The sequence below is a fragment of the Fervidobacterium gondwanense DSM 13020 genome (genome assembly GCF_900143265.1).
In the GTDB taxonomy this organism is placed as follows: Bacteria; Thermotogota; Thermotogae; order Thermotogales; family Fervidobacteriaceae; genus Fervidobacterium; species Fervidobacterium gondwanense.
The window spans coordinates 1-57,671 of the sequence record NZ_FRDJ01000007.1; the positions used below are offsets into that span (position 1 = coordinate 1).

The following is a 57,671-nucleotide window of genomic DNA, read 5'->3' on the forward strand; positions in this document are numbered from 1 at the left end:
AGGAGAGTTCTCAACAGTCCCACTACCGATGAAATCAGAAAAGAAAGAAAGATAGTTCTTTGAGACATCAATAGCTAAAATAGCCAAAGGAATCACCTCCGGATTGAGTACAGCCTTACAACCTCGCGGTACATAAGAAAACGAGGCAAAACATTTTCCGGCAAGTAAAAAGCTGTACTCTAGTTAGGCAATCTTATTTAAGAGAACAAAGTCTCAAGGAGGGGCAACCTGAAACTATTTTACCAGAGGTGTTAAAAAATATGCATTCAATTTTCAAAGACCAATTTTAATTTTTACCGAACTTATTATACGAGGGAGGGCTATACGTGCCTAAGAAAAACGAGTTGAAAAAATTTTTTAAGTCTGAAGAATACACCCCAATGACATTTAAAGAACTGTGCAGATACTTTGGGTTAAACGATGATAAAGAAAAACAGTTGTTGAAAGAACAATTGGAAGAGCTTACTGAGAGTGGATTTATTTTTAAGCGAGACGACGGAAGATATGCAATCACGAAGGGAAATCTCTTTACTGGTACAATAGAATTTACGAGAAGTGGTAATTTAACATTTGTCTTAACAGACGACGGGCAAGAGATAGCGGTTCCTATTGAAAAAACAAATCTTGCAATGCACAAAGACAAGGTTCAAGTGCAGATTGTTGGCAAGTGGTACGAGCTACCCGAAGGTAGAGTCGTACGCATATTGGAACGTGGAATAAAACAGTTTGTCGGTGTTTTTCAGACACGCGGGCAATTTTCATTTGTGATACCGGATGATCCAAAACTTCCATACGAATTTGCTGTACCTGTTGAAGAAATCAACGGCGCAAAGCCTGGAATGAAGGTTGTTGCAGAGATTACCCGCTATCCTTCAGTTAAAAGGTCGCCTGAGGCAAAAATAATTGAGGTGCTTGGAAAGGTCGAAGACCCAGCTACTGATTTTCCAACTGTTGTTGTGAAACACAATTTGCCAGTGCAATTCCCTGAAGAAGTTTTAAAGGAAGTTGCCGAGTTGCCGGATAACGTAAGACCAGAAGATATCGAGGGCAGATGGGATTTCAGAGATGAAATTATAGTCACAATCGACGGACCTGACGCTAAAGATTTCGACGACGCTGTGCAAGTAAAAAAACTTCCTAATGGAAATTATTTGCTGGGCGTACATATTGCAGATGTTGCTCATTATGTAAAGCCAGGAACTGCACTCGACCAAGAAGCCTATAATCGTGCAACGAGCGTGTATTTAGCTGATAGAGTAATACCAATGCTCCCGTTCAAGCTTTCAAACGGACTGTGTAGTCTTGTGCAAGGTGAAGATAGGCTGGTAATGTCTTTGCTTATGGAAATCGATAGAGATGGTGACGTTGTGAACTACAAAGTCGGAAACGGCGTGATTAGAAGTTACAGAAGATTAGTATACGACGACGTGAACGCATTTTTGGAAGATAAACCAGAAGGCGATAAATTGAAAGACCTTGCAGAGCATATATATCTCATGAAAGAGTTGAAAGATGTGCTTAGAGAAAACAGAAGGCGCAGAGGAGCTATTCTCGACATAGAAGGGGACGAAGTAAAGATTGTTCTCGACGAACAGGGTCATGCGGTTGACATAGTCCCGAGAAAACGCGGAGAGTCAGAAGTCATTATCGAAGAATTCATGATTAAAGCTAATGAGACGGTGGCTGAAATATTCCACAATGCAGATATTCCGTTTCTATATCGTATCCACGAGGAGCCTGATTTTGACACGCTTTTGCAATTAAAGAATTATCTTAGTGCCATAGGTATAAAGATGAAACTGCCACAAAGGGTGCATCCAAGAGTTCTGCAAGAATTACTCGAGAAGACGAAAGACCATCCACTGAGAAGTAGTATTCAAAGACTCTTAGTTCGCTCTATGAAACGTGCCGTGTATTCTCCGGGCAACGTTGGACATTTTGGACTTGCGTCTGAAGCGTACACTCATTTTACGTCTCCTATAAGACGTTATCCAGACTTAATTGTACACAGATTATTGAAGCTGTACTTGGAAAAAGGTGGAGCTATACAGAAAAAGGAAATGAAGAAGTTAGAAAAATACCTTGCAAAAGCAGCCGTCCACTGCAGTAAACGTGAACGCGTTGCCGACGAAGCAGAATGGGATTACGATGCCTTGAAGAAGATAGACTATATATCCAAACGTATAGGTGAAATATACGATGTCGTTGTGACCTCAGTGACAAAATTTGGGATGTTCGTTGAGATTCCAGATAAATACATCTCAGGTTTGATTCACGTGTCGACACTTGATGATTATTACTACTACGACGATGTTAAAAGTATGCTTGTGGGTAAGCATACTGGAACTGTTTATAGGATCGGCGATATGCTAAAAGCTAAGGTAGTTCGAGCTGATAAAATCAGAATGGAGATAAATTTTGAGATACCTACAGATGAAGAATTGAGAATGCTTGAAAGTAATGCCAAAAGCAATAGAGGTAAAAAGAGCGAACAAATTGAAAAGAAAGGTAAGAAAAGCAAGAAGAAGGTGAAAACAGAAGATGTTGAGCAAACCTATGAATTAAGGGAAAAGAGTGGTGTAAAGAATGGTTCCCGAAAAGATAAGAGAAGAAGTAGAAAAGCTAAGAAATGAAATCGAGTACCACAACTATCGTTATTACGTTCTTGCAAGCCCTGTAATAACAGATGAAGAATATGACAAACTGATGAAAAGACTGATAGAGCTTGAGGAAAAGTATCCTGAATTAAGAACCCCTGACTCGCCAACGCAAAGAGTCGGGGGTCAGCTTTTGGAAGGCTTCGAAACAGTTGAACACAGCGAACCAATGTTGAGTTTAGATAATACTTACAACGAAGCTGAGATGCTTAACTTCCATGAACGTGTAAGAAAATCTGTTGGTGATGTCGAATACGTTGCTGAACTTAAAATAGATGGTGTGTCAGTGGCTTTAAGGTATGAGAAAGGAATCTTAATGAAAGCTATTACAAGAGGCGATGGACTCAGAGGAGATGACATTACCGCCAATGTGAAGACAATTAAATCAATCCCTCTCAAATTGCCCGAACCGATAGATATTGAGGTGCGCGGTGAAATATACATGCCGGTTAGTTACTTTGAGGAATACAATCAGCAGAGAGAGGAAAATGGTTTGCCAGCATTTGCGAATCCAAGAAACGCCACGGCAGGTACTCTCCACCTCTTGGACCCAAGCGAAGTTGCTCAGAGAAAGCTCGATTCTTTCATTTATTTTGTTGTGAAGCCAAACTTATATAACCTAAGAACTCATTGGGAGGCTCTTGAATTCTTAAAGAGGCTCCATTTTAAAGTCAACCCTCACAATAGATTGTGCAATTCAATAGAAGAGGTTATCGCTTATTGGCAGGAATGGGCTGCTAAAAGGCATGAATTGGAATACTGGGTAGATGGTGTGGTAATCAAGGTCAATGATTTTCAAAAACAGAATGAGCTTGGCTGGACTGCAAAAGCACCAAGGTGGGCAATTGCATTTAAGTTCCCAGCACAGCAAGCAAGAACAAAACTATTGGGCGTTACATACCAAGTTGGGAGAACAGGTGTAATAACGCCGGTTGCTGAATTTGAGCCAACTGAATTAGAAGGAACGGTTATTAAACGTGCGTCGTTACACAATTTTGATTACATCCAAGAAAAAGACATACGTATCGGTGATTATGTACTTATTGAAAAAGCTGGCGGAATAATTCCTCAAGTTGTTCAAGTTATCGCTGATTTGCGAACCGGTTCCGAAATACCAGTAGCGCCACCTGAAACATGTCCAGTATGTGGAGGTCCCGTTGGTAAAGAGTCAGGTGAGTATGTTGCTTACAAATGTCTTAATCCTCACTGCAGTGCAAAATTGAAAAGGCATCTTGAGGTCTTTGTCTCAAGAGAGGCTTTAAATATCCAAGGACTCGGTCCAAAGATTATTTCGAAGATAGTCGACGCCGGTTTAGTCAAGGACATAGCAGATTTGTTTTACCTTACGATATTTGACCTTTCGCAAATCAGTGGGCTTGGTCCTAAGATGATATCGAATATTCTAAGCGAAATAGAGAGGGCTAAAGATACCTCTCTTGAAAGGTTGATCGTTGGGCTTGGTATACCGGATGTTGGAGAGAAAACAGCAAAAGTCATAGCAAAGAAGTTTAGGAATCTCGATGAACTTGTGAATGCTTCGATTGACGAACTTTTACAAATAGAGGGAATTGGAGAAGATATCGCTGAGAGTATCGTAACATACTTTGCAGCACCAAAGACGCGGGAAATAATTGAAAAGCTGAAATGTGCAAACGTAAATTTGGAGAGCAAGATAACCGAAGAAGAGAATATACTCGACGGACTTACAATATGTGTTACTGGTACGCTCCGCAACTTTTCAAGAGAGGAAATTAAAAAGTACATCGAATCCTTAGGTGGACATTTCACAGATAACATATCAAAGAAGACTGATTATCTTGTGGTTGGTGAAAACCCTGGTAGTAAGTTACAGAAAGCACAGAAATTTGGCGTGAAAATCATAAACGAAGAGGAATTTTTAAAACTCGTGCAAGAAAGGAAAGAGAGAGAAAATGTCAAATAGTGAAAAAATTAAAGATACCAAAGTCTTTGCATTGCTCATGTTTGGTGGAATAGGCTCGCGTTTTGGATGGGAGAAGCCCAAACAATTTTATAAAATAAGTAATCGAACGATTGTTGAGTATTTAGTTGACAAGTTTGTAAATCTGGAACTCTTTGATAGAATAGTAGTTGTCTCGCCTGAAAAGTATATTGAAGAAACCAAAAAAGAGTTGGAGAATTTCAAAGATAAGGTTTACATCATTCCAGGTGGTGATACGAGAGAGCATTCCGTGTGGAATGGTGTAAGTTTTTTAGGAACGTTTGCAAAAGAAGATGATATCGTTTTGATTCACGATGGTGCGAGACCATTAGTTAGTAAAGAAATAATTAGTCATAACATAGAATATGCTAAAAAATTTGGCGCTGTTGTAACTGCTATTAATGCTACTGATACTGTGGGCTATTCTGAAGACGGTGTTAAGATTGACGAGATTGTCCCGAGAAGCAAGATCTTCCTGCATCAAACTCCTCAAACTTTTAAGCATAAAATCATTAAGTCCTCCATGGAGAGTGAAATAGAAAACCTTCATCTTTTTTCAGATGATGCTTCCATTGTACTTGCAAACGGATATGAAATTTATTATGTTCAGGGAAGCAGGTTGAATTTTAAGATTACAAGCCAAGAAGATATAGCACTTGTGAAGCTTTTTATTGAGAATAGAATATATTGATAAAATAAGCGTGGGTAAAATGTGTAGGGGGAGATATGATTGAACTTAAAGAAGATATTAATTAACGTTATAATAGCTGTGATAATAGGCTTAGCTATTGTTAACATCGTTGGACTTTTCTTTGCAAAGCAAGATCCAATAACAGCTCTAAGGTCATTTCCATTGAAGGGATTTGGTATACTCATAGTCCTACTTTTTTTAGATTACTCAATACAAGCCATCAGAACAATGGTCTTTGTTAGGTTCATGGGGTATAGATTGTCTTTTTGGCGTTCTTTTGAAAACTTCTTTTTCACAATCTTCTTTTCGTTCGTAACACCTATGTCTATTGGTGGTCAGCCTTTTCAAATCTATCATTTGACAAAGAATGGAATTTCCTCACATGACGCAACTAATATATCCATAGTTAGAATGTTTGAGGGAATCATAATTGTTTCTGTTGTAGATATAATATTTCTCAAAGATGTAGTAGGAATTCTCAGAGGAACTGTCGGTCTATCTGTTATAATTGTTGGCTTCTTAGTTACTTTAGGTATCAGCATTGCCGGATTTATTGCCTTTGTTAACAAAGAATTTTTGTACAAGATTTTCAAATTCTTCTTGAAATTCACAAAATCTGAAAAGATACAAGAGAAAGAAATAAAGGCCCTTGCATGGCTTGATAATATGAGTGCATCAACGAAAACACTGCTATTAAAAAATTATTGGATTGTTTTAGTTGATGTTGCTCTTGGTATTTTAGTATCTGTATTGTCTCCACTGATGCTTAAGTTATCTATAGAATATGTGAGTCATGTAAAAGTACCTCTAACTACTATTTGGGGTGTCATCTCAATGCTTAATACTATCGTGTACTATGTACCTACTCCGGGTTCAAGCGGTGGTATAGAGGGATTCTATCAAATGGTGTTCTCACACATATATGGTGCTCGAGCATCAATGACTGGTATATTCGTGTTTAGGCTTGTAACATATTATCTCATAATATTTATAGGTCTATTCTTGATGATGCGTTTCACAAGATTTAAGGAGGAGGTTGAGAGTGTTGGGCAAGAAGGAAGAAGTATGGATGATAATAAGTGATTCGCATGATAACATACCAAACGTCAAGAAATTTATTGAAATAGCAAAGCAAAAGGGCGTAACTCATATTTTTCATCTGGGTGATATAGTTTCACCGTTTGTGGCGCCGTGTTTTTTGATTGATGAGATTGAATTCTTCGGTATCTTTGGAAACAATGATGGTGAGAAGCTGTTCTTGATGCAGAAATTCCAAAACAAACTCCACAATCAGCCGTACGAAAAAGAACTTCACGGCTTCAGAATATTTTTGATGCATGAGCCGTACGCTCTTGTTCCCGCCATAAAATCGCAACTCTATGATTTTGTCTTCTACGGTCATACACATCAGCTTGATATACGAACAGAAGGAAAGACTCTTGTCATAAATCCGGGTGAATCATGCGGATATCTGACAGGAAGGTCAACAGCAGTAATATTGCGACCGGAGCAAAAAGAATACGAAATACTGGAGCTTTGAAGCTTGAGAATATGGGTGTAATTGAACAAAAATATGAGGAAATGCTTCACAGATTAAACGAGATAGTTGAATCAGTCTTAAACATTGCAACGAACACGGAATGTATCGTCTGTGGAAAACAAAGTTTTGGAAAGAGGCTTTGCGAAGATTGTGTAAAGGTTATTGATGGCCCGCCGTCAATGACTGGAAGATTCATACAAAACATTGAAGTCAAATACTTCGGAATATACGAAGAGAAACTCAGAGACTTTATTCTCGCTTACAAATTTAGAAATCATCATTCTCTTTCCAAAGTATTCTCCAAGATGCTTTCGCAAACGATTAAGCTACATTTAATAGCCGCAGATTTCATAGTATATATTCCAGCTACTAAAACAGCTAAGAACAAACGGGGATATGACCATATGTACCTTATTGCGAAAGCACTTTCAAAAGAAATTGGAATACCTGTTTTAAAAGCGCTAACGGCTCTTCGAGAAACAGATCAACTCCAGACTACTGATAGAACCGAGGCTGTGAGAGGAAAATTTGCGTTAGTAGATAGTGCAGATCGGAAGATATCAGATAGAAACATTATCCTTATAGACGATGTTCTTACTACAGGAAGCACGATAAAAGAAGCAATAAAGATACTAAAAATTGCAAAGCCAAGAGCAATACATCCGATTGTGGTTGCAATGAATAAGAATTAAATGTACGAAATAGTGCGTGGAGGTGTTAATATGAACGGGCTGAATGAAAAATATATAAAAGAGAATACAAGCTTTGAAGAAATTGCTGAACACTTTCCCTATCTGATATCACCGTTGCTCGAAATTGGTATCAAAGTTATAGTCTGCGGTGATGTAAAATGGGGAACGCTTGGCGAAGAAATCGAACGAATGGGTTTAAATAAAGACGAGATTTTAGAAAAACTGAATAAAATTGCTATAGAGCAAGGGGGACCTGTAAAATCGCTGAAATTGGACCTGTAGGCGATTTTTTAAACTTAAAATGTCTTATTAGTTTCTTAACATAACATGATATAATAGTATGCTACGGTAGTATGGTAAGAATCTTCGATTCTTCATAATCAAACGGGAGGTGTACAGGGTATGAAGAAGTTCCTTATCGTCAGCTTGTTAGTCTTAGCGGTCACGTTCTTCGGTGCTACGAAAGTGGTCTTTTGGCATGCCATGGGTGGTGCACAGGGTGAGACACTCAACCAGATAGTTAAGGCATTCAACGAATCACACCCTGATATCGTTGTTGAAGCGGTATATATTGGTAACTACAATGCATTGCAGCAGAAACTCCTTGCTGGCGTCCAAGCAGGTCAGCTTCCAACTATTTCACAGGCATATGCAAACTGGACAGCAAAGCTCTTGCAGAGCAAGATCGTTGAACCATTGAACAAGTATATAAATGATCCAAAGATAGGTATGACCAAAGCTGAATGGGAAGACGTATTCAAAGCTTTCAGAGACAACTGTACATGGGGAACAACAGTATATGCAGTACCTTTCAACAAGAGTCTTTACATTTTCTACTATAATGCAACGGCATTTTCAGCAGCTGGCGTAAGTGCGCCAAAGTCAATAAATGAGCTTCTTTATGCATCCAAGGCATTGACAAAAGATAAGAACAAAGACGGAAAACCAGATGTATATGGCTTCGCATTCAGAACAACAGTTGACACATTCCAAATTTTCCTAATGATGCGCGGTGGCGACATTGTTAAGCTCGGTAAAGATGGCAAATATGTTTCTGCAATAGACTCACCAGAAACCAGAGAAGTTCTTACGTTCTTCAAAAAACTGCTTGACGATAAGGCTGCGTTCGCACAAGGCGGTTATTTGAACGACATATTTGGTCAAGGCACGGTGTTGTCCTACATCGACACAATAGCAGGTAGAACATACGTTGAACAATCAGCGAAGGGTAAATTCCAGTGGTCATGGGCACCAGTACCAGTTTGGAAGACAAGAAACGTTCCGTTCGCAGGTACAGATGTAATAATGTTCACAACGGCTAAGGAAGAGGAAAAAAGAGCTGCTTGGGAATTTATGAAGTACTTAATCTCTCCAGAAGTCACAGCTTACTGGGCAGTCAATACTGGTTACTTGCCAGTCAGGAAAGCAGCACTTCAAACGACAATTTGGAAGAACGCAGCCAAAGCAGACCCATTGCTTGAAATACCACTACAGCAGATTGACAATGCGAAGATGGACCCACAACTCTCAGTTTGGACAGAAATTAGAAACGTAGTCAGCACAATGTTCAATGACTTTATCAACGGTAAAGTTGATATGGAAAGTGCTATCAAGAAAGCAGATTCTGAAATTAAGAAATACCTCGCAGAAGAATACAAATAATTGTTATTATCAAGAAGTTGGAAAGCAGAGCCCCGAAATGGGGCTCTTTTTATTTGTGTTGTGATATAATCTTATTAGTAATGCTAACTTTCATTTGTGTAACATTCACGGAGGTGGTAATGTGTTATTGGAGGTACAAGATCTTACCAAATTTTACGGAAAGAAAATAGGAATTGAAAATGTCAGTTTCATAGTTAATGAGAAAGAGATAGTGGGGTTTGTAGGTCCGAACGGTGCTGGAAAATCAACAACGATTAGAACAATTATGGGATACCTAATACCAGATGCTGGAGATATAAAAGTATTTGGAGAGAAAGTTAACCAGAAAAGTCTTCCAAAATTAGTTGAAAAGATAGGGTACGTACCGGGTGAGACTAACTACTACGATGATGCTCGAGTTATAAAGATACTGGAGCTTTACAAAAGTTTTTATAAGAATTTTGATGACAATTATTGTGAACAGCTGTGTAAAATCTTTGATATACCTTTAAACAAAAAATTTGAGGAATTATCTATGGGTAATAAGAAAAAAGTTTCGATAATTCAAGCACTTGCACACAAACCCAAACTGCTTATTATGGACGAACCAACAAATGGGTTGGATCCTTTTGTGCAAAAAACATTTTACAAAATATTGCTTGAACAGAAGGAAAGTGGCGTTGGTATATTTCTGTCATCTCACGTGCTGAGCGAAGTTGAGAAGCTTTGCGATAGGGTTATATTTATAAAAGAAGGGCATATCGTAACGCCTCCAAAGTTCAAGAGGAGCATGAAGAAAATAGTTGTGAGCTTGAAAGAAGCCAATAGCATAGACAACATAAGTTCAAAGTTTGCAGAATTTGTCGAAATAAATGAGGGTATAGAGAACGGAGGGTACATAATTTATTTTGATGGAAATCCAGAAAAACTGAAGGAATTAATTTTGAACCTTGACTTTTCCGATATAAGCGTAGAAGACTTGGCTTTAGAGGATGTTTTTGAAGAACTCTATAAGCCTTCTCAAGAGAATTGACCTAACGACAAAAGAAAGGGGATGGAATAGATGCAAGTTTTCAAATGGGAATTCAGGAGAAATCTTAAATCACTTCTTATTTGGCTGATATTTATCATCGGTATTCAGTATATGTATTCTGCACTCTTTCCAAGTTTCGCTGGTGAGGGCGGGCTTTTCAGCTCTAAGATGCAACTGTTGCCCAAAGCCTTCCTAAAGCTTTTTGGTATTGACCAAATTGATTTTTCAAATATACTCCACTTCTTTGCAATGCAAGGGCAGATTTGGATTTCGCTCTTCGCAACTTTCTACGTCATGCGCTTAGCATCGTCAATGCTTTCCAAAGAAGAACACGAAAAAACTGTCGAATTCCTTTTGTCAAAGCCAATAAGCAGAAGCAGGTATGTTTTTGAAAAGCTCCTTGTAGTTACTGTTATACTTCTGATCTACGATACAATAATCTCTTTCGCACTTTTGTGGATGTTCAACACTTACAAAGTTAAACCGTTTGACACAAATCTTTTCTGGTATATTTCACTATCTTTCTGGGCTGTGCATATTTTTATGGCCCTTATTGGGAACGTGCTTTCAACGATTTTCAGAAAAAGGACACTGGCAGATGCGGGTACAATATTTGCACTCGGGTTTTTCTACATACTCGGCTTAATCGCAAGGGTGTATGAAGAATACTCTTATGTTAAAAAATTCACTCCTTTTGGTATTTTTGACCCAGCGGATATTATTAAAACCGGTGAGTTCCACTGGCTCGCGTTTTCAATAGTTGTTTTGATGTATTTTGTTGGATTTGCTTTTTGTATTGTTTATTACAACAGAAAAGATATATACGCTTAAATCAACAAATGAACTAAAAAATAACGAGCCGCCTTTTTAAAAAGGCGGCTCAATTTTTTGTATTATTACAGACTTCCTGGGAAGTGACATGCTACAAAATGCTCAGGTTTAATTTCTCTTAGCTCCGGCTTTTCCTTTGAACAAATTGGTTTTGCAACTGGGCACCTCGGGTGGAACGGACAACCGCTTGGCGGATTAACTGGACTTGGAACGTCGCCCTGGAGTATTATCCTCTGCTTTTTGAATTCCGGGTTTGGTACTGGTATTGCACTCATGAGCGCTTTTGTGTATGGGTGCAGTGGTTCATCAAATAAGTCCTTTTTGAGAGCTGTTTCTACAACTTTACCAAGGTACATGACAACGACTCTGCTTGAAATGTATTTAATCAACGACAAATCATGTGAAATGAACAAGTATGTCAAATTGTGCTCTTTTTGAAGGTCCATCATGAGGTTTATAACCTGAGACCTAATAGAGACATCAAGAGCAGCTACCGCTTCGTCTGCGATTATAAGCTTCGGATTCATCAGCAATGCTCTTGCGATACCTATTCTTTGCCTTTGACCACCGGAGAACTCGTGTGGGAATCTGTACATGTGATTCTTGTGAATGCCTACTTCTTCAAGCGCTTTACCAACTCGGTCAATAGCTTGGGATTTTGTAATCATACCGTGTGCGATAGGACCTTCAGCAAGTATGTTCTTTACTCTCATTCTTGGATTAAGAGAACTGTACGGGTCCTGAAAAACAATTTGGATATCCCTTCTAAATTGAAGGCGTTTTTCTTGCAAATCGTTTGTAAGATAGTTCACCAGAGCTTCTTCTCCGCTCTTGGTGAAGATTTCAAAATACTTCTTGTCTACATCGTCTTTTGGAACAAAACCCTCTTCTTTGAATTTGTCTATGTAATTCTTTTTGACATACTGCTTTGCTTTCCAGCTTGGAAGGAAGTAATGTGTTGTATCTTCACCATCCACAATAATCCTTCCGGATGTTGGTTCATACAACCTTAGAAGTGTCATACCAACAGTCGTCTTACCGCAACCGGATTCGCCAACGAGACCAACAGTTTCACCTTTGTACACATTAAAACTTACGCCATCGACTGCCTTTACCCAGGCTACAATTCTTTTGAAAACACCAGCCTTGATTGGAAAGTGTTTAACGAGATTATCAATTCTGAGGAGAACCTGCTTTTCAGAAGTTGTGTTGCTCATCGTTGAATTGTTTTGTGTCCTTACTTCGCTCATGCTCCTTCACCAGCCTTCAATATTTTTTGAGCTTCTTCAACTTTGCGGTAGAAGAAGCATCTTGAGAGATGTCCTGGTTCTACCTCAACAAGTGGTGGCATCTCAACGGAGCATTTATCTTCTTTGAATTCACACCTGTTGCTGAAACGGCAACCAACTGGGAAGTGAAGTGGATCAGGTACCATACCGGGTATGCTGTAAAGCCTGTCTTGTTCAATATCAAGCCTCGGTATAGCATTTAAAAGACCCCAGGTGTATGGGTGTTTTGGCTTTTTGAAAATTGTCTTTACATCAGATGTCTCCATAACCTTACCGCCGTACATAACAACGACACGGTCTGCATTCTCTGCAATGACCCCTACGTCGTGGGTAATCAATATAATTGCCATTCCGTATTCTTTTTGTAATTCCTTCATCAATTCGAGTATCTGAGCCTGAATAGTAACATCGAGAGCAGTCGTTGGCTCGTCTGCTATGAGCAATTTGGGCCTGCATGATAGAGCCATAGCTATCATTGCTCTTTGCCTCATACCACCGGATAGTTCGTGTGGGTATTCGTCGACGCGTTTCTCAGGTTCAGGAATTCCAACTTTTCTCAACATATCGATTGCCATTTGCCTTGCTGTTTTCTTATCAACATCTTGGTGGAGCAATATAGCTTCCATTATCTGTTCACCTATTGTGAAAACTGGGTTGAGTGCAACCATTGGTTCTTGGAATATCATCGCAATTTCGTTACCTCTGATCTTTCTCATTTCGTCATCGTTAAGTTCAAGCAAGTTCTTCCCATTGAAAATGATTTCGCTACCTTCTTCGATCTTTCCTTTTGGGTCAAGAAGTCTTAATATCGTCAACGATGTGACACTTTTACCACTTCCTGATTCACCAACGATACCAAGTGTCTCACCTTCGTAGACTTCGAAATCCACACCGTCGACAGCTTTAACAACGCCATCTTCTGTATAGAAATAGGTTCTCAAATTACTTACCGTTAATAGTGGTGTCTTTTCCAATTTCTTCACCTCCAGCCGTCATTTAAGTCTTGGGTCAAATACGTCTCTTAGAGCATCACCGACGAGGTTCCAAGCAAGAACGAAAAGTACCATTGCCATACCTGGATAGAAAACGGCATACCAGTAAGTGAAAGCCGACCCGCTAGTTCCGAGTATCCAGTTACGCGTAAAATTAAGCATTGAACCCCAATCTGCGTATCCGACCGGTGCGCCAAGTCCAAGGAATGACAAACCAGCAGCAGTGATAACAAGGGAACCCATACGCATTGATGCTTGTATAAGAACTGGGAAAATTGTATTTGGTAAGATATGCCTCATGATTATGAAATAGTCCTTTATTCCGAGTGCCTTTGCTGCAAGAACGAATTGTTCTTCTTTCACTTGAAGGATATTAGCTCTTATAAGCCTTGCAGCACCCATCCAACCAAATACGGTCATTGCAATCATCACCTTGTCAAGACCATTTCCAAGAATTGTGGTTAGAACCATCGCAGCAAGCAAAAAAGGAATAGACATGAAAACGTCCGTTATCCTCATGAGAATTTCGTCTAACCAACCACCGTAGTAACCGGCGATAGAACCAATTATTATACCAAAAATGGTTGAGATGATAGTCACCGTTAAACCTATAAAGAACGCAGTTCTTGTACCCCACACAACACCGTAGAATATATCCCTACCTTGAATCATACCGAATGGATGTTCCGCTGACGGTGGAACAGGTTCGGAACTCCACGTAATGATAGGCATTATGTAAGGATCATCAAGTTTCGTCGGGTTTCCATTTTCATCTAACATGAGAGGGTTCAACGGTTTAGCAATAAGAGGTGCAAAAATTGCCACTAAGATGAAGAAAGCTAATAGGACAAATCCAAGAACAGCGGAAGGGTTTCTTAAAATTTTCCGCATCACTCTCTTAAATTCTGTATTTGTTTTCGTTTTGGTAACTACATTTTCGCTCATTTTCTGGCACCTCCTCAACCAAGTCTGACTCTTGGGTCGAATACTGCGTAAAGTATGTCAATGATGAGGTTACCAAGGACAAGTATAGTTGAGTAGAACAGAGTGTTTCCAAGCACTGTTGCGTAGTCAAGTTGTACAGCAGCCTCTGCTGCAAGTCTACCTATACCTGTTCTGTTGAATATGACTTCAACGATAACCGTACCAGAGAGAAGACCGATGACCATTGCACCTGCAACTGTGACAACAGGTATCATCGCATTTCTTTTTGCGTGTTTGTGAATTACATCATGTTCGGCAACACCTTTTGCTCTTGCCGTTCTAACATATTCCTTAGAAAGAACTTCAAGCATACTTGATCTTGTTATTCTAAGCAAGTATGCCCACCAGAGGAATGAGAGCGTCATTACAGGACCTATGATATGTCGCAATGCATCCCAGAAAATGTCAAGTCTTCCGTTTATCAAAGCATCAATTGTCAAAAGATGAGTGACTTTTAGGTATTCAGGCGATTTGACAACTTCTTCTGCCCATTGTGACAGATTTCCTGGCGGGAACCAGCCAAGGACAGAGTAGAATACCATTAATATGAGCAATCCGAAGACAAAATCTGGGAATGACCATCCAACGATAGCAAATATTCTTATAAAGTGGTCTAAAAACTTGTCACGATTTACTGCAGCCGCTACACCGAGCCATATACCTACACCAACTACTGGTAACAAAGCGTAGAGTGCAAGTTCAAGCGTATACGGGAACCTACTCCAAATAGCTTTTAGAACTGGCTCTTTACCGACTTGAGACCAACCCAAATCTCCTTTTAATGCATTCCAGAGCCACTTTCCATATCGTTGAACAAACGGATCGTTAAGCCCATACTTTTCTTTTAACGCATCGAGTTCGCTTGGTGTTAACTTGTCGAAAACGTTGGGGTTCACGTACGAAGCGAGAAGTTTATCTGGTCCGAGAATCTGAAAGAGACTGAAGATGATCAGTGAGACACCAACCACTATCAGTGGTAACAAAAGTAACCTCCTGATGATAAACGTGGTCAACTAAACCCACCTCCTATAAGAATTTTAAAAAATTGAGATTGTAGGGTGTTTTACTTTTACTTCATAAATTATAACACCAATGCCGTGATTATCAACTTACTTAACATTAGTTTAAACATCTCTGAGACCAGATAGTTCACTTAGCAAACTTTCTGCAGCCTTTTTTCCTATTAATTGCTCGATTTCTGCCCTTGACGCATTTCTCAATTCATCAACCGAAGTGTAACGTTCAAGTAATAAGCGTTTGCGTTTTGGACCTATCAATTTTATATCATCTAAAACGCTTCTTAGCGATTTCTTAGATGATAACTCGCGAGTAAACTTATTGGCTACGCGGTGCGTTTCGTCCCGTAACTTTACTAAAAGTCTTAGTACTGGATGATTGTAGTCTAACCTTACCATGCCATGTTTTGTAACTATTATCTCTTCCTCTTTTGCTAAACCTATAACATCACAGTCCTTGTTGATTTCTTTCAAAGCATTATATGCAGAATTTACTTGCCCAATTCCACCATCGACAAACAATAAATCCGGCAACTCATGTTTAACATATCGTCGTTTTACGACCATCTCTATGCTTTTGAAGTCATCAAGCACATCGCCTAATTTGTATCTCCTATATTCATCTTTCTTCACTTCTCCGTTTTCGAATACTACAAGCGATGCGACAGTGTTCTTACCTGCCAAATGTGAGATATCAATGCCTTCTATTCTCTTCGGGAATCTGCTTAAACCAAGAAGTTCTTTCATCTGTTTTAAAATAGATCTATTAGAGAGTATGAGACCAACTTCGTAGTTCAAGTTGTCAACAGCTTTATTCAATATTTGCAATTGTTCATCATTACTTGGAATAATGAATCTTACATTCAAAATCTTTTCAAGCTCTGCTATACTCTTTGTCCTATGCTCTACTAATATCATTTCAGGTATATCTGAATTCTTTGTCAGATAGAACTGTTCGATAAAATCTTCTAAAGAACCGTCAAATTCGTAGACCAGTTTTGCTATCAGATAACCTGAACGGATTTTCAGAACCAAATATGTACCGTGTTTTCCTGCAACTGCATCAAGGTTAATATTTTCGCTTAAGACAACCCCTTGCATTTCCATAACTTTGTTGAAGTTGAGCAGTATATCGCGGTATTTTGCTGCATTTTCAAAATCCAGTAGCTTTGCATGCTGCTCCATCTTAGATTTCACGTAATCTACGACATTTAAGAACTGACCTTTCAAGACTCTCATCAGTTCCGAAATTCTTTGGTTGTATTCCTCTTTGCTCTCCTCACCTATGCATACACCTGAACACAATCCAAGATGATAATCCATGCATGGTTTCTTAACGAGCCTCAAATCTCTCTTACATGTTCTAAACTTGTAGACCTTTCTAAGCACTTCAAACAACTGTCTCGTAAAAGATACGTTAGTAAAGGGACCAAAGAATAGCCCAAAACCCTTCCGTGCACGGACAATTTCGAGGTACGGAATTTCGTCTTCAGAAACTCTAATGTACGGATACACCTGCGTATCTTTCAGCATCGCATTGTATTTTGGTTTGTGTTCATAAATCATATTGGCTTCAAGGATAAGAGCTTCCTTTTCGTTTTCCAGTATCATTATCTCTAAATCGTCCGCTTCCTCGACTATGAGTTTACTCTTCCCTTCCTTGGCTTTAAAATGAGACGTTAACCTCTTCTTGAGGTCTTTAGCTTTGCCTATATATATGTACTCTTTATCTTTCTTGAAAAAATATACACCTGGTTTGTGTGGTATATTTTCTATTCTTTCAATATTCAACACTTAAATACCACCTCTGTTAAATTCTGAATATTTCCAAAGTTAATTATATATCATTGTGCGAAAACATCTACTGTTAAGATGATAAATCTACAGAAGAAAAGCCTTCTTACTTAAACAAAACAAAAAGTTAACGAAACTTAATAAGTTTTTCCTTGAAGATTGACAAATATCCGTGTAAACTTGTCATAAGTGTTAAGTGGTGTTGCACAATAATTCGCAAGCTGTGTGATTCATGTACAATTAATTGGAAACTTGGGGGTGCAGTATATGCCCGAGAAGTATATAGTTGTGACTGGCGGAGTGCTCAGCGGAATAGGTAAAGGAATATTCTCTGCTTCTTTGGCAAGAACACTAAAAGAAGCAGGGGTGGACATTAATGTTTTAAAAATAGACCCGTATTTAAATGTCGATGCAGGAACAATGAATCCAAATCAACATGGCGAGGTCTTTGTAACAGATGACGGTTACGAGGCAGATCTTGATTTGGGGCATTACGAAAGATTCCTCGGAGTTAGCATGACAAGAAAAAACAACATAACGGCAGGGCAGATATACTCTGCAATTATCCAAAGAGAACGCGAAGGAAAGTATTTAGGTTCAACTGTTCAAGTTGTTCCTCACGTTACATCTGAAATTAAAGAGCGAATTACTTCCATGCCTGGTAAGGTTCTGTCTATAGAGATTGGTGGTACGGTTGGAGACATAGAGGGTGAAGTATTTCTTGAAGCTGTCCGCGAACTCGCATTTGAAAAGAATAGAAATGATTTTCTCTTTATTCACGTAACGTACGTACCGTATTTGAGAGTAACGAATGAATTCAAGACTAAACCAACACAACAGTCAGTTCAGTTGCTAAGAAAAATTGGTATACAGCCTGACATAATAGTTGTACGAAGTGAAATGCCTATCGATTCGCAAAGTCTTTACAAGATAGCTTTGTTCAGCGGTGTTTCAAGGGAAATGGTTATAAACCTTCCGGACATAGGAAATGTGTATCAAATTCCTGAAACGCTTTACGAAGCTGGTGTGCATAAGCTTGTAGCAAATAGATTGAACTTACAACTTGAGGATAAACCACTCAACTGGACGTATCCGAAATCTTTCAAACCTTACAGAATTGCACTCGTTGGTAAATATCTTGGAACAGATGATGCGTACAAGAGCATAATTGAATCGATATTTTTAGCTGGGGTGCAAAAACCGGTTGTAATAGACGCACAAGAACTTGAAGAGCTTGACGATGAAGGTGTTGCTCAAAAACTCTCTTCATTTGACGCACTGATTATTCCCGGCGGTTTTGGAAGAAGAGGAATAGAAGGGAAAATAAAGGCTATAAAATACGCAAGGGAAAATAGAAAACCAATACTCGGAATATGCCTTGGTATGCAACTTATGGTTATAGAATTCGCAAGAAACGTTTTTAACTTAAAAGATGCGAATTCAACAGAGTTCTATGAAGATACACCACATCCAGTTGTTAATATGATGGAAGAGCAGAAAAAGATAATGAACCTCGGTGGCACGATGAGGCTTGGAGCTCAAAGAATGGAGGTTCTGAAGGGAACGAAATTGTACTCTATATATGGCGAAGATGCGGTTCATGAAAGGCACAGGCATAGATACGAAGCGGATACTGACAACTATGGTTTTATGTACAAACTCCCCGGAGAAGAAGGTTACAAACTTACAATTTCAGGCAGAGCTGAGTTCTTAGAAGCCGTTGAGTTGGACAATCATCCATTCTTTGTAGGTGTACAGTACCACCCAGAGTTCAAGTCGAAAGTAGGCGCTCCACATCCAATATTCTTGAGTTTAATAAAAGCAATTGAGGAGGTTAACAGGTGAGAGTACGAGAACTTTTGGCGGACTACCACATACACAGCAACTATTCACCGGACTCAGAATCGGAAATTCTTGATATCATCAACGCTGCAAGGGAGAAGAAAATAAAGCATATAATAATAACTGACCACTATGAACTTGCTGATGAACATGCAAACACTATTGATATCGATACATACAGAAAAGAAATGGAAAGATATTCACTACCAGTAGGGGTTGAACTCGGTTGGGATGGAGTTAAAGAATTGAACGTAGATACGAAGAAATTTGACTATGTTCTCCTGTCGCACCACTACGTAGAAGAACCTATAAATCAAGAATCGTATAGGAACTATCTTTTGCGTTTGTATGATATAATGAAAAGATTTGATGGATACCATGCTTTGGCACACCTCGACTTTCCGAGAAGGTATCAGAATCAGAATGAGCCCTTCTCAAAGGAACTTTTTGATATAATAACAGACATTTTAAAGCTCTTGATAAGTCAAGGAAAGTCCTTAGAAATTAACACAGCCAGCATTGAATTATACGGAGAACCAAATCCATCGTTCGAGATTTTAAGGCTTTATAAATCCCTTGGCGGAAGGAATATAACCATAGGGTCAGACGCACATAGTTTAAACCAAATAGGAAGAGGCGTTGAAAGAGGTATTGAAATACTTAAAGAATTGGGTTACAATTATATCTTAGTGCTGGACACAGAATGGCGGGAGGCGAAAATTTAAAGAGTTTTCAAATAAAATAACAGGGAGGTATGGAACATGGAAATTAGCGCACAAATGGTTAAAGAACTACGCGAAAGAACCGGTGCAGGTATGATGGATTGTAAGAACGCACTTACGGAAGCGAATGGAGATGTCGAAAAAGCTATTGAAATTCTCAGGAAGAAAGGTCTCGCAAAAGCAGCAAAAAAAGCCGGAAGAGAAACGAACGAGGGACTTATCATTTCCTACGTCCACCACAACGGAAAACTCGGCGTTCTTGTAGAACTTAACTGTGAAACAGACTTCGTTGCAAGAACAGATGAATTCAAAGAACTTGGAACAAAGATAGCTATGCACATTGCAGCGATGGCTCCAAGATGGGTTAAGAGAGAAGATGTACCAGCTGATGTTATTGAAAAGGAAAAAGAAATATACAGAGACCAGCTTAAAGATTCCGGAAAGCCAACACAAGTCATTGAAAAGATAATCGAAGGAAAACTCGAAAGCTTCTATCAGGACTACTGTCTGCTCGAACAAAAATATGCCCTTGACCAGACAATAACAATTAAGGACATGATTCAGCAAGCAATCGCAAAGATTGGAGAGAATATCCAAGTTTCAAGATTTGTCAGAATGCAGATCGGTGAGTAATACTGAAGAATTTAAAATCATAACAGTTTAAAAGAATACCGCAGTAAGTTTTTCACTTACTGCGGTTTTTTTGTTTGTATGTATTTCGTTCACTTTTGAATTTTTGCATTTCATACTTAATTTTGTGCTTTTCATTCTAAGATTTCTACGTTTTATCCTCACAATGGTTTAAATTATTGCTATGGTGTTATAATACAAATGTAAATCTTGAAAAAGGGAGGTCGGTAGTATGAGAAAAGGTTTTACGTTGGTTGAACTCTTGATAGTCTTGGCGGTTATCGCAGCGCTCATGGCAGTTGCAACACCACTTGCATTGAACGCAGTGAAAAACGCAAAGGCAAGCCAGGTTGCGCAGAACTTCAGGAACATTAAAACAGCGGTTGAGAACTACTGGAATACAGAAAAACCAACAGCAGCGGCGGCGATTACGGGGATTTCGATTGGTACACTTGTTAGTAGCAAATATCTAAGCGCAACACCGACGAATTTCTCAGTTGCGGTTACAACAGGAACAGGTGGAGTTTACAACTGTACGATAACATACTCAGGTAAAGATGTTGACGCAGACAAAGTAAGAAGCAATGGAATGGGAGAAGTTCAGGGAAATACAGGTGCCGACTTAACACTTACATTCAACTTGCAAAAATGGTGGTAATTTATCTGGATTAACAACCAATCCCCCGGAAACGGGGGATTGGCTTTTAAAGGATGAGGTATATGCTGACGAAGCCGTTTGTGTCTCTAAAATTCCGTCTTGGCTTCACCATAGTTGAATTGCTTATAGCAATCATGATCATTTCTCTTTTAATGACGGTAGCGTTAACTTTAATCCCTTCAACGAAGATTTACGAGAACACACGAACTAGTAAAATTGCACAGCAGTTCAAAAATCTTGAGAAGGCTGTTCAGAACCACGTTAATTTTGAGAAGCCCGATTCGTTAACTTCACTTTCTATATATTTGCTGGAAGAGAAAGAATATATTTCTGCTGTTCCCAAAACGTTTTTCGTTTCTGGAACAAATTTTGTTAATGGCGTCAGTTCTGTTTTTATCGACTATGCTGGAAACGACGTACCTATTGAGAAACTTAGAGAATATGGCCTAAGTGAAGCAACAACTGTTGGGAACAATATACGAGTTGAGTTAAGAATCCACAAATCTTGGTGATCTTCTTTATTCTTTTTTCCCACCAAATCTTCTTACCCATTCTTGTGCGATGAAAGCCCCAACATCCTCTGCAAATGTTCCTGGTCCAAACCCTGCGTCAAATCCGAGCTCTTTTGCAAGCTCGTGTGTTATCCTTGGTCCACCGACAACAACGATGACATCTTTCCTTATACCTTCCGCTTCGAGCAACTCTATAAGGTTTGTTAAATTTTTTATGTGGACATTCTTTTGTGTCACTGTCTGTGATACAAGAAGTGCATCTGCTTTAACTTCTATCGCTTTTGCAACGAACTCTTCGTTGGGTACCTGGCTTCCCATGTTGTAAACTTCGAACATCTTGTACCTTTCAAGCCCGTAATGTCCAGCAAAACCTTTCATGTTGAGTATTGCATCAAGACCAACAGTGTGAGCATCTGTCCCCGTTGTTGCACCAACGATGACAAGCTTTCGCCCGATATTATTTTCTATGAACTCGTCTATTTCTTCCATGGTCATTCTGTGAACTTCTACTTTCGGGACTTTTATCGCCATGTAGTCAACTGTATGGACGCATTCGCCATATCCGACAAAGAATGTAAAGCCTTCTGTGAGCTGGTGGTGGTAGACTATCATTGGATTATCAAGTCCCATTTTTTTCATCAGAATCTTCGCCGCTTCAACAGCTTCATCTCCATCTGGAACTGGAAGTGTAAAGCTCACTTGCACTTTTCCGTCGTTCATTGTATCTCCATACGGTTTTATTGCTTGTAAATTCAACGTCTTATCGTATTCCTTTTTCTCAAGCGAGTACAGTCCTCCGCTCATTTTATCGCACCTCCAAATCGGTCGTTATCTATTATTTTATTTCCCTCTATTAAGCATCTTCTCAACAAACGGGTTGTAGTAATACTGTCCTTTTTCGAAAACACCGTCGAGTCCTTTTCCACCTTTCATCGGTCTCTTTGTGTTCGCAAACACGCCTTTTTCAAGCGATTTGAAGAGCCCGTCTTCACGCATTTTCTCAAGTAGCTCGATAGCTTGGTCGAGAACTTCCTGCGCTCGTTTCTGAATTATCCCACCGGGTTTGAATATCACTTCGTCACCTAAGTTTTTCATGTTGTTGAATATGTATTTCGCAGTGTCAATTGCTATATACCTGTCTGACAGGAATGGTGTGTGTATGGCTTCTGTCATCATTCCAAGAAGCTGGATTCCTTGTTTGGTCCAGATACCGATGACGTTGAACATAGCATCTTGGACAAGGCCTCTAAATATGTTTCCTGTCATGAATCGTGTCGGCGGCATGTATTTAAGCGGTGCTTTGGGGAAGAGCTCTCTCGATAACTGTGCCTGAGCAAGTTCGTAGAGAAAACCATTTTCAAGCGATGGATCCATTTCGAAAGCATGTCCAAGTCCCATCTGCTCTTCTGGTATGCCTGCAAGCAATGCGAGTTGTTCGTTTATGAGTTGTGAGGATATAACCGTGTATCCTTGTTCGTATGCATCAGCCGTCGTGAGATAATTGTCTTCTCCAGTATTTATGATTATACCCGCATATCCGAGAATTATCCTTGAGAAGTATTGGTCAACCATCGTCCTTATCATGTTGATGTCCCTGAATAGTATCCCGTACAGTGCATCGTTGAGCATGACATCGAGCCTTTCAAGCGCGCCAAGTGCCGCAATTTCTGGCATGCACAGTCCTGAACTGTAGTTGGTCTGCCTGATGTATCTTTTTACTTCTCTTCCTACTTCATCCAATGCTCTTCTCATAATTTTGAAGTTTTCTTGTGTGGCAAACGTACCACCAAAACCTTCAGTTGTTGCTCCGTAAGGTACGTAGTCGAGTAAGCTCTGAGCAGTTGACCTGATGACTGCTATTATATCCGCACCTTGCCTTGCAGCTGCTTGTGCTTGTACAACGTCTTCGTATATGTTTCCAGTTGCGACGATAACGTATACATATGGTTGTGCTGGGTCGCCGAGTTCTTTAAGCATCTTTTCGCGCTCCGCTTTTTTCTCGTCGATTATTTTAATGGCTTTATCAGCAAGTCCATCGACGACACCGCGTATATCGTTAATGTCGTGCACTGGAAGTTTTGATAAATCAAGCTTTTCTGATGCAACAGCCTCTGCAATTTGTTGAGGTGTCATTCCAGTTTCAAGTATCGCATTCCCTATGTACAGTGCTGCACCATTTTGCAACACGCCTTTTTCTTTGAGGTGATCAACAACAACATTCGGTAAAGGTATTCCCTCGTCATTTATGCCATCAATACCAAAAAAGCGGCATATCGTCCTCTCAACACTCACTGTTGAGTACTTCTGGACAAAGTTCGTAACATCAACAGCGATATCTTTTGCAAGCTCACGTGCTCGCTCAACCTTCTTCGGGTCTATACCGAGTTTGCTTTCCATAACGTATCCCCTCCAATCTTTTGCTAATTTTTCCAGTCTATTTATTTTTTTCTTAAGTTATTTTTCGCTTCATATACTAAATCTTCGCTAATATTCAAAATCTCCATCACTCTCAATGCTTCCTTTGGAACGGATGTGCCATTGTCCGGAATTAAAGAGTAATCCATCAAATCTTGAATATCTTTCAGCAACAAGTTCGTATTCTGAACAGGCTTTAGTCCTTTTACTCTGTACCGCCTTTCACATTTTATATCATCAAAATGCGTGACTATCAACGTCCAACAATTTGTGCTGTCAAAGGCTTTTACTATAGCATTCACTATTGCTGAGCCTTCGTATGGATTCGTTGTTCGGGCAGGTTCGTCTATGAGAATTAAAGCTTTCCGTTTCTCCTTAGCGATTTTGTAAGCTTCATCTATCATGAGAATTTCTGAAGCGAATGAAGATAGCCCGCTCAACGGCTTTTGTGTATCTTCGGTTACCAGAGCTATTGCACTTACAACGGGTAGCACCGAGTTTTTCGCAGGGACGAAAAACCCGAGCAGAGCCATGTACTCTATCAACGCTACCGTTCTTAAAACTACGCTCTTGCCTGACATGTTTGCACCGACAATCAAGGTTACGCCTTCTTCTATGGTTACATCAACAGGTTGATAATTTTTTCCTTTTTTTTCAAGCTCATTTCTCAACTGCGGGTTGAACATTCCGGTGATTTTTATCTTATCACAATTATCATAGCCGCTCAGGTTCGGCTTTGAAAGGTTCAAATCGTTTGCAAGGCGTGCTTTTGCAAGTATCACATCGAGATACTGTACTTTATCTATTGCTTCGCTTAAAGCTTTTGAATAGGTTTTCAGACTCATGCTGATTTTCTCTAATACTTCAGCTTCAAGTTCGTGCTCTCTCTGAGTTAGCTCGAGCATTTGAGGATTGTCGGATGAATCCGCAAATTTATTAAGCTCTTCTTTCAGAATTGTTCTCTTCTTCTGTCTAATTTCTTTAAGCCTTTCGTCGTAAGCATCGTATATATAAAACGTTGGAATCCGCAACCCCTCTGGGTCGAGTATATCTAACGGTTTTGAGAGATCAGGAATATGGAAACGTTGTTCAATTGACAAGATTTGTGGTATGCTCTGCGATGCGTTAGAAAAGAGCGCTTCTATTTTCCGTCTCAGGTTTTCGGAGACAATTAGAAAGTTTTTCAGTTCAAAGAGTTCTATTTCGTCCAATACATTGCCGTCTGATAATCTTTTGAGCGTATGCGAGATGTCTATAACGCATTCAAGGTCATGCTCAATCTCTTCTATATACTTAGAAAAAACTGGACTTTTCAATATGCTCAATAACACCTCCGTGTCCTCAAGATGTTGATCAATCTTCTCAGCACTCAATGGTTGGAGGTGTTTAAAATAAATATGCCCCATGGGTGTTTTAGGAGCAATTTGCTCTTTTATGTATGCAGAACCCGTGAGTCTTTCGAAATCTTCTCTTTTTGAAGGTATAAGCATGATGGTAGACATTTTTCATTTCCACCTTTTTTCAAATTGATATTATCGTATTATTCCACTTTCCTGACATCAATTATTGGAATATCGATATATTTTTTAAGTTCGGTGATTATTTCTTCGGAGTTGAGCATGTAACCTGTTGGCGAAAATGGATTTACTGTGATTCCGATGATGTTTGCTTTCTTGAAGACTCTAATCCTCGGTTTGTATTTCGTGTACGTTTCATGTGATACGAATATCTTTGTGAAATCCTGAATGATTATCTCTTTATCGTGCAGTACCTTGAGTACATTGTCGGTAAGAGCACCTGGGATATAGATTCTGTCTATGTTTTTTATATCCATTTCCCTTAATTTGCTCAAGTGAAGCGCAGACTGAACCTTTGCATCTTTCCATTCGCCACCGCTATAAACCATTATATTCTCTGCTTTTGAGAGCATTTGATATTCGCTATCCTCTATTTCAGGCAACATACATAAAGAATACACATATCTTGTATGTCGAATAATTTCTGACTTGTTGAGTGAATATGCAGCACCGGTAGCTAAGATAATACCCTCTGCGATAAACGGTGAAGCTTGGCTGAAACGAGAGAGCGCACCGTCGATAATCACAATGTCTGCATATGCACTAAGAAGCCGAGTAATTCTCTTCATCCAGTCAGTTGATGGAGGACCTGATAGGATAACTCTTCCCGGTTCGAGTGCCCGCGCGATTATCAATCGTCCTGTTGATGTATGTTCTTTTGAAACGTGAAGAATTTCCGAGAGGATTCTCTTTCGTTTGAAGAATACGTCAGTTGTTGTATATACGAAATCCAAATCAACATGCACGGATGGTTTAAGAGTACCGTAGACCAAATCTTTCTCTTCACCATCCGTGCCTATAGATGTTAATGCTACCTTTCTTAAATGCTTAATTTTACTAACTATGTAATTCAACGTCTCTGTTTTTCCGGTGTTCTTTTCTATACCGATTATCGCAATTACCTTATTTTTGACAATTTTGTCAACAAGAGTGCTTACACCATCAAGCAAATTCATCAAACTTTGACCAGCGCCTCACCTTCGATTGCATATTCGCCGTTTTCTTTTACAACAAGAGTGTCCATCAAAACGCGTCTCTTATCTTTATCTATCTCCTTCACGACGAGCTTTACGGTGACTTCTTCACCAACGTATACTGGGCGCTTAAATTTGGCATTCTGCATTAGATATATCGTGCCTGCACCTGGGAATTCAGTTCCAAGCACAGATGATATGATTCCGAGTGAAAGAATTCCATGAGCTATCCTTCCGCCGAATATCGTGTTCTTTGCGAAGTCTTCATCCAGATGTACAGGGTTCTTGTCACCTGTTGCCTCTGCGAAGAGCTTTACCATCTCGTCTGTGACTATCTTCTTTACTTCATACACTTGTCCAACGTAGAGTTTTTCAATGTCAACCATATTCTCATTCCCTTCTCATCTTTTTCTCTTTCCACTCTTTGATTCTATCGTGCCTTTCAAGATGAGCTGGTTCTATGCTGATTTTCTTGTCAGTAAATAGGCTTGCAACACCAGAGAATTTGTACTTTTCCCTGTATTCGGAATCATCAACATCGCTTGTTATGTCTTCAGGTTCATGATAAGCAACAATTACGCCTTCGTAGTTTCTAAGAATGACTGTGTGGTCAGACATAGATATTACGTAGTTCGGCATTACCCTTATTTTTCCACCGCCGGCTGGTGCATCAACAACAAACCATGGAACAGCAAATCCAGATGTGTGTCCAATGAGAGCTTCCATTATTTCAAGCCCTTTCTTAACAGAAGTTCTGAAATGGCTCAAGCCCATGGAAAGGTCGCATTGGTAAATGTAGTAAGGTCTCACACGTATTTTCACAAGCTGGTGCATGAGTTCCATCATTATGTAAGGGCTATCGTTAATACCTCTGAGTAGAACTGATTGATTACCGAGAGGTATACCCGCATCTGCGAGCATTTCACACGCTCTCGTTGATTCTGGAGTAACTTCCTTAGGATGATTGAAGTGCGTGTTTATCCATATTGGATGATATTTCTTGAGCATATTAGTCAACTCTGGTGTAATCATCTGAGGCAAAACAACAGGTGTCCTTGTACCGATTCGGATTACTTCAACATGCTTTATCTTCCTCAATTCTTTGAGTATATACTCGAGCATTTCAACACCAACAAGTAGTCCGTCTCCGCCAGATATAAGGACATCTCTTACTTGCGGTGTTTCCCTTACGTATTCAATCATCGCATCAATTTCTTGCTTTGTTCTTGACCTGTCGTGTTGACCTGCGAATCTTCTTCTTGTACAGTGCCTACAGTACATTGAACACATGTCGGTAACGAGCATGAGTACCCTGTCTGGATATCTGTGCGTTAGTCCAGGCACAGGTGAATCTTCATCTTCATGAAGCGGGTCCATCATGTCCCATTGGGACGTGAAAAGTTCTTTGACAGTTGGAACAGCCTGCCTTCTTATTGGACATTTTGGATCATTTGGATCCATCAAGCTTGCATAGTACGGTGTGATAGCCATTCTAAGCGTCTTTAAGGCGTTCCTAACGCCTTCCTCTTCTTCTGGTGTTAGGTTTATAACCTGCTTAAGCGTGTCAACATCCATTATTCGGTTTCTTATCTGCCACTTCCAGTCGTTCCATTCTTCTTCTGTCACGTTTTTCCAAAGTGGAATGTCTTTAAAGTATCTTGCCATACTTCAGCCTCCTCAACCGCTCAAATATACAGTTTCTCAAACAATTCTCTAATCTCTTTAGATTCTCTCAATATGTTCAGGGCTACTTCCGCATGTCCCTTCGTGTATCCGTTTCCAATAATCATCGTCACGTCTTTGCCAACACCCTCAGCACCGAGTGCGGCCCTTGTAAATGAAGTTGCCATGCTGAAGAAGTAGACTGTCCCCTCGTCTTTTGTAATTAAAATCGAGGACATTTCTGTGGCTGGAACGTTTACGTTGTTTATCACCACATCGCAGTAACTTCCACCTGTCACTTCCATCACTTTTTGGTACACTTCAACTGGTTTTGTCGCATCGGCAATTATAACGTGATGAGCTAATTTTAGTTCTTCTATGCGCTTAGCATTTTCAGGTGAATATTCTACGACTATTACTTTTCCATCTTTCCCAACCGCTTTCATTGCCTCGTAAGCGCAGAGAACTCCAGATTTTCCACCGCCACCGATGATACATACCGTCATTCCAGGCTTTACAAGTTTCTGCGTCTGCGCAGGGGCACCTGCGACATCAAGGACAGCCAATGCGAGCTTTTCTGGTATATCATTGGGTAGTTTTGCGTATATTCCACTCTCAAAGAGTATCGCTTTACCTTCTATGTCAACCTGATCAGTTTCAACGTTAACTTTCAAGATTTTGTCAATTCTCAGAGGTGTAAGTGATAGCGAGACAAGTGTTGCTATCTTGTCTCCAACTTTGAGGTCCGTTGGAAAATCTGGTCCGATTTCTTCGATAACGCCTATAAGCATTCCTCCAGAACCTGTTACTGGGTTCTGCAGTTTTCCTCTATCAGCTACGATCTTTAATATTGTATCCTTTATGCATTCAACGTTCCCATGGCAAGATTCTTCGATTTGTGTGAAACTTGCGGAATCTACATTCAAGGTTTTCACATCGATGAGCATTTCATTAGTATAAATTTCCATGGTGTTATCGATTTTCGTAGCGGCTTGTGGCAATGTTCCTTTTGGTTCTATAACCCTGTGTGTTCCAAACGGGCATCCCTTTATGCTTTTCATGTCTTTACCTCCTCATTTGGCGATTCATTTGGTAATTCCAAGAATTTTCCTTGCTTCCTGCGGTGTTGCAATTTCCCTTCCGACTTCTTTTGCAATCCTCACTACTCTCTCAACAAGCTGTGCGTTGCTTGTAGCGAGTTCGCCTTTTCTGTAGTAGATATTGTCCTCAAAACCAACTCTAACGTGTCCACCCATAAGTATTGAATGTACTGCTAAAGGAAGTTCGTATCTGCCTATTCCTGCGACTGACCAGGTGCACCCGGCAGGTAGTTTATGCACCAAAAACACTAAATCTTCGATGTTACCAGTCATCGCACCAGGGACTCCGAGAACGAAGTCAAAATGAAGAGGTAATTCTAATAATCCTTTTTTTACAAGTCTCAAGGCATTTTCTATCATTCCCGGTTCGAAGACTTCAATCTCTGGTCTTATTCCAAGCTCTTTCATTCTTTTGGCGAGCAATTCCATAAAAGAAGGTGAGTTCATAAACACGTCGTCACCAAAGTTACAAGAACCGGCAGATAACGTCGCCATTTCTGGCAAGGCATCGAGGCACTGTATTCTCTCTTCAGGTTTGTGCCAGACTGCTCCGCCTGTTGAGAATTGGATTATAATGTCGCACTTCTCCTGTATTTTCTTCTTTATCTCAGCGTACACTTCTTTAGATTGCGTTGGCGTGCCGTCCGGCATTCTTGCGTGTATATGTGCAATCGATGCACCCGCTTGCCAGCATCTGTATACTTCCTGTGCTATTTCATCGGGCGTTACCGGAAGATTTGGCTGTTGCTGCTTTGTTACCTCAGCACCGGTAACAGCAACCGTGATTATCAGCTTTTCCATAATTTTCACCTCACAATATGAACAGTTAAAACTATTGTTCTTCGTGTTTGTACCTTTGCTTATCTTTAGGAACAACGCAAGTACCACTTGCTCTGCACACAAGAATTGGTTCTTCCAAAACCTCGGCTGCACTATCGTTTATGTCAGGTCTCGACCTTATCACTTTGTAAGCTTCAAATTTCATCTTTCGCGAAGTTCTACCTACTTCGATGATTTCACCACGTGCTTCTATGTAATCTCCCGCATAAACTGGTGCGAGGAATTCCACACTGTCGTATGCCCTGAAAAGTCCCTCGTCCCCATCGAATCTAATCAATAATTCAGTAGCAACATCTCCAAAGAGCTGGAGCATCTTCGCACCGTCTACAAGATTTCCGCCATAATGAGCATCTGCTTGGCTCATTCGAACCCTAATGATTGCTTTTGGCAAATCCATACATATTGCCCCCTAATTTTGGATTTCTTTTTAGAATTTCTTAAGATCTTTCGATACGATTAATCTTGCTTCTGTGAGTTTCAAAACTTCTTCAAGTGTTGTTTCTTCTGCAATTTCTTCCAAGACAAGTCCCTCGTCTGTTGGTCTTATAACGGCAAGTTCTGTCACTATTAAGTCAACTCTCCTAACTGATGTGAGAGGAAGCGTGCATTTTTTCAATATTTTCGGTTCCCCCTTTGCCGTATGGGTCATCGCTACTATTACCTTCTTTGCACCTGTTACAAGGTCCATTGCACCGCCCATACCCGGTATCATCTTACCAGGAATCATCCAGTTTGCGAGGTGTCCTTCCTCATCAACCTGCAATCCACCAAGCACAGTTACGTCCAAATGCCCACCGCGGATAATTGCAAATGAAAATGCGCTGTCAAAGGTCATAGCTCCTGGGAGTGCTGTAATAAACCCCGCACCCGCATTCGTCAAGTCTTTATTCTCAAATCCTTTCTCCGGTTCAGGACCCATTCCGATTATTCCGTTTTCACTTTGGAAGAAGACGTGTACACCCTTTGGTATGTAATTCGCCACCAACGTTGGCAAACCAATTCCTAAATTTACAAGGTCTCCTTCTGAAAGTTCCATGGCAACTCTCTTAGCAATCTTTTCTTTTGGATCTACTGGCATATCACTTCACCCCCGATACTACGACATAGTCAACAAGTACACCTGGTGTTTTGACCTCATCAGGTGGAATCGAACCTACCGGGACTATCTCTTCAACTTCAACGATAACAATCTCTGCCGCGAGTGCCATAAGTGGGTTGAAATTGGTTGCGGTAAGGTTGTAGACGAGATTTCCATAATAATCGCACTTCTTTGCCTTTATCAATGCAACATCAGCTTTGAGCGGCAATTCGAGCAGATATTTCTTACCCTCTATCTCTATGACCTGCTTTCCATTCTCAACAATAGTTCCAACACCTGTTGGAGTCAGAATTCCACCAAGACCTGCACCACCAGCGCGCACACGTTCAGCCAATGTGCCCTGTGGTACGAGTTCTACTTCCAACTCTCCAGCGATCATCTGTCGTTGCGTTTCTGGGTTAGTTCCGATGTGTGAGACTATGACCTTCTTGCACAGTTTATTCTTTACGAGCTTGCCAACGCCTCTGTCTTCAAATGCCGTGTCGTTTGCTATAACGGTCAACTCTCCAATCTTCTTCTCGACAACTTTATCGATTATCCCTTCAGGTGTTCCAACACCTAAGAATCCACCTATCATCACTGTAGAACCAGGCTTTATATATTCAACTGCTTCATCGAACGATATGATTTTCAAACCAATTCCCCCTTTCTTTGACTAAGGTCTCGCAAATATGTACTTATCCATTATCAGTATATCATTGTAAAGAAAGAGTTTCTAATGTTAAGAAAACAAAATTGAAAACGCATAACGAAGGAAAAATGAGCATAAGAAAGAAAAGTTTAGAAATCAATATCCCTAAAGTTTATAGAAAAAGGCTTTCAATTAACAGAGAGTTAGCTTGTAGGGTTTATTAATTCATGAGTTCGTTGTATAATCGATTAACAATAATCATGGTGAACCTGACATGGAATAATAGAGGGGGATAAGAAATGAAAAAATACCTTGGTAACTATATATTGGAGGATTGGAATGGTGTTTACATCCTCAAATCACCACTAATGAGTCAGTTTCCGGAACTAAAACATTTCTTCACAACGCGAAAAATCGATAAGTATGCCGATTCAGAAAACTTTGGTGAACTTAATATGTCGGTCTCAAGTGAAGACTTCACCAGACATTTCGAATTCCTCGCGAAGAAGTTGAACATAAGCACAAACAGATGTGTCTTCTCCCACCAAGTTCACAGCAAAAATGTTAAGATAGTGACGAGCAATGATATAGGAGAGCCATACTGGAATAGAAAACTGAAGGATATAGATGGTCTTATAACAACCGAGAGAAACTTGTATTTGGTGACATCTTATGCTGACTGTATGCCAGTTGTGGCATACGACCCTGTTAGAAAGGCTGTAGGAGTGGCACATTCTGGTTGGAGAGGAACTCTGCAAGAAATAGCAAAAGAACTCATTCTAAAAATGAACAGTGAGCTTGGCTGTAGACCAGAAGATATCTTTGTCACTGTTGGACCATCCATAGGTCCAGATAGCTTTGAAGTCGGTCCCGAGGTCGCTACAGAATTTTTCATGAAATTTGGTAAGGAAGTAATAATAGAAAAGAACGATAAATTGCACGTAGATCTCTGGAAAGCTTTGGAAATAACACTTTCCTCCGTAGGTGTGAAACATGTGGAATTTTCAAATATAGATACTTTCAAGCATACAGAATATCTGTATTCTTATAGAAAAGAAAAGACTAAGAAGAGATTTGCAGCAGTTGTTGGGATAATGGAGTAATATTAAGAATCATAGCAATTTTCTAACAGGGGAGGAAAAGAGAATGAAAAGGATAAGATTTGGAGACGTTCTATCAGTTTTGTTCTTTGCACTACTTGGTTATTTGCTTATCAACAAGAGCACGCGCGAAGTTTATTTGCATCTAAATTCGTCACATCCATATATATTGGGTTTCTTAAAAGTTGGTATTCTCGCAACTTTTGGGGAAATATTATCAACAAGAATAGTAACCGGTAAATACAAAATACTTGTCGGATTACCCTATAGGTTTGTAGTCTGGGGATTCTTGGGCGTTGTATTCGTTGCTATATTTGAGCTGTTCGGGTCTGGGACTAAAGTACTGCTTGAGAAAAATCTTCTTCCGTATGCAGAAAACACAAGAACGTTTCTTCAAGCGTTTTACACAAGTGTTCTTATGAATCTGATATTTGCCCCTACGTTTATGGCGTTACACAGGATAACAGATGCCTACATTGACTTGAGTCAAGGAAAAATAAGAAATATGCTTAGAATCGAATTGAATACCGTACTGGAACACATCGATTGGAAAACCTTTGTAAGTTTTGTTTTAGGAAAAACTATACCATTTTTCTGGATTCCTGCTCATACAGTCACGTTCCTCTTACCTTCAACTTACAGAGTTCTTGTTGCTGCGTTGTTGTCCGTTGCTTTGGGAGTTTTGCTGACGTTGAGAAAGAAAGCGAAAGCATGAATTATTCAATAGCTTTCAGAATTTGTAAGATTTCGTCTTTGTTTGCAATCACTCCGAATCCATGCGCTATGTTTTTCAATGAGGCGTAGTGGTACCATTCGTCTTTATCCCAAAGACAGTCTTCAACCATCACTATTTTGTAACCCCGGACAAATCCGCTTCGGGCTGTTGTTTCGCAACAAAGATGGGTCATAACACCGGTTATGATGAGTTGATTAACATTCTTTGATTTGAGCAAATCATTCAGATTTGTGTCGTAGAATGCATCATAAGTGCTTTTTTCAATAAGGTTGTCAAGCAGTTCTTGTGGCACAAGAGGAACTGCCCATTCATTCGTAACGACGTTCCCCCACCAGCTGTGCATATTATCGTTCCAACCTTTGTGGATTGTTCCGATGACTGGGATGTCCTTTTTAATGGACTTAACTTCTGTTAAGAGCTGTATAATATTTTTCAGAATGCGCTCAGAACCCCTTAAATATGCAGGCGCATCTTTTTGAAAAAAGTAATTCTGCACGTCTATAACTAATATCGCAGGATTGAGCAAGGACAAACTGTGCTTTTCTTTTTCCAAATAGAACACATCTTCACCTTCCTTACCGTTCAACAAACATCTCTAAAGTAATCGAGTCCACCTTTGCTTCTATTTCAAATTTCTTCATGTAAGGCGCAATAGCGAAAATATCTTGTAGACTTCCAACTTGTGTGGCAAGAGACGAATAATATCTCAGCTCAGGGTGGTCTTTTATTTTTGAGAGTTTTTTTAATTCCAGTATTACATCATCAGTCGCTTTGATGTTTGCTTCAAGCATTACATAGAAATTCTTGTCGGATACTACAATTTCCGATGAAACAAGGTGGGCACCGTTTTTTAACAAATAATAAGTCATCTCATTCATAACTGAAACGATAAGCTTTTCAATTTCCATTTCTTTCACCCCACTTCTCAACGATTCTGTTCTTTATATTTTTAACAGCTTCTATTAATGGTAAAAGGAAAAGTGCCACAAAACCTCCTGAGAAACCATTATTGTAGAGGTTCATTCCAAAATGTAAGCTTCCAATGTTCAAGACAAGTGCGCTGTGGAGGTATCCAGCGATTATTCCCCAAATAAACCCGAATTCACCTGCTATAGGTGCCAATGTGGTTCCAAACAGAACAGCTAAGACCATTATAGGACTATTTACAGGTTGAGAATTTGTTAGTGCTCCTATCATAACACCAAGAAAGACAGGTGCAATATTCTTTGGATGTTTTCCCAACGCTCCGAAACCAGCCAACGTCATTATTCCGCCGATGGTTGGTCCATTGAGCGGTGCACCAACCAACAAGACGTATGACGTACCTATCAAACCAAGTATACCAACGTTCATAAACGCAATTGCCTCATTTTCCAAAAGCACAAAGTCTGTTAGAAGTTTTCCCGAATATTTGAATATGCTTTTGTATTTCGCAAATGTCCAGCCGTTCAGTTTTAGCCCATACAACAGAATGAGATAAAAGAAGGTGTATACAAAGATAGACAGCAACAATTGATTTTCAGTGTGCCATATCAATCGAGGTTCTGGATGTAAATCATACGCTCTCAATATTCCACCGATAAACATTCCTAACAAACCAGCAGTGAAACCAATGTTGTAGAGGTTATATCCTCTGTGCAAAGTTAGAGCAAAGCTTCCGAGTGGTGGAAGGAAGAATCCAATTATCAAGACGATTATCAAACCGATATAATCAAAACCTTTGTCAAGAACAAGATGCGTTGTTATAGGTGCGAGTGCTGTTCCAAAGTACGAAACGTATAGGTAAGTTCTCACATTTTCACCAATAACAATTGAATAAAGAAATACTCCCGCAACAATTGGCCATACATTGAAGATATTCTTACCAAATAACGCGAAGCCACCAATAGTCATCACTGCTGCAACCGAAACACCCGTTGGGTTGATTTTGAGAAGCTTAAAGATAAATGTAAAGGCAAGCATCAAAAATCCGCTGTTTAAGAAAGCTCCTCCTAATCCTGCAATTTCAAAGTAATCCGTAATTAAATAATCAGGTGATTTGATAATATGAATAAGTTCTTCAATTATGTTAAACCCTCCGACAGCAATGCCAAAAACAATAAAAATAAAGGAAATGGTAAATAAAAATCTATACACCACCACAAATCACCCCTATTTTGATATATTTTTCACAGTGATTATATCACAGTGTTTTTTTGTTTCGCTATTGACAAAAATCTCCGAAAATGTTAAACTACTTCTGTAAAAACTTTGCAAAGCGAACTTTTGCTGAAAATTACAGCGAAATGAAAGGAGGGTTGTCCGATGAAGATGACAAAGCAAGCATTAATTAAAGTTAATAAGACCTTTTTCAAAGGACAACCCTGTGTTGGAGGTTAGAACCCAGACCTTTAGATTTTCCAAACTTGTCTAACTCCGTACAATTTATGAGGCCAAAATAGATACTCCACGGGTTGTTCCGTGGAGTTTTTTGTTTTCAAATAGTGCAGTCATAGTCACATTCGAGACTTCTGAGGATTTCAAAATTTTGGGGGGATTGAGATGGAGAAAGTATACGGCAAATCAAAGAAAGGATACATTGATAACCTAAGGATGTTAAATAAGTTCATGAAAGGCAGTCGAGTTTCTTACTTCGTAGCCATAGTTTCGACTGCATTAGCTACGTTCCTATCAATTCTGACACCACTTGTTATAAGGTTTACACTCGATAATTTGATAGGAAGAAAAGAAATCGATTCACAACTTGTAAGACGTTTAGTGAATCTTGTTGGATATGAGTTTCTTTCACGAAACATATGGATAGTGGGCGTCTTTATCGTTCTGCTTACTTTATTGAATGGACTTTCAAGCTACCTGAGAGGAAAGTATTCTTCAAAAGCTGCGGAAGGGTTTGCAGAGAGGCTAAAGAACGCTCTGTTTGAAAAGATAATCAAAGTTCCTGTAGAATTTCACAGCAAATACAGTTCCGGGGAGCTCATTCAGAGGTGCACCTCTGATGTAGAGACAATCAGGAATTTCCTTGCAAATGAATTAGTTGAAGTCAGCAGAACAATTTTTCTAATAATAATGGTCATGTATACTATGCTTCGAATGGACAAAGTGCTAACCGGAATCGCAGTGGTAACGATTCCTGCATTGATTGGCGTATCATACTGGTTTTTCAAAATGGTAGAGAAGTATTTTAAGATGGCAGATGAAGCTGAAGCGGAAATGACGACGGTTGTACAAGAGAATATAACGGGAATACGGGTTGTAAAAGCTTTTACCCTCGAAAGAGAGCAGACAGAGAAGTTTCAGAGTAAGAACCTGAACTTTCAAAGGCTTGACTATAAACTGTATGTTTTGTTTGCAAGATACTGGGCAGTGAGCGATTTTATAGCTCTCGTTCAGATTGCGCTCGTGAGTATCTTTGGAATATTCTTTACAATTTCTGGGAAGATTACATTAGGCACGTTCATTGCATTTACAAGTTATGTTGGTATGTTCCTTTGGCCAGTAAGACAGCTTGGAAGAATTCTTTCGAATTTAAGCAAGATGAATGTGTCTCTCAACAGGGTCGGGGAGATATTGAAACATGAAGACGAGACATCGGATGAAGTTTCAGAAAGTGAAGAGATAAGGGAATGGACATTCAGAGGTGAAATAGAATTCAGGAATGTATCGTTTAAATACGGTGATAATGAAGTGCTTCGCGGTGTTTCTTTCAAAATCGATGCTGGAGAAACAGTAGGGATATTTGGTCCTACTGGGTCTGGAAAATCGACTCTTCTTAATCTATTGCTGAAGCTCTATACTAACTATGAAGGTGAGATACTTATCGACGGAATTGAGTTAAGAAATATTCCAAGAAAGGTGCTGAGAGAGAATATAGGCTTTGTTTCACAAGAGCCATTCCTGTTTTCCAAGCAAGTTGATGAAAACGTTGCAATAACAAAAGAAACGATAGATATGGAAGAAGTTATGTATGCAACAACTACAGCATCTTTGCATGATGATATCGAGACTTTTCCAAACAAATATAAGACAATCATAGGTGAACGTGGTGTCACACTTTCAGGCGGCCAAAGACAAAGGATGGCGATAGCAAGAACCATAATTAGAGAATATCCTGTGTTGATATTTGATGATTCCATGAGCGCCGTTGATACCGAAACTGAATACAAGATACGTTTGGCTTTAAGAGAACGAACAAAGGGACTAACTACTATCATAGTCTCTCATAGAATTCCAAGTATAAAACACGCAGACAAGATAGTCGTTTTGGAAAATGGCATTGTTACGGCTATAGGCAAGCACGAGGAGTTGATAAAAATTGATGGGATTTACAAGAAAGTTTGGAAAATTCAGTCGTTGATCGAAGATGAGTACAGAAGCTGAAAAAGTAAGGTGGTGCAATAGTTATGGAAGAAAAACTTGATAATATAAGCCGAAAGAAAGAACGAATTGATGTAAAGCTTTGGCAGGGTTTTTTCGAGTTTCTGAAAAAATACAAGATAAAAGTGTTACTTCTCCTATTAGTCATGGTATTAGTTGGCCTAATTGAAGCTACATTTCCTTACCTTACAAGGTTTGCAATTGACACTTTCGTTGTACCTAAGAGCTTCAACGGGTTCTGGAAATTCATAGCTGCATTTTCTTTGCTTACAACAATTCAATCGATAAATACATATGTCTTAATTGTTCTTGCAGGAAAAATCGAGACTGGAATGACACGAGACATAAGGAATTCTGCATTCTCTAAGCTACAAAAACTCCCGTTAAGCTTCTTTGATGCTAACGGAACAGGACCGCTCATAGCCAGAATTATGTCGGACGTGCAAAGAGTTACCGGAATTTTATCATGGGGAATGGTTGATACGGTTTGGGGTATATCTACAATGACATTTATCACGTTCTACCTTTTTAGGTTGAACTGGAAAATGGCTCTTTTTGTTGTTGGCAGCATACCTGTGATTTTCTTTGTGAGTCTGTACTTCCAAAAGCTTATTTTGAGACATTATCGAATAGTTAGAAGGTACAATTCGGAAGTTACAGGAAAATTCAACGAAGGAATTCTCGGAGCAAAAACAACAAAAATTCTTTCAGTTGAAGAAAAGACTATTGCAGAATTTTCACAGCTAACCTCAAAGATGAGGCAAGAGGCAATAAAAGCTTCGGTAATATCTTCGATATACACACCAATTATTGTCCAAATAGGTAGCATTGTTACGGCACTAATTCTCGTGTATGGCAGCAAAAACTTAGAGCAAGGAAGTATCACATACGGGACTTTGGCGGCTTTCATCTCTTACTCTATCCAATTTTTTGAGCCGCTGCGCGAACTTTCACGTGTCATGGCTGATGTTATCTCTTCACAGGCTGCTGGCGAACGTGTTATGGAAGTATTGCGAGCGCAATCAGAAGGTGAATCAAGTAGAGAGTACGCCTTAGCTGAGTTTGGCTTTGAGGGGAACGTGGAGTTTAGGAATGTTTCTTTCAAGTACAATACAAGTGACATGGTTCTCAAGAATTTTAATTTAAAAGTTAAAAAGGGAGAGAGAATCGCAATTGTTGGACCGACAGGTTCTGGCAAGTCAACAATAGTAAACTTACTTGGGCGCTTCTATGAACCTACAGAGGGCAAGATATATTTTGATGGGGTTAACTACACAGAAATTGATTTGCGAACTCTCAGAAAGAACATTGGATATGTACTCCAAGTTCCACACCTTTTTAATGGAACTATTGCAGAGAACATAGCTGTTGGAAAACCCGGTTGTACTCTTGAAGAAATTGTTGAGGCAGCAAAGGTTGTGAACGTCCACGACTACATTGTCAAACTGAAAGACGGCTATAATACACTCGTGGGAGAAGGTGGAACAAATCTCTCCGTAGGTCAGAGACAGTTAATAGCTTTAGCGAGAGTAGTCTTGGCAAATCCAAAAATCATAGTTATGGATGAAGCAACCAGTTCAATAGATGCCCACACAGAACATATAATCCAAGAATCTATCGATAAGATCTTACACGGAAGGACGAGTTTTGTAATAGCTCACAGATTGTCAACTATACGGAGTGCTGACCGGATTTTGGTCATAGAAAACGGAGAAATAATAGAAGACGGAAGTCATGAACAGCTTATGAAAAAGAGAGGGCACTATTACCGACTATATATGCAACAATTCGTAGAGGAAAAGGAGAAAGAGTTGTTCAACGTGTAAAAAACGAGTTTAGTAAGATTATTAGCTTTAAATCCGGAATTGGAAGAGATAATAGAAGGAATAAAAAGATTTTTTACTCTTTTGTATTCAAGAGAATGATTTTGAGATTTCGTTTATAAGTGATTGTGTATTAGACTATGTATATCCAAAATACCTGGAGGTGAAAGAATGTTGAAGAGGTTATTGCTTGCTTTAATGATATTGACTGTTCTTCTTGGTAGTTTTGCTTTTTCAAAGAAACTTGTCGTCTATTCAAGTGTTGACGAAGCAAATGCTCGAAAGATACTCACTGCATTTACAAAAGATACCGGTATAGATGTTGACTTTGTTTTTCTCTCTTCAGGTCCGGCTTTAGCGCGAATCGAAGCTGAAAAGCAGAACCCACAAGCAGACGTGTGGTTTGGCGCACCTATGGAGAACCATATCATAGCTAAGGAAAGAGGGTTAACCCAACCATACAAGATTACTATGCCTAAAGAGATATCGTCAAGGTTCTATGATAAGGAAGGATTCTATTATCCAATTTATATGAATCCGCTTGGAATTGGCGTGAACATGACCATGCTTGAAAAGATGAAACTACCTCTTCCAGAAAGTTGGAACGACTTACTCAAAACTGTTTATAAAAAGACAATACAGTACCCGAACCCGCAATCATCAGGAACAGGATATAGCTTTGTTACAGGTCTGATAAAGATTTTAGGCGAAGACGCTGCTATGAAATTCTTAAAGCTTATGGCTAAGAATGTTCAGACGTACACTCAGAGTGGTACAGCACCTTCCAAAGCGGTAGGTATAGGTGAAGCAGTCTTTGGAATACAATTCACACCTGCATTCTTCCAGTTCATGGATCAGGGTTACAATGTTAAAGTCGTCTTTCCAAAAGAAGGAGTTCCATATGAAGTTGCCTGTATGTCAATAATAAAGGGTGCAAAGAATATTGAAGAAGCCCAGAAACTTGTTGAATGGATTCTTTCGAAAAAGGGACAACAAGAGATTATCAATCAAAAAACATATTTTTATCCAATTCGTACAGATGTTGACTTTGGAAATTTGCCACCACTCTCTTCGATAAAACTGATACATGTTGATCCTAAATGGGCAGCTGATAACAAGACAAGGATTGTGAATAGGTGGATTAACGAGGTTCTACCTTACTAAAACCTCTTTTCTTTAGAAGAAGGGGCTGTGTGCCCCTTTTTCTGTTAATTTTAGTGCTTCAAGACTTGGTCGTGAGGTGAATACGATGAGTTATTCCAAAGGTGAAATAAAAGCCCATCTACTGAAACTCTTAAATGAACCTGCTTTGCTTATAACAATAGTTCTGATTTCTGGACTCTTGATAGTTTTTATATTGCTTCCTTTGTATAAGATTTTTCAAATAAGTCTCATCAACGACGATGGAAAATTTACGCTAAATGTCTATAAAAGTGTTTTAGAGAACAACTATTTCAGGCGAGGGTTTACAAATAGTATTCTTGTGGCAACTCTTACTGCTATTTTCGGTACATTGGTTGGTTATCTGTTCGCTTACACAATTAATAGAACAGACATACCATTCAAATCTTTTTTTAGAACGATAGCTATAATGCCCATAATATTTCCACCGTTTGTTGGTGCACTTTCACTTATCATGCTTTTTGGAGCAAATGGGCTCATAACTTCAAGACTGCTTGGAATGACAAATGTTTACATTTATGGATTACCTGGCTTAATGGTTGCACAAGTTCTATGTTTCTTTCCAGTTGCTTTCATAACTTTGGACGGGGTACTTTCTACGATAAGCCCAACTTTAGAAGATGCTGCTTTTAACCTTGGAGCTAACCGGTGGCAAGTATTCTATAAGGTGATACTTCCCTTGTCGGCACCTGGAATTGCAAGCACTATGCTTGTGCTTTTTATTGAATCACTTGCTGACTTTGGTAATCCATTAATACTGGCTGGAAGTAAGTTTCCTATTCTGTCTGTCCAAGCATACCTTCAAATAACTGGAATGTACGACTTGAAAGGTGGAGCTGCATTATCTGTTTGGCTATTACTTCCATCATTACTGGCTTTCATATTGCAGAAGTACTTTGTTGATAAGAAGAAGTATTACACGGTAACTGGAAAACCAACGATTTCTGTTCTTAAAAGTGTAAGTGAGCCCGTTAAGTGGATACTCTTTGGTATATGCTCATTCATTGTCCTATTCATACTCCTTGTCTATGGCGTTATATTTTGGGGAGCATTCACAAAAGCATGGGGAGCTAATAACGAATTTACACTTGAGAATTTCAAATACGTTTTTGACGTAGGACTGAATTCGATTAAAGGAACCCTCACAATAGCAGCTATTTCAACCCCTATTTCTGCAATTCTTGGTATGGTTATTGCGTTCTTGGTCGTTCGGAAAGTTTTTCCTGGAAAAAGGGTCATGGAATTTATATCACTACTTAGTTTCGCTGTTCCTGGCACCGTAATCGGAATAGGTTACATTCTTGCTTTTAATAGTCCACCACTCCTTCTAACAGGGACGTTGGCTATTTTAGTACTGAATTTTGTATTTAGGTATATGCCTGTTGGGATTCAGTCGGGAGTAGCCTTGCTAAATCAGGTTGACCCTTCAATAGAAGAGGCTGCATTTACTTTGCGTGCAACGAACAGGCAAGTGTTTACGAAAATCACTTTACCACTTATAACACCTGCTTTCTTCTCAGCACTCGTGTTTGCTTTTGTTCGTGCTATGACTGCGATAAGCGCTGCTATATTCTTAGTTTCAAGTCGGTGGAATCTTGTTACTGTTCAGATTCTCAGTCAAACTGAATCGGGTAGACTTTCCGAAGCTTGTGCTTTTTCTTTATTGCTCATAGTAATAATAATGGTCTTTATAGGCGTATTAAAGGTTTTCTTGAAGAATAAGGTCAGTATCAGCAACTATTCATCGGTAAGGAGTTGAGAAAATGAGTCTTGAACTGAGAGAGGTAAGAAAAGTATTTAAGAACTATGGAGTTGAGACGGTAACGGTTGAGAATTTTAATTTAACAGTTGAAAAAGGGCAATTCGTTACACTGCTTGGTCCATCCGGATGCGGAAAAACTACCACACTGAGAATGATTGCGGGCTTTGAAATTCCAAGTTCTGGTAAGATAATTCTCGACGGAAAGGATGTAACAAACGAACCACCAAATAAGAGAAATATTTCTATGGTATTTCAAAGTTACGCACTTTTTCCTCACATGACAGTCGAAGAGAATATAGCTTTCGGACTGAGAATAAAGAAAATGACAAGTTCTGAAATCAAACAAAAGGTCAAATGGATAATGGATATAGTAGGATTAATCGGACTCGAAAGACGAAGGCCGGAACAACTTTCAGGAGGTCAGCAGCAGCGGGTTGCGTTAGCAAGAAGCCTTGTAATGGAACCGAGTGTTTTATTACTGGACGAGCCTCTTTCAAACCTTGATGCCAAACTCAGAGAAGCAATGAGGATTGAGATAAGAAGGATTCAAAAAGAACTTAACATAACCGCTGTGTACGTTACGCATGACCAAATAGAAGCAATGAGCATGTCAGATTTGGTTGTAGTCATGAACAATGGGAAAATAATGCAGGTTGGGAATCCATTTGAAATTTACGCAAGACCAAGAAATGAATTTGTTGCAGATTTCATTGGGAAAGTGAATTTGATAGACGCTTTTGTTGAAGACGACAAGGATGAAAAACTGGAATTAAGATGCGATATTTTCTATAATAAATTCTTCTCGATTTCCAAGATGTTTCAAGCAAAAAAGGGTCAGAAGGTCAAGATTGTAATTAGACCCGAGGCTTTCAGACTTTCACCTCAGGGTATCGATAATTCGAACTGCATCAAAGGAAAAGTTCTCTCATCTATCTTTGTAGGAGCAGCAGTTGAGTGCGAAATACAAGTATCTAATAGTGTCATAAAATCCGTAATATCAAATCCTATTGAAAATGCAATCCCTGATATAGACTCAGAAATTAAACTATACTTTTCAAATGAAAGTCTATGGATCATAAGTTCCGAAAAATAAAGCCCCGATGATGGGGCTTTACTTAACTCAAGACTTAACTCAAGCGTTTTTAGAACTGAATAACTCAAAATTTCCTTCATCATCTCTCAAAAATTTCACGCCAACATAAACAACCCATGTGTCGATATAGTCAAGCAAAAATTCGACTATCGTTGTTGTAAGGAATATTTGGAAATAAGTTCTTAAATCTACCAATCCTACGAACGCAATCGTTACAAATATCAAGTTATCTAAAATTTGGCCAATCTTTGTGGCTGCATTATTCCTTAACCAAAGCTTTGTTCTTCCTTTAAGTGCATGGTGTATCCATACTGCTGTGTAACCTGATAATATGAATGCCGTCCAGCTTGCAAACGCTATCCTTGGTGTTACTGCAAATACCTGCGAAAGATAGCTTTGGGCGAAATCGTTCGATGATGGTGAGTAGCTTGTGTAAACAAGTCCCAAAAGAACGAAGGCAAATTGTGCGAAAAATCCAACCCATACAGCTTTTCTTCCTTCCTCTTTTCCGTAAACTTCTGTGATTATCGAGTATATAACAAAAGCCATACCCATGCTCATGTTCGCAGCTGTTACTTCCATTCCAAATAGATTGAAGAGCTTAGCAACACCAAGGTTGGAGGCTATGATGAGCGTTGAAAGCGCAACGTACGCTCCTTCCTTCTTCATGAACCTTAGAGCCAATAGTATGATAAGCGATGAAAGAACATACTCTAACCCGAGTACAAGAGCGTTGTACATCACTTTTCCCTCCCAAAAAGTTTACTGATCTGATAGAGCTTCGCTTAAATGTTCGTACACTTTTATTATTCTGTCCAGGCCTGTCAATTCGAAAAGCCTTTTTATGTTCTTGTTCGGTGATACTATTTTTAAGTATCGAGATTCAGCTATCAATCTTTTGTAAATTCCAACGATTATACCTAAGCCGTAGCTGTCTATATTCTCAACAGCTGACATATCGAAGACGATAATCGTTTGTTTCCTAGAAGTGATGAATTCTCTAACAACCCAGTCTTTGAACTGTGCAGCGTTAGTAGTATTCAACGAACCTGTCATTTTGATAGCCACGGCGTTATCAAATTCGGTATAATCGTACATTTCAAATCAGCCTCCTTTTTAGATTTATAAAAATCTATGTATTACGTACGTTACAAAACTTGATGAGAGGAGTGTTAAACAAGCTGTGAAAAATGTTTCTTTAATAAACTTTTTGTTATTCATCTCTATCCCATAGTATGCCAAAATCCTTGACCACATAACGCCTGCAAGGGCACCTATCAGAGTTATGTTACCACCAATGTTTGAGCCAAGCACCAAACTCATCGCATAATTGAGAGGCTTTTGATAAAGTGCTTGAGCGAAGAAAATAGTCATCGGTTGATTAACCATAACGTTCGCTGCAAAAGCTGTTATGAAAGCTGTTGCAACTGTGCCAATAAGTTCGTTTGGAAAATTAAAAAGAGTTCCAACGTATCTCGTGACACCAAAAGTGGTAAATATGTGCACGAAAACAAAGAAGGTGACAACCATTGGTAGCATCTTCCAAGGAACTCTTCTAATAGTATCTACAACAAACGTCAAGTTATAATCAAAATTCTTAAATTCAACAACTACCTCATCGCGTTCTGACATGACATCTGAAAATGAAAGGTTTAATAAAATATAGATACCTGAGAATATTAATATCGATTTCCAAAGTTGTAAACCATAAAGGTCCCCAGTTGCAATAACTAAAAAGAATATCACAAATATGCCGGAAGACAGGAAGGCGTACCTTTTGTCCTTTATAACTTCCTTTGTTTCTTCAAAATGGACACTTATCTTATCAGATAATATTTTTTTGTACTTCGCATAAAATCCTATAACCGACGTTAAGATTGCTGCAAGTGTTGGGAAAAACATTAGTTTTGCGTAGTTTGAAAAATTTAAAGAGTACGCTTGGGCTACTATAACGTTTGTAGGATTGCCTATGTAGAAAAACATGCTCCAGGTATTAGAAGCGAAAAATACAGAAATCAAGTACGGTAAAGGATTTATACCGGCATACTGACTGATATACACGATGATTGGTGTCAGAGTTAAGGTGACTATGTCATTAGATGTGAAGACTGTCATTACTCCAGCCAGTAAAACGAGGCTGAAAAACAGCTTCTTGCCAGTACCTGCACTTTTTGTAAACTTGTAAGCAATAACTTTTAACACACCTGATGCGTCTAGTGAGCTGCATATATATGCTGAACCAAAAAATATAATCAGTATTTGCCACGGCACAATATTCATCTGTGGCATCATCGCTGATTTTATAGTTGTTAACGAAGCTATGCCAGAGGCTATTAAGAGACCAAGAACAGCCAAAGATACTCTCGCATAATCGAGAATTACTCTCTTGTTTTTAAAAACTATCTCAGGCTCTTTTATAACAAGATAAACAGTGGCAAAAAACAAATGTATCGTGATGATTGTGGCAATCATCAATCTCACCAAACATTTTCATTAAACTTGTGTAAATTACAAAAGTAGCCCTTTGATTATGAGATCAGTAGCTTCTTCTTCTGTGAGTCCTTTTGCCATAAGTGTTTCAAGTTGCTTTTCACTCACGCGCCCTATAGAGGCTTCGTGTGTCAGTTCTGCTAAATCGTTAGTTATTTTTAAAACAGGGGTTGTCGAAACAATCACTTTTTCACCTTTGGTAATTTCCTCACACGAAATATGAGCACGCGAGTACGGAGCATTTCCATAAGCTTCATTAAGAACATTCACTTTTGATTCATCAAGCCCAACCACGACAGTTTTTGCGAGGCCTCTTGCATGTTCACCGCTCAAATGAACAACTTCATTGATGTATACCTCGTCATCTTTTGACCCTTTTACCTTTGATATTAATTCACCAACAGCGTTCTCTTTCAATTCCAAATTCATTATTACGTTGAGCTTCCCTACTCTTGTCTTGGTTAAATGGAATGTGTTTTTGTATACAGCATCTGATTCCACAATAGCATTTGTAGTTGTATTGAGTGTTATTGTCCCAAAATCACTGTGATAGTGCTCGTCGTAATATTCCATAATTGCACCGGATTCAACTATAACATTGGAAACTGCGTTGTGCGTAAACTCTTCTGCTTGTGGAAAAACACAATGTGCTATGAATCTAACACGAGCGTTTTTCTTAACTCTTATGTTAAATATGACCCTTTGATATCCCTTCTTTTCGACAAAGCCCGTGCAGACGTGAATTGGGAGCGGAATTTCAACGCCTTCCTCTATCTCCATATCTACTTGCACACCATCTTCAAAAGTTGTGGGAACAAGTTTTAAACCGCTAACGTTGTTGAGACCGATAACTTTGTTACCACTAATTATTATCGACGCAATTCTTTTATCCATGAATTTCGATGCATCTGTACCAAGCTTCTCCGCTGTTTTGACGATGGTTTCAAACTCTTTCCTCACGTCCATTATCTCATCTCCCCATTAAGAGGTACATTTGGATGTTCGCACACTTCGCATGTACCTCTGAATGCTTTCAGAACGTCTTCGGTCTTGCCATGCATGAGTATCTTACCTGCACATATAAGATAGCCATAATCGGTATTGTAAACCATCTCTTCGCGGTGTGTTATGATTATTGGAGTACCACCATACTGACTTATATAATTGACAACATCGTTTATAATGTTTAAACTCATCAAATCAATCCCAGAATCTGGTTCATCTAAGATTACGTACTTTGGCTTCAGCAGAATGATGGAAGCCAATTCGACTCTTTTCCGTTCACCGCCACTCAGAGTCTTATCTACATATCTATTTAGATACAACTTAGGATTCAAACCCACAAATTCTAATGATTCTATTAGTTCACTCTTTTGAATTGTTAGTTTTCCACCAAGAGTAAGATAATTCTCAATCGTGAGCCCATCAAAGCGTGCTGGTTCTTGCCACATCAAAGTAAGACCGAGCTTTGCTCGTTCAGTTACTGACAGGGAAGTTATATCTTTATTGTCAAGTAGAATCTTACCTTCGAACGGTTTGTAAGAACTAAGTCCCATAATAACGTATCCTATTGTACTTTTTCCTGCTCCGTTGGTTCCTATGACAACGTATTTGTGTCCTGGAATGAACTTCATGTTGAGATTGTATAGTATCTGTTTTTCTTGAGTTTTGTAAGAAACGTTTTGAAGCTCTAACATCTACCTCAACTCCTGTCTTTATTTTATTAAATTCCTAACAATTCTCTCACCTTTACAAATAGGAACTGATGGAAAAACGTCTATCTTTTGGCAAAAATCAACATCTCTTCCAAATCCAAGTTCGATTAGTTTTTGAGAATGTGTTCCCGAAAAGTCGGGCCTTCTAATGGCTTCCCATGTTCTTAGGGCTATTAAAGAACTATCAGATAGAGAATACCTTTTGCATTCGGTGAGCTTTGAAATAATAAAACCGGCAAGTTGAGTGTCTTCATATGATACTTCGGATTCATTACCTGCACATATTATGGCAATATTTTCGTATGCAGATAATTGTTCAACTACATAAGAAATGTTCAAGAAAGCAGCGATATAAACATTTCCTGCGATTTTCTTTGCCTTTTGTATGGCTTTAGTTCCGTTCGATGTAGTCAATATGATTCCTTTTCCGCTGACTACTTCTTCTGAATATTCCAATGGTGAATTTCCCAAGTCAAACCCTTGAGGTTTGATGCCATTTCTCTCTCCTGAAAGTATTAAATCAGGTTGAATCCTTTTAATATCGACTGCTTCTTCAATTTTTCCAACAGGAATTACAAATCTTGCACCATTTGACAGTGCGGTAACTATTGTTGATGTTGCACGCAGAACGTCTATAACAATTGCTGCTTGAAAAGTGTATGATATCGTATCAAGTTCATTATGCGTAAGAAAAGTTGTTAACACAACAAAATCACCCCAATGGTATTATACACCATTGGGGTGAATATGTATTTACTACATGTGTCATGTTTGTGAAAAGAATTTAATCTTCTTTCTCATTTTTCAAACCAACTCAGATGGTATTTGTCTGAATTTGTTAGTAACATAACAGAATGTGCTATCTAGTTCAGTTCTTTCAAATTTGCTGTTGACCCTTTTTGCTTATATTTTGATGAACAAGCAATAGGAAATCTCTTACGGGCATTGGCTTTCCAAAATAATATCCTTGAAAGAGTTTGTAACCTATCATACTAAGAACTTCAAGCTGTGTGGTATTCTCTACACCCTCGGGGATAGCTTCCAGATTAAAAGATTTTGCAATGTTGTATATCGCTTCGAGAAGTTTTATAGAATGTTTGTCATCTGGCAATCTGAAAACAAAGGACCTGTCTACTTTTATCTTCTTGAGTGGGAGTATCGTTAGATAAGAAAGAGACGAATAGCCCGTACCAAAATCGTCAATACACAGTTGACAACCGAACTGCAATAGTTTATCAATATTATCGCGCACAGTTTGGTTCATGTCTATCAATATATTTTCTGTGAATTCAATAACAATCTTCTTTGGAGGAATATTGTAAGACGAAATTATTTCCTTAAAACGTTCAGCCATCTGAGGATCTCTCAATTGAACAGGACTTACATTGATGTCTATGAAGTCAAGGTTGTCTTTTTGTTCAGATAAAATCTCACAAACCTGTCTTAGTATTTCCTCACCGACTGACGTAATCATTCCATTTTCTTCCATAAGCTGGATAAAATCTACTGGCGGTATGATGGTACCATCTTTCTTTATCCACCTTACAAGAGCTTCTGCCCCAACAATATCTGAATAGGAATTGCAGATTGGTTGAAGGAAAATCTTAAGTTCACCATTGTAGAAGGCTTCCTTAATCGCCCTTTCTTTTGCAGCGTGTTCTTGCAGTTCGCTGTCAATAATTGCGTTGTAGAAAACAATATTGTCCTTAGCTTCTTTGGCTCTAATGAGTGCTAAATTTACCTTTCTTAACACCTCCTCAGATGTATCGAAGGAATTAAACACATGTACTCCGAAAGCAAATTTTATGTCGATAAATTCGCCCTGAATGTTATATGTTTTAGTTAATTCCTTCTCTATCTTTGAAATTATGTCATTCACAACTTTCTTTCCTGCTTGGTATGTCTTACCAAGCTTCTCTAAGAATATCCAAAATTCATCGGCATACGGGTGCGATATAGTATCACCTTCGCGAAGGACGGTTCGTAATCTTTTTGCTATTTCTCTTAGCAGTTCATCACCAATGTTATGACCTCTTATGCTGTTTATCATTGAGAAGTTCCTAACGTCCAATGTGATTATAGCGTGATAATCATCAATCGAAGAAAATTCAAGAGAACTTGCGAGTTTTCTGATGAAATAATGTCTCGTATACAATCCCGTTAAATTATCCCTTTGCAAAACTGTCCTCGCAAGATTTATAGCTTCCTTCTCAGAAGTAATATCCGTATAAATAGCATATATTAACCTTTCTGAATCAGATTCAACAACTGAAACTGTTATTCGCACTTCAACAAGCGCTCCGGATTTTCTCCTTCTCACCGTTTCAACTTTGAGGCTTCCTTGTTCTAGGGCGAGGTTTATCAGTTTTTGCGCTTCAGATTCAAGATTTTCTGGAAGGACAAGAGCATCAATATTTTTGCCTATTATTTCTAGTTTCTTGTACCCAAAGATATTTTCAAATTGTTTGTTACAATCAATAACCGTTCCGTATTGGTTAAGCACCACGACACCGTCAGGAATATTTTCAAGAAGTGTATTTAAGAGCATCGAAGTGCTGATGTGCTCCCTTTTGGTAATTACTTGTTCTGTAACATCCTCAATAACCATCAAGAAAGAGTCTTTTAACTCGGCTTTTGAAATTTTGAAAAAATCACCATTGTACTCCAAGATTTGCCCTATTTTGTCAAGCAAATCTATTACAAAATCGTTTTTTCTGCCTAAAATTTCCTCTTTTCTCAATCTAAGATACCTAAGTGCAGCTTTGTTGATATCTACAATTCTCAGGTCCTTATCAAGTATTATATACCCATTGTGTGAGCTATCGAATGCATGATATCGTACACCCAACGCTGTTCTTCTCCAAAATACGTTTATTGCACTAATGTTTAAAATCAAGATTAAAGTTGACAGAGAAAGAAATAATAGCGGGTAGTTGAAGTTAAATAAATATGCAAAAAAAGATAAAAATATACCAAGAGAAATCGAGCCTACTATCAAAAACTTGGTTTTCCTCGGGAGTCGACTTGTTCTAATAATTTTAAAAATTCCAAATGTGATCACAACTGCTGTATAAACTGAATAGGTCCAAAGAAATGAACTACCATGCGGTCTGTGTCTGCCGTGATAAATGTCACTTTGTATGGTGCCTATCCAAAAAAGATTGTGTATTTTATTTGTTAGTGCTAAAATAAGATACAGGGTGGGTAGAAGATAAAGCGTAAAGCTCCTGACATTCTTTCTCTCTACTTCTGAGAGCTTGGTAAAAAAGGAAAACAGTATAACTGGCACGTATAGTAATATGAGGTCTTGAATCATTTCCAAACGAACAATATTGTCCACCTCAAACTTGATATATTCAATAAAAGATAATGTTAAACCTACAATAGATAACCAAATATCTGAGTAAGATATCTTATAAACTCTTCTGTCAAGTACATAAATAACGTTTATTAGAGAGATGACAAATCCAATAAGTGCGACAATTTTGTAAATATATATCCCTCCTCATATTTTTTTCACATTAATTTTATCACAGCAACATCACTAGTCACACTTATGTATAGAGAAAAACGATAAAATTTTAAAAAAATATGCACCAGGAAAGAATATCGTGAAAGGATGGAGAACATGACAAATTTTGATTCTGTAATGCTTCATGAGTTCTTGAATGGAAAGTACAGAATAACAACCGCGGTAGAAATTACAGAGGATAACTTGAAATATCTATACACGCCAGGTGTTGCTCAAGTTGCACAGCAATGTGCAGATGATCCGAAACGCACTTTTTTATATACGAGACGAAAGCATGCTGTCGCAGTCATAAGCGACGGGAGTGCAGTTCTTGGACTTGGCAATATTGGTCCGTACGGAGCACTACCCGTAATGGAAGGAAAGGCTATTCTTTTTAAAGAATTTGGTGATTTGGATGCTTTCCCAATATGTCTGAAAACGCAAAACGTGGATGAAATTGTATCTATTGTAAAGAACTTAGAACCATCGTTCGGTGGTATAAACCTTGAAGATATCTCCGCTCCAAGGTGCTTTGAAATACTAGAAAGGTTAAACGAGGAAATGAACATACCTGTTTTCCACGATGATCAGCAAGGAACTGCAGTAGTAGTTATCGCAGCTCTTTTAAATGCACTGAAGTTGGCGGGGAAAAATATAGAAGATGTGAGAATAGTTGTTAATGGAATAGGGGCTGCCGGGTATAATATCGTTAAACTACTTATAGAATTTGGAGCCAAGAGTGTTATTGCTTGTGATATCAATGGTATACTAAATGAGAAGACAGGACTACATAAATATCATCTTGAAATCGCAAAACTCACAAACTCAGGTAATATTAGTGGCTCTTTAAGAGATGCACTGAAAGGCACAGATGTTTTTATCGGCGTTTCTAAAGGAAACATTTTGAATGGTGATGATGTGAAGCTTATGACACGAGATCCGATAGTTTTTGCTCTTGCTAATCCAATACCAGAGGTTCCACCAGAAGTGGCATACGAGAATGGTGCATTTATTGTTGCAACAGGTAGGTCAGACTATCCAAACCAAGTTAATAACCTTTTGGCTTTTCCCGGAATCATGAGAGCAGCAGTAGAAAAACAAAGGAAGATAGACAAAGCACTATTGATTAAAGCAATTGAAGCATTAGCCAATTTCAAAGCTCCTGAGAGGTTTTCAATTTTGCCGAAGCCTACCGATAAAAGAGTACATATGGAAATCTACAATAGTTTGATAAGCATTTGAAGGGAGGCATCGAAATGAAAATTGCGCGAAGTATTGTAAGTGCATTCTGCCTTTTATTCTTTTCATTCACATTTGCTGCGACAACACCTTCACCAGCTGGAAGGTTGTATGTTTTCTTCAACACTGAAAACTTTATAGGGGTTGAAGTTAGGACAGATGTTAATCCGTACTCTCATATTTTTAGTAATGTTGGATTAAATTATATCTCTGCTGGCTTTAGACTCTCATCTTCTCAGACACGCGGACTGTATATTGCCCCAATGATTTATTATCCTTACAACAATGAGTTGAATTTTGCATTTGTCGCTGGTTATGAGCTCAGGGTTGAAAATTTAAAGAATTTGTACTTTTCTTTTGAAGGTGGAGCAAAAAAATTGAACAATAAGCCTGAAGCGTTTGTTAATTTCGGTGCGAACTTTCTATTCTAAAAATACGTGAGTAATTATATATATCAAGGGGGGTTTTTATGAACATTGCCGGATTACTACCTGCAATCGTCAATTCCGTCGCTGTTCTTATTGGAAGTTCAGTAGGGACATTGTTAAAGAAAGGAATTTCAGATAAGTACAAGAGAATACTATTTTTTGCCGTTGGCTTATCAACATTTGGGATAGGAATAAAAATGATTTTAGAAGTCAACAATTTTCTTATTGTCCTTTTCTCTATGGCATTTGGTGGGTTACTTGGTGAATTTTTTGATATTGAGGGGAAGCTAAAAATAATTGGTGATAAGATGAAAGAAGGCGACTTTTCAACGGGTTTTGTCACGGCGTCATTGCTCTTCCTTGTAGGTCCTATGACTATCGTTGGCTCTATCACAGCAGGTCTTAAAGGCGACGGTAGCATTATTTACACAAAATCACTTCTCGATTTCATATCATCTATAGTACTTTCATCTACTTACGGTATAGGTGTTATGGTATCAGCTTTCAGCGTTCTTGTTGTTCAAGGGGCAATAACACTTTTTGCAGGGTCGTTGAAATTCCTTAGCGAGCCAGTTTATTTGAATGATCTTGTAGCTGTTGGTGGATTAATGGTTCTCGGAATAGGTTTTAGGATACTTGAAGTAAAGGACACATGGGTCGGTAATTTCCTACCGGCTTTGATTTTTTCACCTTTTCTAACGTTCATAACTCTCTTGCTGAAATAGCAAAGCAAATTAAAACAGCCCCTTCACACACGAAGGGGCTGTTTACATATTAATGTTTTTACTCTTCTACAACAACGTCCTTTGTACCTTCCCAAAGTCCGTGAATGTTGCAGTATGAAAGGGCTATAAGTTTCGAGTTCTTTTCAAGTTTAATTTTGACTTTGACGATTGGTTCTTCGAGTGTTGGTGAGAAATCGTATCTGCCTATTCTAAGTATGTATGGAGCGCCTTCAGGCATAGCATAGAGTTCTATCCAAGCAATGTGGTGTTCCACTGTATTTGGGTGTGGAATTTCTTTACCTACCGAGACTTCAACTTCGAACCACTCACCTTTCTTCACTTTGTCAGGACCGCAAATTACTGGAACGTGTTTTTCACCTTTAAAATCACCTGTTTTTACAAAGTCACCTATCATTTTCTCACCCCCTAATTAGCTCATCAATAAAGTTCAGTTGCAAGTTTCAAAACTCAACAAAAGCAGACTTAGAGGCACCACATACTGGACACTTCTCGGGTGCTCCTTCTTCTGTTGTGTATCCACACACGGAGCAAATGTAGATTTTCTCAGCTTCGTAATCCTTTCCTTCATTGACAAGGTTAAGGGCTTTCTTGTACATTTCAGCATGTATCTTCTCTGCTTCAAGGGCATAGTGTGTGCTTATTTGAGCTTCTTTTTCACCCTGTAATTTTGCAGTCTCCTTATAGACAGGGTACATCTCCTCTACTTCAAACGTTTCCCCAGCGATACAGGATTGAATATTTTGTTGGTTGTCGCCAAGCTTTTTCAATGCCTTAAAGTGATTTCTTGCATGAACAAACTCTGCATACGCTATGGCTTTAAACAGATTTGCCAGTTTCTTGAACCCCGCTTTTTCTGCCTCGTCAGCAAAAATAAGGTACTTCATGTGAGCCATAGACTCGCCAGCAAACGCATCTTCCAAAAACTTCTTTGTCATATCCCTCATGCTTACACCTCCCTATGAAAGTCTTACGCATATAATCTGGCTTTTTAACAAGCCAGTATTTTAATAAACAATTGCAATCTTATTTCAAGCAGCTCTTGCAAATACCAACAAGTGTGAGCTGAACGTTTTGTACCTCATGTCCATCTACACTTGAGATCTCTGGTAATTCTACTTCCAATTCTATGTCGTATATTTTCTTACATTTAGTGCAGTAGAAGTGATGGTGATTTTGCCTTACAAAATCGTACCTTATCGCATCCGGTGTGATTATAACCTTGACAAGCCCTGCGGAAGCAAGTGTTCTCAGTGTATTGTAAACAGTTGCCCGTGAAAGTACTGGAAGTTTTGCTTCCTTAACAAAGTGTTCGTAAATTTCGTCTGCAGATGGATGATCGTATGAATTTCTTAAATATTCAAGTATCTCAACTCTGTGAACTGTTGGCTTAACCCCCTTGGCTTTAAGAAGTTCCATGACTTCATCAACCGTAGCTTTTTTTACCATCTTCATGCCTCCCACTTTTTGATACAATATTTTACGAAGTACAATCTTATTGTATCACAAACTTTGAAGAACGTGCAATGGGTAACCGTAATTTCACATTATATTAATTATATCTTATCATTTATAAAAGAATTTTCTTGTAACTCTTTTCACTTGACATAGTCGTACTTCGTGATATAATTAGGTAAAACTAAGTCGATTATTCATCTTGAATTATTCAATCTTGACAGTAGAGGTGATTTCAGATGGGGTGCGGAGTTTGAACATTTTAGGTTTGTTCAGAAAGATGAGTTCTTTGATTGAAAGGCTATTGCAAGCAAGAAAGTACATCAGGCTTGACAAAGAAGCTCTAAAGCAGAATGACCCTTCTTTTGAGAGTTCCTTTCAGTTCTTTTTCCACGCTGGTTTTCGCTCTTTAAGGATGTACCGCATATACCATGCCTTCTACATGTCCGATTTTAAATTCTTAGCTTACTTTTTGTATCATATGAATAGAATCTTGTACTCTGTAGATATACATCCTGCCGCACAATTAGAGCCAGGGGTAGTCATAGACCATGGAACGGGACTGGTGATTGGCTCAACAGCTGTGGTAGGGAGTGGTACCGTGTTATACCATGGTGTAACCCTTGGTGCTAAATACATCACAAAGGGAAAACGTCACCCGACTGTTGGTAGAAATGTGATAATAGGTGCAGGTGCAAAGGTTTTGGGACCAATCACTATCGGTGATGGGGCACGAATTGGTGCAAATAGTGTAGTAATTGCAGATGTTCCGGAAAATGCCACAGCCGTTGGAATTCCTGCAAGAATTATTGTCAGGAAAACAAACTATGATGAAAATACAAATTGTGTAGATTGTTATAAGGCTGTGAACGGAGAAGTGAGTGATGGTCTTTGTCTAATTTCTGAAGATGACTATTCATCAGTTCACAAGGAGGCAGTGATATGAAAAAATCGGTTGAGCATTCCGTTATATCGAGAATTCAGAATTTGCAAGTAGGCGAGACTCCTTTGTTATATTTGGAAAAATACGGTGTGTATGCCAAATTTGAAAAGAATAATCCAACCGGCAGTGTTAAAGATAGACCCGTATACTTTATGGTTCTTCAAGCAGTAAAGGATGGACTCATAGGTGCGAATACTACAATTGTAGAACCTACGAGTGGCAATACGGGAATCGCTTTGGCATGGATTGGTGCTAAACTGGGTTTGAGAGTAATACTCACAATGCCAGAAAGTGTGTCTGTTGAGCGAAGGCATATTTTGAAAAGCTACGGAGCGGATATTATACTAACAGAGAATATGACAAAGGCTGTGGAAAAAGCAAAGGAAATTTCTAACAATATCAATGTGTTCATACCTAATCAGTTTGACAATCCCAATAATGTTAAAGCACACTTGGTTACTACGGGCCCAGAGATATTGCGTCAAATGAAATATAACGTAGATGCCTTTGTTGCGGGCGTTGGAACTGGTGGTACTATCACAGGTGTTGGACATGTTTTGAAAACGTTTGATACTTCCTCAAAAGTAATCGCAGTTGAGCCGAAACAATCGGCGGTATTAAGTGGTCAGACACCTGGGAAACACAGAATACAAGGAATAGGTGCCGGTTTTGTGCCAGGAATTTTCGATAAATCTGTCGTCGATGAGATTTTGCAAGTTGATGATGAAGAAGCTTTAAAGTTTACACAAAGGCTTTGGAAAGAAGGAATATTTGTTGGGATATCCGCGGCAGCTAATCTTATAGGTGCTTTGATGGTCAAAGAGAAATACAACTTGGAGAGAGTTGTCACTGTTTTCCCGGATGATGGAATGAAATATCTGTCAGTATTGTCACAGCATTAAATGTGATTATATATAAACAAACGTGTGCACGCCTGTGGCGTGCACACTGAAAATAACGGACAGCTCCCACCTATCCCCAGTACCCCCATTATCGCTACAAAGTATATCACTTTATATCAAATTTTGTCAAATTTTCCGAGAGTTTTTGAAACAAATGCTTGAATAGGCGCATAAATAAATGCTTGTGACAACTTTTGATATCGTAGTATTGACAGGATGAGACTTTCTGATAAAATTTTACTTGAAAATCTTGGGGGTGGTTAATTTGGTCCAGAGAGGCCAAAACCGTTTGGGTAAACTATCTGAAAGTGTAATTAACATTGAGAATTGCACATCCTTTCAGCAAATATGGCTTAAAGGACAAAATTCTTTGTTTTGTTTTTCTTCAAAATG

The 57,671-nt window shown here is 38.9% G+C and carries 56 protein-coding genes and 1 pseudogene; 27 read left to right on the forward strand and 30 right to left on the reverse strand.

What is annotated here, in order from left to right:
* Positions 1 to 380: 380 nt before the first annotated feature.
* From rnr to BUA11_RS06690, 10 genes are all read left to right on the forward strand, one after another.
* Entirely contained in the window at positions 381 to 2,633 is a 2,253-nt protein-coding gene (gene rnr / locus BUA11_RS06645; RefSeq protein WP_245789614.1) for a ribonuclease R, read from the forward strand.
* On the forward strand, positions 2,587 to 4,599 hold the full coding sequence (ligA, locus tag BUA11_RS06650; protein WP_072759715.1) for an NAD-dependent DNA ligase LigA: 2,013 nt from the start codon (positions 2,587 to 2,589) through the stop codon (positions 4,597 to 4,599). The genes rnr and ligA overlap by 47 nt, the downstream gene beginning before the upstream one ends.
* A complete protein-coding gene (gene ispD / locus BUA11_RS06655; RefSeq protein WP_072759717.1) occupies positions 4,589 to 5,308 on the forward strand; it encodes a 2-C-methyl-D-erythritol 4-phosphate cytidylyltransferase in 720 nt (239 codons plus the stop codon). Before ligA ends, ispD begins: the two co-directional genes overlap by 11 nt.
* Before the next feature lie 39 nt (positions 5,309 to 5,347).
* On the forward strand, positions 5,348 to 6,391 hold the full coding sequence (locus BUA11_RS06660; RefSeq protein ID WP_072759719.1) for a lysylphosphatidylglycerol synthase transmembrane domain-containing protein: 1,044 nt from the start codon (positions 5,348 to 5,350) through the stop codon (positions 6,389 to 6,391).
* Positions 6,354 to 6,848, forward strand: a complete 495-nt coding sequence (locus BUA11_RS06665) for a metallophosphoesterase (RefSeq protein WP_245789599.1) — start codon at positions 6,354 to 6,356, stop codon at positions 6,846 to 6,848. Before BUA11_RS06660 ends, BUA11_RS06665 begins: the two co-directional genes overlap by 38 nt.
* An 11-nt stretch (positions 6,849 to 6,859) precedes the next feature.
* On the forward strand, positions 6,860 to 7,540 hold the full coding sequence (locus BUA11_RS06670) for a ComF family protein (protein ID WP_245789601.1): 681 nt from the start codon (positions 6,860 to 6,862) through the stop codon (positions 7,538 to 7,540).
* 30 nt (positions 7,541 to 7,570) lie between these two features.
* A complete protein-coding gene (locus tag BUA11_RS06675) occupies positions 7,571 to 7,822 on the forward strand; it encodes a hypothetical protein (RefSeq protein WP_072759721.1) in 252 nt (83 codons plus the stop codon).
* Between the two features lie 120 nt (positions 7,823 to 7,942).
* Positions 7,943 to 9,202, forward strand: coding sequence for an ABC transporter substrate-binding protein (locus BUA11_RS06680; protein WP_072759723.1), 1,260 nt, complete (start codon positions 7,943 to 7,945; stop codon positions 9,200 to 9,202).
* A gap of 121 nt (positions 9,203 to 9,323) precedes the next feature.
* Positions 9,324 to 10,214 (forward strand): ABC transporter ATP-binding protein, encoded by an 891-nt coding sequence (locus BUA11_RS06685; protein ID WP_072759725.1) that lies wholly within the window; start codon positions 9,324 to 9,326, stop codon positions 10,212 to 10,214.
* Between the two features lie 30 nt (positions 10,215 to 10,244).
* Positions 10,245 to 11,045, forward strand: a complete 801-nt coding sequence (locus tag BUA11_RS06690) for an ABC transporter permease subunit (protein WP_072759727.1) — start codon at positions 10,245 to 10,247, stop codon at positions 11,043 to 11,045.
* A 65-nt stretch (positions 11,046 to 11,110) separates the two neighbouring features.
* Here the strand turns inward: BUA11_RS06690 and BUA11_RS06695 are convergent, their stop codons facing one another.
* The 5 genes from BUA11_RS06695 to uvrC all read right to left on the reverse strand — a co-directional run bounded on the left by BUA11_RS06695 (position 11,111) and on the right by uvrC (position 17,120).
* Positions 11,111 to 12,262: an ABC transporter ATP-binding protein gene (locus BUA11_RS06695; protein WP_072759884.1), complete on the reverse strand. Its 1,152-nt coding sequence runs from the start codon at positions 12,260 to 12,262 to the stop codon at positions 11,111 to 11,113.
* 29 nt (positions 12,263 to 12,291) lie between these two features.
* Positions 12,292 to 13,308, reverse strand: a complete 1,017-nt coding sequence (locus tag BUA11_RS06700) for an ABC transporter ATP-binding protein (RefSeq protein WP_072759728.1) — start codon at positions 13,306 to 13,308, stop codon at positions 12,292 to 12,294.
* A gap of 18 nt (positions 13,309 to 13,326) precedes the next feature.
* A complete protein-coding gene (locus BUA11_RS06705; RefSeq protein ID WP_072759730.1) occupies positions 13,327 to 14,271 on the reverse strand; it encodes an ABC transporter permease in 945 nt (314 codons plus the stop codon).
* Positions 14,272 to 14,285: 14 nt separating this feature from the next.
* Positions 14,286 to 15,323, reverse strand: a complete 1,038-nt coding sequence (locus BUA11_RS06710; protein WP_072759732.1) for an ABC transporter permease — start codon at positions 15,321 to 15,323, stop codon at positions 14,286 to 14,288.
* Positions 15,324 to 15,434: 111 nt separating this feature from the next.
* Positions 15,435 to 17,120 carry an excinuclease ABC subunit UvrC gene (gene uvrC / locus BUA11_RS06715; protein WP_072759734.1) on the reverse strand — a complete coding sequence of 562 codons (1,686 nt, stop codon included), beginning with the start codon at positions 17,118 to 17,120 and terminating at the stop codon, positions 15,435 to 15,437.
* A gap of 267 nt (positions 17,121 to 17,387) precedes the next feature.
* Here uvrC and BUA11_RS06720 point away from each other — a divergent pair, with 267 nt between their 5' ends.
* The 5 genes from BUA11_RS06720 to BUA11_RS06740 all read left to right on the forward strand — a co-directional run bounded on the left by BUA11_RS06720 (position 17,388) and on the right by BUA11_RS06740 (position 21,484).
* Positions 17,388 to 18,965, forward strand: coding sequence for a CTP synthase (locus BUA11_RS06720; RefSeq protein ID WP_072759736.1), 1,578 nt, complete (start codon positions 17,388 to 17,390; stop codon positions 18,963 to 18,965).
* On the forward strand, positions 18,962 to 19,687 hold the full coding sequence (locus BUA11_RS06725; protein WP_245789603.1) for a histidinol-phosphatase HisJ family protein: 726 nt from the start codon (positions 18,962 to 18,964) through the stop codon (positions 19,685 to 19,687). Before BUA11_RS06720 ends, BUA11_RS06725 begins: the two co-directional genes overlap by 4 nt.
* 36 nt (positions 19,688 to 19,723) lie before the next feature.
* Positions 19,724 to 20,317, forward strand: coding sequence for a translation elongation factor Ts (tsf, locus tag BUA11_RS06730; protein WP_072759738.1), 594 nt, complete (start codon positions 19,724 to 19,726; stop codon positions 20,315 to 20,317).
* Positions 20,318 to 20,546: 229 nt separating this feature from the next.
* A complete protein-coding gene (locus BUA11_RS06735) occupies positions 20,547 to 20,972 on the forward strand; it encodes a type II secretion system protein (protein ID WP_072759740.1) in 426 nt (141 codons plus the stop codon).
* Positions 20,973 to 21,025: 53 nt separating this feature from the next.
* On the forward strand, positions 21,026 to 21,484 hold the full coding sequence (locus tag BUA11_RS06740) for a type II secretion system protein (protein ID WP_072759742.1): 459 nt from the start codon (positions 21,026 to 21,028) through the stop codon (positions 21,482 to 21,484).
* A 6-nt stretch (positions 21,485 to 21,490) separates the two neighbouring features.
* Here the strand turns inward: BUA11_RS06740 and kamE are convergent, their stop codons facing one another.
* Genes kamE through atoD form a run of 11 tightly spaced genes read right to left on the reverse strand, consistent with a single transcriptional unit; the run spans position 21,491 to position 31,785 of the window.
* Entirely contained in the window at positions 21,491 to 22,288 is a 798-nt protein-coding gene (gene kamE / locus BUA11_RS06745) for a lysine 5,6-aminomutase subunit beta (protein ID WP_072759744.1), read from the reverse strand.
* Positions 22,289 to 22,324: 36 nt separating this feature from the next.
* Positions 22,325 to 23,881 carry a lysine 5,6-aminomutase subunit alpha gene (gene kamD, locus BUA11_RS06750; protein ID WP_072759746.1) on the reverse strand — a complete coding sequence of 519 codons (1,557 nt, stop codon included), beginning with the start codon at positions 23,879 to 23,881 and terminating at the stop codon, positions 22,325 to 22,327.
* Between the two features lie 41 nt (positions 23,882 to 23,922).
* Positions 23,923 to 25,401 (reverse strand): lysine 5,6-aminomutase reactivase ATPase KamC, encoded by a 1,479-nt coding sequence (gene kamC, locus BUA11_RS06755; RefSeq protein WP_072759748.1) that lies wholly within the window; start codon positions 25,399 to 25,401, stop codon positions 23,923 to 23,925.
* A gap of 38 nt (positions 25,402 to 25,439) precedes the next feature.
* Positions 25,440 to 26,432 carry a lysine 5,6-aminomutase reactivase subunit KamB gene (kamB, locus tag BUA11_RS06760; RefSeq protein WP_072759750.1) on the reverse strand — a complete coding sequence of 331 codons (993 nt, stop codon included), beginning with the start codon at positions 26,430 to 26,432 and terminating at the stop codon, positions 25,440 to 25,442.
* Positions 26,432 to 26,836 carry a MaoC family dehydratase gene (locus BUA11_RS06765; protein ID WP_072759752.1) on the reverse strand — a complete coding sequence of 135 codons (405 nt, stop codon included), beginning with the start codon at positions 26,834 to 26,836 and terminating at the stop codon, positions 26,432 to 26,434. The genes kamB and BUA11_RS06765 overlap by 1 nt, the downstream gene beginning before the upstream one ends.
* Positions 26,837 to 26,840: 4 nt before the next feature.
* On the reverse strand, positions 26,841 to 28,115 hold the full coding sequence (gene kamA / locus BUA11_RS06770; RefSeq protein ID WP_072759754.1) for a lysine 2,3-aminomutase: 1,275 nt from the start codon (positions 28,113 to 28,115) through the stop codon (positions 26,841 to 26,843).
* Between the two features lie 20 nt (positions 28,116 to 28,135).
* Positions 28,136 to 29,173 carry an L-erythro-3,5-diaminohexanoate dehydrogenase gene (gene kdd / locus BUA11_RS06775; RefSeq protein WP_072759756.1) on the reverse strand — a complete coding sequence of 346 codons (1,038 nt, stop codon included), beginning with the start codon at positions 29,171 to 29,173 and terminating at the stop codon, positions 28,136 to 28,138.
* 24 nt (positions 29,174 to 29,197) lie between these two features.
* Entirely contained in the window at positions 29,198 to 30,013 is an 816-nt protein-coding gene (gene kce / locus BUA11_RS06780; RefSeq protein ID WP_072759759.1) for a 3-keto-5-aminohexanoate cleavage enzyme, read from the reverse strand.
* Positions 30,014 to 30,044: 31 nt separating this feature from the next.
* Entirely contained in the window at positions 30,045 to 30,449 is a 405-nt protein-coding gene (kal, locus tag BUA11_RS06785; protein ID WP_072759762.1) for a 3-aminobutyryl-CoA ammonia lyase, read from the reverse strand.
* Between the two features lie 30 nt (positions 30,450 to 30,479).
* A complete protein-coding gene (locus tag BUA11_RS06790) occupies positions 30,480 to 31,130 on the reverse strand; it encodes a 3-oxoacid CoA-transferase subunit B (RefSeq protein WP_072759764.1) in 651 nt (216 codons plus the stop codon).
* Between the two features lies 1 nt (position 31,131).
* Positions 31,132 to 31,785, reverse strand: coding sequence for an acetate CoA-transferase subunit alpha (atoD, locus tag BUA11_RS06795; protein WP_072759766.1), 654 nt, complete (start codon positions 31,783 to 31,785; stop codon positions 31,132 to 31,134).
* Between the two features lie 296 nt (positions 31,786 to 32,081).
* Here atoD and pgeF point away from each other — a divergent pair, with 296 nt between their 5' ends.
* Complete coding sequence (pgeF, locus tag BUA11_RS06800) at positions 32,082 to 32,885, forward strand: peptidoglycan editing factor PgeF (protein ID WP_072759768.1); 804 nt, start codon at positions 32,082 to 32,084, stop codon at positions 32,883 to 32,885.
* Positions 32,886 to 32,928: 43 nt separating this feature from the next.
* Positions 32,929 to 33,597 carry a hypothetical protein gene (locus BUA11_RS06805; RefSeq protein ID WP_245789605.1) on the forward strand — a complete coding sequence of 223 codons (669 nt, stop codon included), beginning with the start codon at positions 32,929 to 32,931 and terminating at the stop codon, positions 33,595 to 33,597.
* 1 nt (position 33,598) lies between these two features.
* Here BUA11_RS06805 and BUA11_RS06810 read toward each other — a convergent pair whose 3' ends face one another.
* Genes BUA11_RS06810 through BUA11_RS06820 form a run of 3 tightly spaced genes read right to left on the reverse strand, consistent with a single transcriptional unit; the run spans position 33,599 to position 35,757 of the window.
* Positions 33,599 to 34,180 carry an isochorismatase family protein gene (locus tag BUA11_RS06810; protein ID WP_072759888.1) on the reverse strand — a complete coding sequence of 194 codons (582 nt, stop codon included), beginning with the start codon at positions 34,178 to 34,180 and terminating at the stop codon, positions 33,599 to 33,601.
* 13 nt (positions 34,181 to 34,193) lie between these two features.
* Positions 34,194 to 34,526 (reverse strand): hypothetical protein, encoded by a 333-nt coding sequence (locus tag BUA11_RS06815; protein ID WP_072759770.1) that lies wholly within the window; start codon positions 34,524 to 34,526, stop codon positions 34,194 to 34,196.
* Entirely contained in the window at positions 34,516 to 35,757 is a 1,242-nt protein-coding gene (locus BUA11_RS06820) for a DUF1576 domain-containing protein (RefSeq protein ID WP_245789607.1), read from the reverse strand. Before BUA11_RS06820 ends, BUA11_RS06815 begins: the two co-directional genes overlap by 11 nt.
* 402 nt (positions 35,758 to 36,159) lie before the next feature.
* On the opposite strand from BUA11_RS06820, the gene BUA11_RS06825 reads away from it, so the two are divergent.
* The 5 genes from BUA11_RS06825 to BUA11_RS06845 all read left to right on the forward strand — a co-directional run bounded on the left by BUA11_RS06825 (position 36,160) and on the right by BUA11_RS06845 (position 43,852).
* Positions 36,160 to 37,995, forward strand: a complete 1,836-nt coding sequence (locus BUA11_RS06825; protein WP_072759773.1) for an ABC transporter ATP-binding protein — start codon at positions 36,160 to 36,162, stop codon at positions 37,993 to 37,995.
* A 23-nt stretch (positions 37,996 to 38,018) separates the two neighbouring features.
* Complete coding sequence (locus BUA11_RS06830; RefSeq protein WP_072759775.1) at positions 38,019 to 39,818, forward strand: ABC transporter ATP-binding protein; 1,800 nt, start codon at positions 38,019 to 38,021, stop codon at positions 39,816 to 39,818.
* 168 nt (positions 39,819 to 39,986) lie between these two features.
* Complete coding sequence (locus BUA11_RS06835; protein WP_218587316.1) at positions 39,987 to 40,979, forward strand: ABC transporter substrate-binding protein; 993 nt, start codon at positions 39,987 to 39,989, stop codon at positions 40,977 to 40,979.
* A gap of 85 nt (positions 40,980 to 41,064) precedes the next feature.
* On the forward strand, positions 41,065 to 42,756 hold the full coding sequence (locus tag BUA11_RS06840) for an ABC transporter permease (protein ID WP_072759777.1): 1,692 nt from the start codon (positions 41,065 to 41,067) through the stop codon (positions 42,754 to 42,756).
* A gap of 4 nt (positions 42,757 to 42,760) precedes the next feature.
* The gene (locus BUA11_RS06845; RefSeq protein WP_072759779.1) at positions 42,761 to 43,852 is read left to right on the forward strand and encodes an ABC transporter ATP-binding protein; all 1,092 of its coding nucleotides are present in this window, start codon (positions 42,761 to 42,763) and stop codon (positions 43,850 to 43,852) included.
* A 39-nt stretch (positions 43,853 to 43,891) separates the two neighbouring features.
* On the opposite strand, the gene BUA11_RS06850 is transcribed toward BUA11_RS06845, so the two are convergent.
* The 8 genes and pseudogenes from BUA11_RS06850 to BUA11_RS10580 all read right to left on the reverse strand — a co-directional run.
* The gene (locus BUA11_RS06850; RefSeq protein WP_072759781.1) at positions 43,892 to 44,593 is read right to left on the reverse strand and encodes a queuosine precursor transporter; all 702 of its coding nucleotides are present in this window, start codon (positions 44,591 to 44,593) and stop codon (positions 43,892 to 43,894) included.
* Positions 44,594 to 44,614: 21 nt separating this feature from the next.
* Positions 44,615 to 44,950 carry an STAS domain-containing protein gene (locus BUA11_RS06855; protein ID WP_072759783.1) on the reverse strand — a complete coding sequence of 112 codons (336 nt, stop codon included), beginning with the start codon at positions 44,948 to 44,950 and terminating at the stop codon, positions 44,615 to 44,617.
* Positions 44,951 to 44,974: 24 nt separating this feature from the next.
* On the reverse strand, positions 44,975 to 46,324 hold the full coding sequence (locus BUA11_RS06860; protein ID WP_072759785.1) for an ArsB/NhaD family transporter: 1,350 nt from the start codon (positions 46,322 to 46,324) through the stop codon (positions 44,975 to 44,977).
* A gap of 36 nt (positions 46,325 to 46,360) precedes the next feature.
* A complete protein-coding gene (locus BUA11_RS06865) occupies positions 46,361 to 47,308 on the reverse strand; it encodes a SufB/SufD family protein (RefSeq protein ID WP_072759787.1) in 948 nt (315 codons plus the stop codon).
* Positions 47,308 to 48,039, reverse strand: coding sequence for an ATP-binding cassette domain-containing protein (locus BUA11_RS06870; RefSeq protein ID WP_072759789.1), 732 nt, complete (start codon positions 48,037 to 48,039; stop codon positions 47,308 to 47,310). Before BUA11_RS06870 ends, BUA11_RS06865 begins: the two co-directional genes overlap by 1 nt.
* A gap of 18 nt (positions 48,040 to 48,057) precedes the next feature.
* The gene (locus BUA11_RS06875; protein WP_084634393.1) at positions 48,058 to 48,762 is read right to left on the reverse strand and encodes a 2-phosphosulfolactate phosphatase; all 705 of its coding nucleotides are present in this window, start codon (positions 48,760 to 48,762) and stop codon (positions 48,058 to 48,060) included.
* A 172-nt stretch (positions 48,763 to 48,934) separates the two neighbouring features.
* Positions 48,935 to 50,905, reverse strand: coding sequence for a sensor domain-containing protein (locus BUA11_RS06880; protein WP_178137756.1), 1,971 nt, complete (start codon positions 50,903 to 50,905; stop codon positions 48,935 to 48,937).
* A gap of 48 nt (positions 50,906 to 50,953) precedes the next feature.
* Positions 50,954 to 51,556: pseudogene (locus tag BUA11_RS10580) on the reverse strand (histidine kinase N-terminal 7TM domain-containing protein); the annotation flags it as partial.
* A gap of 129 nt (positions 51,557 to 51,685) precedes the next feature.
* Between BUA11_RS10580 and BUA11_RS06885 the strand changes: the two are divergent.
* Genes BUA11_RS06885 through BUA11_RS06895 form a run of 3 tightly spaced genes read left to right on the forward strand, consistent with a single transcriptional unit; the run spans position 51,686 to position 53,960 of the window.
* Positions 51,686 to 52,810: an NAD(P)-dependent malic enzyme gene (locus BUA11_RS06885; protein WP_072759793.1), complete on the forward strand. Its 1,125-nt coding sequence runs from the start codon at positions 51,686 to 51,688 to the stop codon at positions 52,808 to 52,810.
* Between the two features lie 14 nt (positions 52,811 to 52,824).
* On the forward strand, positions 52,825 to 53,238 hold the full coding sequence (locus tag BUA11_RS06890; protein ID WP_072759796.1) for a hypothetical protein: 414 nt from the start codon (positions 52,825 to 52,827) through the stop codon (positions 53,236 to 53,238).
* Positions 53,239 to 53,276: 38 nt separating this feature from the next.
* Entirely contained in the window at positions 53,277 to 53,960 is a 684-nt protein-coding gene (locus tag BUA11_RS06895; protein WP_072759798.1) for a DUF554 domain-containing protein, read from the forward strand.
* A gap of 58 nt (positions 53,961 to 54,018) precedes the next feature.
* Here the strand turns inward: BUA11_RS06895 and BUA11_RS06900 are convergent, their stop codons facing one another.
* The 3 genes from BUA11_RS06900 to BUA11_RS06910 form a co-directional block, all read right to left on the reverse strand.
* Positions 54,019 to 54,375 carry a class II SORL domain-containing protein gene (locus BUA11_RS06900; RefSeq protein ID WP_072759800.1) on the reverse strand — a complete coding sequence of 119 codons (357 nt, stop codon included), beginning with the start codon at positions 54,373 to 54,375 and terminating at the stop codon, positions 54,019 to 54,021.
* 46 nt (positions 54,376 to 54,421) lie between these two features.
* The gene (locus BUA11_RS06905) at positions 54,422 to 54,925 is read right to left on the reverse strand and encodes a rubrerythrin family protein (RefSeq protein WP_072759802.1); all 504 of its coding nucleotides are present in this window, start codon (positions 54,923 to 54,925) and stop codon (positions 54,422 to 54,424) included.
* A 79-nt stretch (positions 54,926 to 55,004) separates the two neighbouring features.
* Positions 55,005 to 55,427 carry a Fur family transcriptional regulator gene (locus tag BUA11_RS06910; RefSeq protein WP_084634394.1) on the reverse strand — a complete coding sequence of 141 codons (423 nt, stop codon included), beginning with the start codon at positions 55,425 to 55,427 and terminating at the stop codon, positions 55,005 to 55,007.
* Positions 55,428 to 55,677: 250 nt separating this feature from the next.
* Between BUA11_RS06910 and epsC the strand changes: the two genes are divergently transcribed.
* Both epsC and BUA11_RS06920 read left to right on the forward strand, forming a co-directional pair.
* On the forward strand, positions 55,678 to 56,379 hold the full coding sequence (gene epsC, locus BUA11_RS06915) for a serine O-acetyltransferase EpsC (protein WP_372589803.1): 702 nt from the start codon (positions 55,678 to 55,680) through the stop codon (positions 56,377 to 56,379).
* Positions 56,376 to 57,278 (forward strand): PLP-dependent cysteine synthase family protein, encoded by a 903-nt coding sequence (locus tag BUA11_RS06920; RefSeq protein WP_072759804.1) that lies wholly within the window; start codon positions 56,376 to 56,378, stop codon positions 57,276 to 57,278. Before epsC ends, BUA11_RS06920 begins: the two co-directional genes overlap by 4 nt.
* The last annotated feature ends 393 nt before the right edge of the window (positions 57,279 to 57,671 follow it).

Bases quoted from the DNA above. Each gene is read 5' to 3' on its own strand.
- BUA11_RS06895 (WP_072759798.1), top strand. From the start codon at position 53,277: ATGAACATTGCCGGATTACTACCTGCAATCGTCAATTCCGTCGCTGTT.
- pgeF (WP_072759768.1), top strand. From the start codon at position 32,082: ATGAAAAAATACCTTGGTAACTATATATTGGAGGATTGGAATGGTGTT.
- kamE (WP_072759744.1), bottom strand. From the start codon at position 22,288: ATGAGCGGAGGACTGTACTCGCTTGAGAAAAAGGAATACGATAAGACG.
- BUA11_RS06670 (WP_245789601.1), top strand. From the start codon at position 6,860: ATGGGTGTAATTGAACAAAAATATGAGGAAATGCTTCACAGATTAAAC.
- kdd (WP_072759756.1), bottom strand. From the start codon at position 29,173: ATGAAAAGCATAAAGGGATGCCCGTTTGGAACACACAGGGTTATAGAA.
- ligA (WP_072759715.1), top strand. From the start codon at position 2,587: ATGGTTCCCGAAAAGATAAGAGAAGAAGTAGAAAAGCTAAGAAATGAA.
- BUA11_RS06805 (WP_245789605.1), top strand. From the start codon at position 32,929: ATGAAAAGGATAAGATTTGGAGACGTTCTATCAGTTTTGTTCTTTGCA.
- rnr (WP_245789614.1), top strand. From the start codon at position 381: ATGACATTTAAAGAACTGTGCAGATACTTTGGGTTAAACGATGATAAA.
- BUA11_RS06835 (WP_218587316.1), top strand. From the start codon at position 39,987: ATGTTGAAGAGGTTATTGCTTGCTTTAATGATATTGACTGTTCTTCTT.
- BUA11_RS06705 (WP_072759730.1), bottom strand. From the start codon at position 14,271: ATGAGCGAAAATGTAGTTACCAAAACGAAAACAAATACAGAATTTAAG.
- BUA11_RS06680 (WP_072759723.1), top strand. From the start codon at position 7,943: ATGAAGAAGTTCCTTATCGTCAGCTTGTTAGTCTTAGCGGTCACGTTC.
- ispD (WP_072759717.1), top strand. From the start codon at position 4,589: ATGTCAAATAGTGAAAAAATTAAAGATACCAAAGTCTTTGCATTGCTC.
- BUA11_RS06885 (WP_072759793.1), top strand. From the start codon at position 51,686: ATGACAAATTTTGATTCTGTAATGCTTCATGAGTTCTTGAATGGAAAG.
- BUA11_RS06815 (WP_072759770.1), bottom strand. From the start codon at position 34,526: ATGGAAATTGAAAAGCTTATCGTTTCAGTTATGAATGAGATGACTTAT.
- kal (WP_072759762.1), bottom strand. From the start codon at position 30,449: ATGGATTTGCCAAAAGCAATCATTAGGGTTCGAATGAGCCAAGCAGAT.
- kamA (WP_072759754.1), bottom strand. From the start codon at position 28,115: ATGGCAAGATACTTTAAAGACATTCCACTTTGGAAAAACGTGACAGAA.
- BUA11_RS06870 (WP_072759789.1), bottom strand. From the start codon at position 48,039: ATGTTAGAGCTTCAAAACGTTTCTTACAAAACTCAAGAAAAACAGATA.
- tsf (WP_072759738.1), top strand. From the start codon at position 19,724: ATGGAAATTAGCGCACAAATGGTTAAAGAACTACGCGAAAGAACCGGT.
- BUA11_RS06720 (WP_072759736.1), top strand. From the start codon at position 17,388: ATGCCCGAGAAGTATATAGTTGTGACTGGCGGAGTGCTCAGCGGAATA.
- BUA11_RS06740 (WP_072759742.1), top strand. From the start codon at position 21,026: ATGAGGTATATGCTGACGAAGCCGTTTGTGTCTCTAAAATTCCGTCTT.
- BUA11_RS06845 (WP_072759779.1), top strand. From the start codon at position 42,761: ATGAGTCTTGAACTGAGAGAGGTAAGAAAAGTATTTAAGAACTATGGA.
- BUA11_RS06860 (WP_072759785.1), bottom strand. From the start codon at position 46,324: ATGATTGCCACAATCATCACGATACATTTGTTTTTTGCCACTGTTTAT.
- BUA11_RS06920 (WP_072759804.1), top strand. From the start codon at position 56,376: ATGAAAAAATCGGTTGAGCATTCCGTTATATCGAGAATTCAGAATTTG.
- kce (WP_072759759.1), bottom strand. From the start codon at position 30,013: ATGGAAAAGCTGATAATCACGGTTGCTGTTACCGGTGCTGAGGTAACA.
- BUA11_RS06910 (WP_084634394.1), bottom strand. From the start codon at position 55,427: ATGGTAAAAAAAGCTACGGTTGATGAAGTCATGGAACTTCTTAAAGCC.
- BUA11_RS06695 (WP_072759884.1), bottom strand. From the start codon at position 12,262: ATGAGCAACACAACTTCTGAAAAGCAGGTTCTCCTCAGAATTGATAAT.
- BUA11_RS06690 (WP_072759727.1), top strand. From the start codon at position 10,245: ATGCAAGTTTTCAAATGGGAATTCAGGAGAAATCTTAAATCACTTCTT.
- BUA11_RS06900 (WP_072759800.1), bottom strand. From the start codon at position 54,375: ATGATAGGTGACTTTGTAAAAACAGGTGATTTTAAAGGTGAAAAACAC.
- BUA11_RS06905 (WP_072759802.1), bottom strand. From the start codon at position 54,925: ATGAGGGATATGACAAAGAAGTTTTTGGAAGATGCGTTTGCTGGCGAG.
- kamB (WP_072759750.1), bottom strand. From the start codon at position 26,432: ATGAATTTGCTTGATGGTGTAAGCACTCTTGTTGACAAAATTGTCAAA.
- BUA11_RS06890 (WP_072759796.1), top strand. From the start codon at position 52,825: ATGAAAATTGCGCGAAGTATTGTAAGTGCATTCTGCCTTTTATTCTTT.
- BUA11_RS06675 (WP_072759721.1), top strand. From the start codon at position 7,571: ATGAACGGGCTGAATGAAAAATATATAAAAGAGAATACAAGCTTTGAA.
- BUA11_RS06855 (WP_072759783.1), bottom strand. From the start codon at position 44,950: ATGTACGATTATACCGAATTTGATAACGCCGTGGCTATCAAAATGACA.
- BUA11_RS06790 (WP_072759764.1), bottom strand. From the start codon at position 31,130: ATGCCAGTAGATCCAAAAGAAAAGATTGCTAAGAGAGTTGCCATGGAA.
- BUA11_RS06825 (WP_072759773.1), top strand. From the start codon at position 36,160: ATGGAGAAAGTATACGGCAAATCAAAGAAAGGATACATTGATAACCTA.
- BUA11_RS06865 (WP_072759787.1), bottom strand. From the start codon at position 47,308: ATGGACGTGAGGAAAGAGTTTGAAACCATCGTCAAAACAGCGGAGAAG.
- kamD (WP_072759746.1), bottom strand. From the start codon at position 23,881: ATGGAAAGCAAACTCGGTATAGACCCGAAGAAGGTTGAGCGAGCACGT.
- BUA11_RS06830 (WP_072759775.1), top strand. From the start codon at position 38,019: ATGGAAGAAAAACTTGATAATATAAGCCGAAAGAAAGAACGAATTGAT.
- BUA11_RS06735 (WP_072759740.1), top strand. From the start codon at position 20,547: ATGAGAAAAGGTTTTACGTTGGTTGAACTCTTGATAGTCTTGGCGGTT.
- BUA11_RS06765 (WP_072759752.1), bottom strand. From the start codon at position 26,836: ATGGTTGACATTGAAAAACTCTACGTTGGACAAGTGTATGAAGTAAAG.
- BUA11_RS06840 (WP_072759777.1), top strand. From the start codon at position 41,065: ATGAGTTATTCCAAAGGTGAAATAAAAGCCCATCTACTGAAACTCTTA.
- kamC (WP_072759748.1), bottom strand. From the start codon at position 25,401: ATGTCTACCATCATGCTTATACCTTCAAAAAGAGAAGATTTCGAAAGA.
- BUA11_RS06850 (WP_072759781.1), bottom strand. From the start codon at position 44,593: ATGTACAACGCTCTTGTACTCGGGTTAGAGTATGTTCTTTCATCGCTT.